The organism is Dysgonomonas sp. Marseille-P4677 (genome assembly GCF_016652235.1).
In the GTDB taxonomy this organism is placed as follows: domain Bacteria; phylum Bacteroidota; class Bacteroidia; order Bacteroidales; family Dysgonomonadaceae; genus Dysgonomonas.
Genome location: NZ_JAEPKU010000011.1, coordinates 1 through 57,671 on the forward strand (window position 1 = coordinate 1; position 57,671 = coordinate 57,671).

The following is a 57,671-nucleotide window of genomic DNA, read 5'->3' on the forward strand; positions in this document are numbered from 1 at the left end:
TATTTTACTAGAGAGAGAGAGAGAGAGAGAGAGAGAGAGAGAGAGAGAGAGAGAGAGACGCGCATACATGCACGAATCAATTAAATAAAAAAATACAGAAAAACAATAATTCGGTAAAATTTATAATACTGAATTATTGTTCCTACAAAGAAGTCCTCCTCGGATGAACTATAATTAGTTCATCCGAGGAGGACTTCTTTGTTTCTATAATCAAATTATTATAAAGAGTATCAACTAAAAACACATTGCCTATGGATAAATAAAAAGAATAATAAGGGCCTAATGAATATTTGTGCAAGGACATTAGATGCAATTACTTATATCCTTCCTGTAACATACTCAATAGGTCTCAAAGTGTAAAGTCATAAAAACTAACTTTAATTAATCTATTATGAAATACATTTTTATTAAGAAATCATTTACGCAATTAAAACACGTATTGCTCCTTCTTATAGTCCTAGCTATAAGTACCCAGTACATTTCCGCCAGTGTAAATACAGCCCAACAAACACCGAAAGAAGTAACAGGAAAAGTATTTGACAGTACTACAAAAGAAACATTGCCCGGGGTCAGTATTGTCGTAAAAGGAACAAATACAGGCGTAATGTCTGATATCGATGGTAACTTTAAGATAAAAGTCCCTTATCAAGATGCAACCTTGATATTCTCTTATATTGGCTATCAACCACAACAAATAGAGTTGAAAGGTAGAACTAGTTTAGAGGTTAGTCTAGTAGAGGATATCAAAGCATTGGAGGAAGTAGTTGTAGTTGGTTATACCACTCAAAAAAGAGAAAGTATCACAGGTGCCGTAGCAACCATTACAACCAAAGATCTAGTACAGAGTCCAACTGCAAATATAAATAATGCTTTAGCTGGACGTCTTCCGGGATTGATTGTCAATCAATTTAGTGGAGGAGAACCCGGCGTTGATAAAGCCGAATTATTTATCCGAGGTAAATCAACTTATGGAGACCAGTCCCCAATCGTAATCGTAGATGGCGTTGAGCGGGACATGTCATATCTTGCAGCAGATGAAATAGAAACGTTTACAATATTAAAAGATGCTGCATCTACAGCACCCTATGGTATTCGTGGAGCGAATGGGGTAATTGTTGTTACTACAAAACGTGGTAAAGCTTCTGAAAAAGCCTCTGTAAACTTTAAAGCTTCTTTTGGATTTAACAACGTAGGTAAAACCCCAAATCTATTGGGTTCGGCAGATTATGCCACTTTATATAATGAAGCATCACGAAATGATGCCATGATGAACGGAACATTAGAGAATTATAAAGCACCTTTCACAAGTGAAGCCATTGACAATTTCAGAATGGCCAGAGGTGATAATTCGGACGGCTTGGGCTATAACTGGGATTATTTCGACTATATGTTTAAATCTGCGGCTCAGCAAGACTACAACTTATCGGTACGAGGAGGTACAGATAAAGTCAGATACTTCGTTATGGCCGGACATATGAATCAAGGAACAAATTATAAACATATAGACCTGTCTGATTATGATGCGTCTCCAAGTTTTAAGAGATACAATTTCCGCTCAAATATAGACGTGGATATCACAGATAAATTTTGGGTAAAACTTGATTTAGGCGCACGTATCACCGATAGGACTAATATTGGTTCTTCAGCTAGTCGTTTGGTAAATATTGCGATGACTCAGCCACCTTATTTGCCTATTACACTTGAGCAAAACGATAATACTGATAATCAAAATTACTATATAACCAATCCGAAAGGAATGTTGTTTGGGGATCAAATCTATCGTTTCAATCTTTTAGGCGAATTATCTCGTACCGGCTATCATACCCAGAAGTTTACTTATTTGGAAGGAAGCTTCTCCATGGGATATGATCTGGACTTCATAACAAAGGGTCTAAAAATCGAAGGTACTTTTTCTTACGACTCTCGTGAAGAACAATGGATAAACAGAGAAGTAGGCACCTATGATGAAGGTTATCGAAAATATCCTTCATATGCTACATTTAAACCTAAAGACGGTATTGATATCTATAGAACACCCGGCCATTATGAAGGTGCATATTCTACGGGAAATAAGTATAATACCGACCAGACTGTAGGCAATAAATTCGAACAGAAAAATCCATCGAACAGAACATACTATCAAGCAAAATTAATGTATCAGAGCTCCTTCGGCCAGCAGCACAATGTAACAGGAATGTTTCTGTTCAACCGCTCCACAGAAGGACAATATGATGGAGATAAAGTACGCCCTGACCACAGATATCAAGGTTTGACCGGACAGTTTACATATAACTTCTCTGATCGCTACTTTGCAGAATTTAATTTCGGTTATAATGGGTCCGAAAACTTTGCTAAGGAAAAACGATACGGATTTTTCCCAGCTGGTTCTGTAGGATGGGTAATCACTAATGAATCATTTATGAATGGAACTAAATCATGGTTAGACTTTTTCAAAATCAGAGGTTCATATGGTTTAGTCGGTAGTGATAAGCTACCTGGAGGTAGATTTGGATATTTACAATTCTTCGAAGGTGGTGAAGGATACAGCTTCGGTGAAGGTGGCTTCAATACCAATCCGGGTGGTTGGAGAGAAGGCGCATTAGCTAATAAGGTTCTGACATGGGAAAAAGCCAAGAAACTGAATATCGGAGTAGATGCCAACTTCTTAAAGCAAAGACTAAGGATGTCATTTGACTATTTTCACGAAAACAGATATGATATCTTAACCGAGTTGAAAGACGATAAATTAGGTTTCCCTGACATAGTAGGAAAAGATGCTCCACGTATAAATTCGGGCAAGGTAAAAAATCACGGATTCGAACTTGAGCTAACATGGTCTGACAAGATAGGTAGAGACTTCAGGTATTTCATCAAACCTAATTTCACATTTGCGCGTAATAGAGTCGATTATATGAATGAGGTATTATACGAATATGTATGGAGAAGAAAAACCGGACAGCCGCTAGATGTAAATATGCTCTATGTATTTGATCACTTTGTTGCCGATCAAGCAGAGGCCGACAGATTAAATTCCTCAGGATATCAGCCATGGGGAACATTAATACCGGGAGATGCCGTTTATAAAGATCTCGATGGTGACGGAGTTGTTACCGATCAGAATGACAGAATGGCGATGGGTTATCCTCGTAGTCCTGAAATCCAATTCGGATTACCTATTACACTTCAATATAAAGGATTTGACTTTAGCGTACTCTTCCAAGGGGCTACAAACTCTACCATTATGTTGAAAGACGCTGCCGTATTTGATTTTCCAAACTTCGATCAAGATAAGATCGGGCGAGTTAGACCTATGCACCTCGACAGATGGACTCCTGAAACCGCAGCTACAGCTAAATATCCGGCACTACATATAGGAACGCACTCGAACAACAAGAATGAGAATAGTTCTTTGTTTATGTACGATGGGTCATATGTTAGACTAAAGAATATAGAGCTAGGCTACACTTTGCCTAGTAAGATCATAAGAGTCGCTGGATTAAGCAATGTCAGAGTATACGCTCAGGCACAAAACCTGGCTACTTGGGACAAGTTAGGAGATGTAGATGTAGACCCTGAAATACGTAATGGAGGTGGAGATTGGTATCCTATATTGAAGGTATTTAATTTTGGTGTAGATATTACGTTTTAATAAAACAATAAGAATATGAAAAGCTTAAAATACATATTAAATATTCTCATAGCAGCCATACTACTGTCTTTTGCTGCATGTAGCGAGTATCTGGATAAACAACCCGATGATCAGATTCCCGAAGATAAGACCTTTGCCAGTTATGAAAAGGTAAACCAGCTTGTAACTGACTTATATCAGAGAACAAAAAGATGTAATGCTCCAATGACATGGTTATCGCACTTCTCTTCCGCCGGTTTAACTGATGAAGCCGAAGCTACTAATGTTGAAGGAAATATAACAAATAGATACAACAGTGGCGACTGGAGTCCTACGGCTATACCTCAACCAAATGATGATATGTTTTGGAAAGGTATCTATAACACTATACGCAGGGCAAATGTTATTATCGCCGGAGTTGCAAAATACAATACACCAGATAATCCGATCAATCCTGGAGATCTGGAAAAAAGAATAGGCGAGGCTTATTTTATCAGAGGCTATCTGCATTATTTACTCGTTCGTTTGTATGGCGAAATAGCATATATAGATTATGTAGTCGATGCAAACCAAGCAATGGACTTTAAGAAAGAGTCGGTACATACAATTGTAGATAAGATTATTGCCGACGCCAATGAAGCAGCTAAGCGTTTACCTCCTAATCAAACAGGGATAGATTTTGCACGTGCTGACAAAGGTGCTTGTCTGGGATTAATTGCTGTTGCGAGATGGACCGCTGCTGCTCCAATGTACAACGGAGCTTCTAATTATGGTTATAATGGAAAGCGTGAATTCGAAACTGAATATGCTTACGATGTTAAAAGATGGGAAGCAGCACGCGACGCTGCTAAAGCCGTCATAGACCTTCAAGCTGATGGTAGACCACGCTATTCTCTTTATACTAAATATACCAATACTGATTTTAATGATAGTGGTGGTAAAGACTACAACGGTTCTACTGTATATACCCGCCTTTGGCAAATGTATTATGATGAGGAAGCATTCAAAAACGAAGCCGTTTGGTTTGTTACAAAAGATAAATATGACGGATGGTTTGGCGACATGTATCCTCCAAGCCGTGGAGGTGGGGCGCGTCAACAACCCGTACAAGAACAAGTAGATGAATATGAATATATCGCACCCGACGGTTATGGTTATCCAATCTATAGCAGTAGAGCCATAGCTGATGGCTATGATGATGGCAATCCATACAGGTCGGTTAAGCGAGATCCTCGCTTCTATCGTGATATTATATTCCATGGAGCAGCTTTTAGAGATGGAGGTAATAATCCTTCAACAACGAATACTGCTGATGGTAGCGATAAAATCGGGGCCAGCAATGCAACAACCACAGGATATTATCACCGTAAATATCTGCAAGAAGGCTGGAATAGAAGTGGTAGTGTTTCTATTAGTGCACCGGCTATATGGCGCCTACCAGAGTTTATTTACATTTATGCGGAGGCTGTAAACGAAATATCAGGCCCTAATCAGGCGATTTATGATCTTGTAAACACAGTAAGAGCCCGTTCGTTCATGGTTCCTATGCCAGTTGCTTGTAAAACAAATAAAGATTTGATGCGCGAATATATTAAACGTGAGCGTCGTGTTGAATTCTATTATGAAAATAAGAGAACATTCGACAGTCGCTTGTACCTGGAACCAACCTCCAAATCGGAATTAGAGAAAGAGCAACAATGGCTTGCTGCAGGTTCGACAAACAATGACAGGTCTAAAAATTACTGGAAACAGTTCCGTCAACCATATCCTAAATGCCAACGCATGATAAACGGCATGATGCCTGTTGAGGATCCTGAAGGCAAAATAGAAGTCGGTGGCAAGAAATACAGAATGGAACGTTTCTGTAAAGAAACACGTGTATTCGAAGCTCCGAAACATTACTATTGGCCAATTATGCAAACCGAGTTACAAAAGGCTGTAAACCTGGTACAAAATCCAGGATGGTAGATTTTTGGTTATCTGATGAAAGAGAGTCATATGGCTCTCTTTCATTTTTTATGATATCTTTTTCTTATTACTTTGATTTAATATCAGAAACTTATAAGATTGGCCATATTCCACAAATTAAGATAAGCAAGCTTCGTTATATCAACAACCTTATCATAATTTATATATGTAGCCTCATCGCTTGGTTTATGATAATCAGGGTGTAACCCAGTATTATAAAAAATAACAGGAGTACCCTTTCTCATAAACGGTACATGGTCGCTTCCTCCAGGAGTACTCTCTAAAGAAGGAAACTGAGGAGCCAGAGCAAGCTTATATTTCTCGATATCAGATTTTATCCATTCTGCAAAAACAGGTTTACTATCTGTAAAGGAGATATCGACATGCGATCCGTCACCATCTTTATCGCGTCCTATCATATCACAATTTATATATCCTTTTACAGGAACAGAGGCAACCAACGGGATAGGTATATAAGATGAGTGATCTTCTACAAAATGAGATGATCCCAGCAGTCCCATTTCCTCTCCATCCCACAGAGCGAAAATAATAGTCCTTTCTGGTTTTTGTTCCGAAGCTGCAAAAGCTTTCGCTATTTGTAATACTGCCGACACACCGGTAGCATTATCATCCGCACCGTTGTATATACTATCATTTGTATTATTAGCCTTAATTCCTAAATGATCGTAATGAGCTCCTATCATTACAATCTCCCATGTATTCTTCCCCTCTATATATCCCAATACATTACGCATCTCATAGTTAGGATTATTGCCTATATGCCTTGTGAAAGGTTGAAAATACTTACCTCGCCACGGTTTGATTCCCAAGTTTTCGAATACAGACTTTATATATTCTGCAGCCATTATTCCTCCGGTTTTTCCGGCACCTCGTCCTTGCAGACTATCACTAGCTAATATTCCTATATAAGTAACCGCCTCACTTTTATTTATAACCGATAAACCTTTTTCTATAGCTGTTTGAGAAAAACAGTATGCTGATAAAAAAAGCAGAACAGAGGTAATTATATATCTCATAATTAATAACCAGTTAAGTTTGCCATATTCCACATATTGAGGTAAGAAGCTTTTGTTATATCCACTAGCTTATTCCAGTTAATCTTATCAGTATGATCAGTAGGTTGATGATAATCGGGATGCCCATCGGTATGATACCAAATTAATGGAATATTTCTTTTGGCAAAGGAAGCATTATCGCTTCCTCCAATAGGTTTGTCCCATGGTCGGTAATCCGGTTTTAAATTTAATTTATATTTCTCAATATCATCCTTTAACCACTTACCGAATGCAGGACTAGACTCTGTATAAAAATAAACAACATGTTCAGGTTTCGCGTCATCATTATTACGCCCTATCATATCAAAGTTTAAATAACCCTTGATTGAAGATGTAAAAGAACAAGTTGACACAAAATACTCAGAACCCAATAAACCGAGTTCTTCTCCGTCCCAAAAAGCAAATACAACCGTTCTTTCCGGCTTTTCCCCACTGACCACAAATGCCTTTGCAATCTGAAGTACCGCTGATACACCTGAGGCATTATCATCTGCACCGTTATATATTTTATCCGCAACAAGCGTTTCATCTATTCCCAGATGGTCGAAATGTGCTCCGACTATAACATATTCGTCTTTCTTTTTACCCTCTATAAAACCTAATACATTGTTCAATTTAAGTTTACGAAAGGCTCTCTCCTCCCTGTACTTAGCGATAGAATCGGGATGGATTGAAAAACGAGTTCTGGTCTGACGTTCACGACTATATGCTTCGAACGGTTGAAAATAAGAATTACTATTTAATGGTTTGATACCCATATCTTGTAAAACAGACTTTATATATTCTGCAGCGATACAACCTCCATGTTTTCCGGCCTCGCGCCCCTGTAACGCATCACTTGCAAGAAAGCCAATATAAGCTTCTGCACTTTGTCTATTAATCGATTCCAGACCTTTCTCTTTTGGCGACTGAGCATGTGCTGTAAAAGAAAATAAAAAAGCTATTAAAAAGTAAAGTTTGCTTTTAATCATAGATTTTTGTTTTTAACTAAAAAGTGACAAAGTTGTACACTCATTAACGGTTTTTTGATCTACTTTATTATTCTCCCCAAAATAAGATTAAAATAGCATATATCGGGTTTATATAGATAAACAAACCGGGAACTAATGTAAACCTAGCAACATATTAGCAATAATAATACATAAAACTATCAGAGTTATCACTACATACATATAATCTTTTTCTATGAGAAAACCTATTACAGAAAATGCAACGCGAAAAATAGGTGTAGCAATCAACACACAAACTCCAAGCTGAATAATAGCAGCTCCATCGAATGATAGAACACGTGGAATTATAGTAGATAGTTCTCTTAAATAATATTCTACCCCCGGAAAAGGTAAATCGTCAGGAATAGGTTTATAATGAGCCATAGATTGTCCATGCATTTGATAGAGATAAATAACTCCTCCAAATAAGGTTATGGCACAAGATATCATAACACCATAACGAAGCAGTTTCCCAATAAAAAGCTCTACATCTCTTTCAGCCCAAAATTCTTTAGAAAATATACTCATATTGTTACAGTTTTCCGGTTATACCATTATATATCATAGAAATAGCCAAGAAAAAGATAACAATACTAAAAAGCATTCTCAATTTCTTAACATTTGTTTTGGGTAATATTTTTGAACCAAAGAAGGCTCCGATTAAAACTCCTACCACGATAGGCATAGCTAAACCCGGATCTATGTAACCACGCTGCAAATATATTACTGCACTTGCGGCCGCAGTAACTCCTACCATAAAGTTACTTGTGGTTGTAGATACCTTAAATGGAATCTTCATTGTTGTATCCATAGCTAACACTTTCAACGCACCCGAACCAATTCCTAATAATCCTGACAGAACGCCGGCCAATGTCATCAGTGAATATCCACCAACAACATTATGTACATTATATTTTTCGATTTTACCTTCTTTTGTAGGATAAGAACCATTTAGTTTAAATTTTTCGCCAAGGTAGTCCCCAGGTGCAGCATAATCTATATTATCTTCTTTTTTAGCTACAGAGCGTATTGCAGAGAATATAAGCACACATCCGAATATAACCGCAATATACACCTTATCGAGATACATAGCTACTATAGCACCTACTACAGCACCTGTAGTTGTCGCTATTTCGAGAAACATACCAATACGTACATTAGTTATTCCTTCTTTAATATATGCTGCAGCGGCACCCGAAGAAGTAGCAATAGAAGTTACTAATGCGGCTCCAATAGCATAACGCATATCGACACCAAAACCTAATGTTAGTAAAGGAATTACAACAACCCCTCCGCCCAGTCCTGTTAAAGAGCCGATTAATCCCGCAAAACAAGCCCCCAAAAACAAGACAAAGGAAAATATTTCTATACTCAAATCCATTTCATTATTTTTTATCAATACAAATATACAACAAAACAAAAAAGATATACCTTACGGATATATCTTTCTAATGTATACTGCACCTATCCTGAATAGGAGATCTACTCATTAAATCTAGCATTGAACGTAATCAACGTTTCTATAGCTTTCTAATTATCTTAGTAATATCTACCAAATAGAAAGCCTCTCTTAGTATTTTCAATATTTCAGAATATGTAGAAGAATATTCTGTTTCTATTTCTATACTCTGAACATCAAATGGACGACATTCGCTGATCTTTGTTTCGGGAGCGCTTCCAATATTGTAAATCTTTGCCATAAAATTGAATTTCTTTAAAGAATTTGAAGGTCATAGACCTTTTACTCTATTTTTGAATAAAAGCAAAACATATACATAACTTATTTTGAAACATATATTCATTCGATGAACTGCTCTATTCTTGCATCTAATCAAATATAACTATAATAACATATTTTTACAAACTTTTGAATCGAAAATTCACAACTTTAACAACTCATTTAAATACCAAACCTGGAATGCCAAACTAAACAACTGTATATAAACAGTATAAATAAGAACTACAATAATTACAAGACAATCAAACTATCACTTATTTACATTCTATTATATTTCGATAGAAACAACAGGCCAGGAACTTCGAAACATTATTCGAAAGCAGGTATTACATTAAAGCCTTTGCTAAAATAGAGATAGGATGCTCGCAACGTTTTGTTGTAGACATTTCTATCTGCCACTTACAGGTTTCGCAATCGGTTACAACATAGTCATAATCTTCGCTTTCTATCTGTTCAAACAAAGAAGCGCCTATGTCTTGAGAAGTTTTGTAATTCTCCTTTTTAAAACCATACGTACCCGCTATTCCACAACACTGCGAGTCTAAAACTTTCAATTCTATATTTGGGATTAACTTCAATAGCTCTATCGAATAATATGACCATCCTAATTTTTCCATATGACATGGGGTATGATAAGCCACCTTAAGCGTCACATTATTCAATTTAAGTTTTAAATCTTCAGTACTCAATAATCTATAAATATAACGAGTTGCCAACTCTACCTGATCTCTCACATCAGAGGTATCAATATCCAGCAAATGAGGGTACTCATCCCGTATTGTAAATGTGCAAGTGGATGAAGTAGCGACAACTGGAATATTATTTTCGAGCACCGATTCTCTTATCGATTTCATATTTACCTTTGCCTGACGCTTTGCTTGATCAATAAAACCATTCGATATGAGGGCTACTCCACAGCATTTTTCTTTACGTAAAAGCCGGACACCTATCCCAAGTGCATTAAACACCTTTACGAGATCTTTTCCCAACTGCGGATTATTATAATTAGCATAACACCCGTGGAAATAACTAACCTGACGTTCATAGGCCTTCTGTTTTGTAGCTTGTTTCTTATACCAATTTTCAAACGTTCCGAACGAATATTTTGGGAAAGTTCGATGATGATCTATCTGCAAAGCCAGATCAAGAATAGACTTCATTGGTTTTAAAGCAAGAGCTGTATTCACTATGGGAGCAAAAGGTGTAGCTAATGACCCTACTATATCTGTATTGGCTAAAATGTAATCTCTAAGCTTTGGCTTCTTTTTACTATACTTTATACGAGCTGATTGTATAATATCACCAATCTTCACATTAGAAGGACAAGCAACCTCACATCGCTTACAATTGATACAATACTTAAGGGCTTCATCATAAAAATTCGACTTTTTAAGTCGTAATCTTTCCCCATCAGGACCAGCTTGTTTAGGGCCTGGGTAGTCAGGATTGACTGCTGCAACCGGACAATAAACTGTACAGACAGTACATTTTATACACTGTTCGAAATTATTATCACTTATATTGTGTTTCTGAAGATTCATTAAATACCTCCTTCTTTCTTTATTATCCTATTTGCAATATATAAAGCACTGAGTATCGACACCCCTGCCCCACTACCCTCTTTTATTGGGTTAAACCCATCGAGAATAGCACCGGAAACATACAAGTTTTCTAAAGGCATCCCTTGTTTCAATGCATTGAATGTAGCTGTCGTTTTCACTCCAAACGATTGATAATTTTGAGATTCAAATATATTCCTATCATACCAATCAGGTCTGTCTTTCATATAATTCACATCCAAATCAAATATAGGCTCGTATATCTTTTCCCTGGATGCGATAAGCCCCTGACTGAAATAGCTACCTGTAGCCAATACCACATTCTTGGCCATAAAAGGTATATCGCCATGATTGTACGAATAAATCTTCTTTACTTTATCCCCTTCTATTTCGCACTTTTTTATCGTATCACCCAACATATACACTCCACCCAAATGAATAAAATAATCGTGCATATACTGTTGTGCATGTATTCCGATGACAGATGGCGGAAGCGTAGGAACCATATAAATAGGCTTTTCAACCAACCTTTGTAAATCCTCCAGCACATTAGAATCCTTCAATCCCAAACAAGCCGGAAATATAATAGCATCACTATCTGAGCTGGCTTTTTTGAATATATTTACTAATTCCTTTACATTGGTATCTTTATCTAATATCCGCGTAATATTTGTAGCTCGTAATTCACTTGGATTACGACGTAAATGATCCAGATCAGGCAAACTAAAAAGAAAGGTCTCACTTTTCACTCCTAACTGAGCAAACTCATCCGCCAAAAACCGAGGATAAAAATCTAAAAAACCAGAAATATTAAAAATAGAAACTTTTTTCCAAGGCAAAGATGATTCCGAGTCACTTACAGCTAAATTAAGAGTAGATAACCATGTTGGCTTCAGCGTACCTAAAGGGGTTATCCGATAATGGTTTTTATTTGCACTCCCCTTCATAGAAAGACCAATACCCCCCAAAAAGGATTCTGCTTCGTATGCTAACTCGGTGAAAACCTCTACACCTAATTTAGAATAAGGATGATCGGGATACATAGCCATCAAACTTTTGACAGAAGACAAAGGGTTTGTAACGACATCTCCGTTCGGTAATCTATTCATTAAATCGAATGAACCCGAAGAAAAATGCAGGGCACTTTGCCCCGAAGATACAATAGCACAGCGCTGTCCTTCCTGTACTAAACGGATACCACAAATCAATCCCGATAACCCTCCACCTATAATAACTGTATCAAATTTCATCTTATTATTCTTGTTTATGAGACATTGTCAAACCACATACACTTTCATACACCCAAGCAGTATATTCACTTTCCCGCAACGTATCGCCCCATGCAATAGGATAGATACCTTTCCACCTTTCATTCAAAAAAACCGCGAGGTCCTCTTTCGCTCCTTTCGTGCACCTCATATCTACATCGCTCATAAGCCCTGTAGCACGGCAAGCGCATAATTCGCCCTGACACGTCCCCATTCCTACACGAGTCCGACGCCTTAAGTCGACCAGATTGGTTACATTTAATTCTTCTAATGCAAACTTAACTTCTCCTACAGAAACTTCTTCGCATTCGCAAACAAGACTATTATCTAGTTCGGTATTATCCGAAAAAGTTTCAGCCATATCTCCATGACGATATATTGCCGATTTTCGCTGAACTACAGGCAATGAAACAATTTTCTTGCTTATTTCTTCAATATTCTCACGTGATCCGGGCAGATTTTCATCCGCTGTAGTGCACTTATTTGATACACCAAGTTTCTGACAGATCAGGTCTGTAGCTTGTTCGGCCATAAGCCTATAAGTCATTAATTTTCCACCTGTAATAGTTATATAACCCTCCAAGCCATCTCGTTTTGCATGATCGAGCAATACAATACCACGGCTCACACTACGCCCTGTAGGATCATTATCCGATGCCACAAGCGGCCTTACACCGGCATAACCCCTAAGAATACGTGTTTTTGCCAATATGGGAGCAAGCTTCTCTCCTTCACGAATCAGAATATCAACTTCTTCGGGAGTAACAATCATATTATCAATCTGATCGTATGGTATATTACTTGAAGTAGTTCCTATCAATGATATTGTATCTCCGGGAACAAGAATATCTGCATCTGCTGGCTTCCTGCATCTATTCAACACCATATTATTTACACGATGCCCAAAGATCAATAGAGCGCCCTTAGCTGGTAACATATTGACTTTTATATCTGCAAAACCTGAAATATACTGCCCCCATATGCCCCCTGCATTAACAATTACCGAAGCATATATTTCTTTTATTTCTTTCGTTTTATGATTAAATACCTTTACCCCTACAACCCTATTTTGTTCTCTAAACAAACCTATAACTTCATGATAAGTATAAATTACAGCTCCATGATTTCTGGCATCTATCATATTGGATGCTGTTAAACGAAATGGGTCTACAGACCCATCAGGAACTTTTACCGCACCTATAACACTCCGATTAGCTGATGGCTCCATAAGTAGAGCCTCGGCAGTATCTATAATCTGAGCATCGATACCCGCTAAAGTACAAGCTTCAACAAACTTCGATTGATAATTAATATCATCCTCAGGTAGAGTAAGAAACAATCCCTCCGTCTCCTCAACACAATGGCTTGCAATCCTTTTTAGTATCATATTCTCTTTGATACACTCTTCTGCTGATTCCCTATCAGTTACGGCATAACGAGCCCCACTATGCAATAATCCATGATTACGACCAGTAGCTCCTGTCGCAATATCAAAACGTTCTAGCAATACCGAATGTAATCCTCTACGGGCACAATCACGGGCTATTCCTGCACCTGTAGCTCCCCCTCCAATAATAATAACATCAAATAGTTTTGTAGAATAAGGTAACGTCATGTCTGTCTAATTTATTTTAATTACATCATTATACAAAAAAAAGCAATAATCGAAATATTTCAAAATATATTCGTAAGTTTTTTGAAATATTTTTCGATACTTTATGAAACTTATTAGGAAGCAATAAATATTCAAAGACTAAAGATTCTAAACTTTTTAAAAAAGGAATTGTTATATAGAATGTTGATATTAATTATTCAGAATATGAAAGAGATTACTCTTACCCTTTTATTTAGTTTAATAACTATATCTATGGTTCAGGAAGAAAAGTCTTTATATGACTTTAAAGTGATGGATATTAATGAAAAAGAATTTAATTTCTCTTCATTAAAAGGAAAGAAGGTACTTATTGTGAATGTAGCATCGAAATGTGGACTAACACCTCAATATGCTAAACTACAAGAGCTATACGAAAAGTATAAGGATCAGAATTTTGTAATAGTAGGATTTCCAGCCAACAACTTCATGGGACAAGAACCGGGAACAAACGAAGAAATAAAAACGTTCTGTACATTAAATTACAACGTCTCTTTTCCTATGATGAGTAAAATTGATGTGAAAGGAGAACACAAGGCACCCATTTATAAATGGCTTACCGAAAAATCTAAAAATGGAAAATTTGATGCAGAAGTAGAATGGAATTTTCAAAAATTTTTAATTGATGAAAATGGACATCTAGTAGATTTTGTTCCTCCAAGAGAAGATCCTTTCTGCGATAAAATAGTAAAGTGGATTGAAAATAAAAAGTAACTATTCCTGGTATACAAAACAAAACTTTACTTATTAGATTGCTAAAAGATTTAGAAAAGTAAGATTATGTAAGAGCCTTTCTCAGAACAACTTCTTACATAATCTTACTTTTCATATTAAAACTGCATAGTTTAAGAGAAATCCTCTTATCGTTCAATACATTAACTCTACTGATCCGCAATTTCTATATAACAGAATTAAACGATGCCATAATTAAGTAAGGCACCCATCAAACGATGGATGCCCATATATCTTATTTCTTCTATATTTAGAAATTATTTCTTCTTCTGGATGTAGAAACCCCTCTGTATATCATATATAAAAATAATATTGACAGGATTATCGGAAGGGAAATATCTCCGATTGGAGCTCCAACGTTACCCGGATTAGACCATTCTCCATCACCCGGTAAGAAAGGGTCTGTCCATTCTTTACTCCCCGCTCTGGACAATAAGCCTCTGGCAGGAGCAGCTAAAGCAGAAGTTTCTGTTTCGCTAACTATTGACCGTTTCTCTCTTTTTAAATAAGAACTTGATGGTAATTCCTTTGTTGTTGTTATAACGGGAGCCTCCTCTACCGAATGAATCGATTCTAGAGGAACAGTCAAACAAAAGGATAACATCAAAAACACTAGTATTTGTAGTTTTGTTTTCATCTATCTCGTTTTTTCTTGCGTCAGTGGAATACCTATATTTAGTTTTGTAAGTTTACAAATTTAGTTGTGTAGTTTCTTTTACCTGCAATTTTTACTACATATGTACCCAAGCTTAATGCCTTAGGATAATCCATTCTTTGATCGACTACCTGCACCTTTGTTTTTGCCATAAGGCGGCCTTGCAAATCATATATTGTAAGATCACTATTATTATCACCTTCATTCAATCCTAATATATGTAAAGCTGCATTATTGTAATAACAAGATATAACAGAGTCTTCATTTTCTATTTTACCTCCAGTTGCATCATAAAAACGGAGAATAAAACGATTATCAATCTCATCATTCTTTTCGTTAGAAGCTTCAGATGTAAATGTATATTCTGTCTCCGGAGTCAATTCAATAGTTTTATTATCTAAATATCTATCTACTAACCAAACACCTGGAACAGACTCCAAATTCTCCAATCCATAAAAACGAAGTGTCATTTCGGTAGTAGTAGCGGGAGCCGCATAAAACAATGCAACCTCTTTAGTATTTTGAGGTATCCCATTACCTAACAAACTTACTCCATCCTTAGATTTTGTATATACAATAGCTTTGCTTTCTTCTTGTCTGTTTTTTGTTTCTTTGCCACCATATACATCATCATACGAGTCAAATTTTTCGCTGATACCTTTTCTTGTATCATATCCATCGTTCGCATGAGCTTTGGCTTCATCTCTAAATACTATAGTAGTACGATCTCCTATTCGGCTATTAACAGGAGAAGCCTCTACTATAAACCAATCTTTCAAAACAGTATTACTTGCCTTGCTAGTACTCGCACTTTTAGGGAATCGTGTCACTCCAAAGCGGCGTAAAGCATCAGGCTTCAGACTTATTTTAACTGGCTTGCTAGCCTGTACGCAAAACATCTGCATAGGCGATATAAGATAACCTAAAGGATCAGGAATGCCTATTCCTGGATTAGCAGCCCCCCCTTGAGTAGTACCTGTTTCAATAAGTGCAGTAGTAGAACTTCCATCACGACTTACATAATCATATGATGTTCTATATCTAAATATATTCTCTTGCACATCGTATTTCACCAAAGCCTGATTTATCACCCAATATTTCGCTCTCAAAACTACATCCGGATCAGCATCCATATATAAGGAAGAGGCTTTTATTGGAGTAGCTGCTGAAGCTGGAGTCAGCTCCGGCACTTCAAATCCTTCCTGAGCTATAATTTCAGTAGCAGGTACTGAGCCATAGTCACTTGAAGTTGGATTTAACGGATCCCCAGATATTGGATTTACAGTAAAACCAAGTAACGGATTTAGGCTTATAGGGAACATAAAAGGATTTCCTAAAAAATTCAATCCTAGATCCAGATCAACTTCGACATCACCTGTATTGAATTTTTCAGCCTCCATCAATTCATATCTAGATCTGTCCTTACCATCTCTATCTACAAAAGAAGTATTACCCTCTTTCTCTTTGAGACCGATCAATGGCCATTTATTATAGCCATGTACATATATATTCTCTGTAGTAGAATTTTTATAAGGTAAATATGTAGCAGGATTAAACCAATTTTCTGAGTTATCATATAAAAAACGGCTAAAATTCTCCATCTGTCCACCGTCGGCAGAAAGATAATCCTGATATATTCCACGGTTAAATACATAACCTCCTCTGGCACGCTTAGTATTATGTATTCCTTTCGGTCCATTAGGGGCTACGCCATCAATATCATTTTCAAAATCCCATCGTCCATTAATACCTCCAGGCCCAAAACCATGATCAGCATGAGAAACTTCCATACTTATAAAGTATCCTCGCCCGGCCTTCATTCTAAAAAACGGATCAACTATAGGTCCTTCGTAAGAAGTAATACTACCGCCATTAGGCTTAGTTAATGTATTATAAAACATATAGTCAGCACCTAATTGTTCGAAAGGAGGCGAAAATCCAGTTAAATAATTCCAGCCTGATTCACCAGCTATATTTGCACTACCCTCTGTACGTAAAGTTTTTCCAAAAGTAGCTTCATCAGTGACTTTAGAGTTAGGATCCGTCAAATCATCTGACTCAAAAGCACCATCATCGACAACTCCCTTTTCATATTTATACAGATTCAAATTCACCTGACTATATCGAGCCAAAGCGGTAAGATCCGTTGCAGAACCGCCATCTGCGGCCAACTTCATCGATGGGTGAACATCTTTAATTGCAGCAAAGCCACTATTTATCCGAGGTACATTTGCTTCATAAGAAGCATTCACTGCAAAACGATTTTTGTTATCTGCCTTAATATAATCAACAGCTATAGCCGCAGAAGTATCAACAACAACAAGTCCAACATTCCGCCAATCATTTTTACCTTTAGATGTAGCATCAGCCTCTACTAGAGTCCAATCTCCTTTCTCAACACTAATTGTAGGGAAGTCTATCCAGTTCATTTTCTTTTGGTAAAGCCGCCCATTTCCGGAAGGGTCATCATCTAAAACGCCATAAATTCGCTGAAGAGTAGCCCACTTGACATTCGAAGCATCCTCATAGGGCTTGCCTACAAATGCTATAACACCTTCATTTGCACCAACAGCATCTTTCACAAAAAGCTGCGGCACATCGTTTGCATAATCTTTAGGATCCTTACCATTAACGAAGTCTCCCGTGAGTTCTGTACGTCCTTTTTGTTTAATAGAAGCTCCAGTAACAAATTTAGCAGACCCATCTATATACAATGTGGTGGATTGTGGTTCTCCTGCTTGGGTTGCATCTTTGTACTTCACATACATTTTTCCTTTGGAATAAAATATAATATCCTTAGGGGTACTCTGCGCAATAGCAAGCAGAGGAAAGAAGAGTAATACGACTAATCCTAATCGAAGTTTCATTATTGTAGTTTTATTAAAGTCAGTCAAAATTAAGACGTTATCTTAAAAGAACACATATAAAGACAACTTATAAAGTTTTATGTAAAATCAAATTAAAGACAAAGATAATTCTTTTTACTGAGAAAAAGAATAATCCTAATTATTTTTTCTTACAAACATCAAATGACCAAAAATAATTCGAGAATGTGTTAAGTTTTTATTCGCCATTAAGCCTTACAGATGGCAGTCTCGAAGCAGGTCATTTACAGTCTTAACAGGGTTAAATGTTTCGATTGGGATCTCCACAAAAATTGTATTCCAGTCAGACATCGCTCCATTCCATAACCCAGGCAGCTCGAGAGCTTTCAGCTCTTTACCATTTTTAGATTTTATAGAAATAAAACCGGTATTGGCATCCACATAGTTTTTCAGATTAAAATCTCCTCCTCTATAATCTTTTAAACCACAAACAATATCCACCGGATTGAAATGAGTTCCGTTATTGAACATCTCCTTTTTGGCACTATCAGACATATCTATTTGCGAACTTTCTAGTATTTGAGGAGATATTGTTTCATCAAAGTTCATTGCTAAAAAAGGGCCTCCTCCTGGCTCGCCTATATTTCTAACCATTCCGCAAACACGACATGGCCTATCTAATTTACGCTTCAAATAAAGAACCAATTCTGCATCTTCTAAAAATTTAGTATCCGGATTCTTTATATTCAATGTATTTTGCAAGAAGTAGAGTATCTCCATCAATTCGTCATGTGTATACTTTCCACTATCTATCAATCTCAAATACTCAAATATTTTTTGCTGTTTTTCAACTAATACGCCAGCTAATATTTTCTTATATTTAGTTTCAGTTTCTTTATACTTATCCGGAACTGTATTGTCTATGTTTTTAACAAAAACAACATCAGCATCTAAATCATTTAAATTTTCAATCAAAGCTCCATGTCCTCCCGGCCTGAAAATGATTTTACCATTTTCCCTGAACGGCTCATTATTTGCATCAACAGCAACTGTGTCTGTACTAGCCTTTTGTTCACTAAAGCTCACATGATAAGTAACATCCAATTCTTTTTCTATTTGAGCTTTTTGACTTTTTATCAACTCCTCAAACAATCCCCTATGCTCCGGAGATACTGTAAAGTGAATATCAATCTCCCCTTTCGAATTTTTAGCATACAGATAACCTTCCTTGAGATGCTCTTCGACAGGTGTACGCGACGAATCAGCATATTTATGAAATTTAAGCAATCCTTTAGGAAGACTTCCATAATTCAGGCCTTCTTGTGTCAGTAGATTCTTCACAACCAGCTTATATCCATCATTTGCCAATAAATCATTAATACTTTTGCCTTCATTTTTCAGACATGTAGCATTTAAATCATCATAGAAAGCAAACTTCGAAAGTCCGTCGAAAAAGGTTTTCACAAAAGCAGAAGCAGGAAGATTATTATCTCCTTCCAAGAATTCAAACAAATCTTTAAACATTCGACTTGCCGCTCCTGATGCCGGAACAAACTTCAATATTTTTTTACCGGAAGCGAGATAATTATCCCAGCTATTAAGGTATTTCTGCTCTTCTTCATTCGAAACAACCATTATACCTTTTTCAACTGATGCAGGAGCAAACAATTCTAAGAAAGGAAACCCATTTTTAAAATTATCCAACTGTTTTTGAAAGTCCTCCAAAGAAATACCCTTCTGCTCAAGAGCCAATTTATCTGATTCTGTTATCATAGTCTGCCAATAGCTAATAGTGATTCTCTACAAAACTAACAAAAATATCATTAAGTTCAGTTCATCTGTTTAAAAATTTCCCAGACAACTATACCTGTAGCTACAGAAACATTCAATGAGTGCTTTGTTCCATATTGGGGTATTTCGATACAACAATGACATTTATCGACTATATCTTGTTGAACTCCCTTAACCTCATTACCTAAAATAATTGCATACTTTTTTGTTTTGTCTATTACTAAATGATCTAACATTATACTCCCTTTTGCTTGCTCAACAGCGCATATAACAAAACCCTGCTTCTCCAATTCTTCTACAGCCTCATTTGTGTACTCAAAGTAGCGCCAGTCTACAGAATCTTCCGCACCTAATGCTGTTTTATGTATTTCTGCATTTGGTGGGCAAGCGGTTATCCCACATAAATATAATGACTCTATTAAAAAAGCATCTGATGTACGAAAAACAGATCCTATATTATTCAGACTTCTTATATTGTCCAAAACAATGACCAACGGAGTTTTTTCCATTACCCTAAATTCTTCAACTGTAATCCGTTCCAGCTCTGTTATCTTCTTTACTTTCATCATTTTAATCTATTAGAATTACACTCGCATAATCCAGTTGTCCCCCCATAGGAGGATTCCGCTTCGATAGTTTTACTTCCAAAGTTTCTATTTGCGTATATTCCTTTTTCAATCTACGAATAATGCGACCAGCCACATGTTCTAATAAGCGAGATGGTATCATCATTTCTTGTTTTACAGACTCATATACATCTGCATAACTGATTGTATCATTTAAATTATCAGATTTAGAAGCCGGCTCCAAATCTAATTCTATTTTTATATTCAGCACATAGACATTGCCAACTGTAGTTTCCTGATGAAACACTCCATGATGAGCATAAAATATCAGATTTTCTAATAATATATAACTTTTCACACTTTGTATTTTTTACTATTTAGCATGTAAAGATAAATATTTTAAGAAGAAGTTATTAATATAATATATCTGAATAGAATACTTGTTATAAACTATTAAAGCTTGACTATTTTCAATAAAGAACATTAAGGGTTTGATGTTTTTTAATTAAGTTTGTCGTCTAAACAACAAATTTATATGGCTAAAATAAAAGAAGTAATTGCTATAGCTGCTAACACACATAATATACTATCCTCCGGTACACATATCATAGGTGACGTCACAGCAGAAAAAGATCTCCGTATCGACAGTACAATAGAGGGAAACATCATTTGTAAAGGTAAAATTATTATTGGGACCGAAGGCTCTGTTATTGGAAATATAGAGTCGGTCAATATCGAAATACTAGGTAGGGTCAAAGGTAATCTCACTTGTCGTGAGACCCTTATATTAAGAGCGTCGGCTTTTTTTTCAGGTGAAGTAAAAACCGGAATTATAGAAATAGAACCGGGAGCCAATTTTGAAGGATCCTGCATTATGTTCACAGAAAAATAAACATCTAAATACCATCACAATGAGTAACACTATAAATAAAAGACTCCGCGCTTTACGGGGATTTATGGAAGAAAAGGAATTACATGCTTTTATCATTCCAAGTACTGACTCTCATTTGAGTGAATATCCGGCATTACATTGGGCTTCGAGAGAATGGATAAGCGGATTCACCGGTTCGGCAGGAACAATAGTTGTAACGCGTGAAAAAGCTGGATTATGGACTGATTCACGTTATTTTTTACAGGGAGCAGAACAACTCAGAGGTACCGAAATAGAACTATTCAAAGATGGCCTACCCTCTACTCCCTCGATTGTAGAATGGTTAACAGCAGAATTAGGGAAAGGAGAGAATGTGGGAATAGATGGCAGTGTATATGCCGCTAAAGAAGCATTCAGTCTTACCCATAAATTAAATATGAAAGGACTGCATCTGATTAGTGACTATGATCCTTTCACTTCTATATGGCACGACAGACCTGAAATACCTAAGAATCCATTCTTTGTCTTACCTGAGAAATATACAGGAGAATCGGCTCGTAAAAAGATAGCACGTATCTGTGAAAACATTGAAAAAGAAGGAGCTGAATCACTTCTTGTAGCTTCTTTGGATACTATTGCCTGGATATTTAACATTAGAGGTAATGATGTAAAATGTAATCCTGTAACTGTTAGCTACGCATATATATCAAAAAAAGAAACAGTTTTATTTATCGATCCGAAAAAGCTTACCAGCGAAACTAGTGAGTATTTAAAATCGGAAGGTATAACTATAGCTGAATACTCAAAAGTATTCGATTATATAGCCAACATAAAAACTTCGGTTTGCTTAGATAGCAATAAAGTAACATTCAAGTTATATAATACTATTCCTGATGGCATTAGAATAGTAGATACGCTATCACCTGCCGACATGATGAAAAGCATCAAAAACGAGACAGAAATACAAGGATTCAACAATGCAATGGAGAGGGATGGAGTAGCCTTAGTACGTTTCTTCATATGGCTCGAAAAAGCTGTACACGAAGGAAACGTCACAGAGATTATGATTCCTAAAAAGCTAGTTGAATATAGAAGTCAGCAAAAAAACTATGTTGGTGAAAGTTTTGATACAATATCGGGCTATGGGCCGAATGGAGCTATAGTACATTACAATGTATCACAAGAAAGTTCATTAACCATAAAACCAGAAGGTCTCTTGCTTGTAGATTCAGGTGCACAATATTTCGATGGCACAACTGATATTACCCGTACAGTGGCCGTAGGGCCGCTTAACGACCAAATGAAAAAAGATTATACCATGGTTCTGAAAGGGCATATTGCTTTATCTACTGCTATATTTCCACAAGGAACCAGAGGCAGTCAACTGGATATCCTAGCCAGACGGTCACTTTGGGATAATGGACTGAACTATCTGCATGGAACCGGACATGGTATCGGACATTTTCTTAATGTACATGAAGGTCCGCAAAGCATTCGCATGAACGAAAATCCGGTTACATTACAACCTGGTATGATTACATCGAATGAGCCCGGACTTTATAGAGCCGGTAAATACGGTATTCGTACAGAAAATTTAATTCTTACGCGGCACGAAACAACTACAGAATTTGGAGATTTTTATTCTTTCAAAACAATTACTTTATGCCCTATAGATACAATTCCTATAATTAAAGAAATGTTGGCGCCGGAAGAAATTGTTTGGTTCAACGAATATCACAAGCTTGTATATGACCGCCTTTCCCCTCTATTAACAGCTGAAGAAAAGCAATGGTTAAAAACTAAAACAAATGAAATATAAGATCCTATTTATATTGAGCCTTCTCGTTTTTTTGAAAACAGAGGCTCAATATAACATACAAAATAGAGAAACCAAATTTCGTATAGAAGTAAACATTCCAACCCAAAAAGAAAAGACAATCTACTTGGGTCAATATTGGAATGGTTCGACTTATGCGAAAGATTCAGCACAACTATCTAATAAAGGAATAGCCATATTCGACATTTCGGAAAAAATTATACCCGGTCAATATTTCCTATACATAAAACCTGATTTCCAAATAGATCTTCTAATTGATGAGGGACAAAACAATATCGAAATTTCCCTGGATGATAATAACTTTTCAAACAGTACAGTATCAGGTAGCTCTGATACAAAACTGCTATGGGAGTATTTAGACAAAACACAAAAATGGAACGACGAAAAATATAAGCTTGAGGAACAACTCGAAAGCCCATCTATTTCAGCACAAAAACGCAATAAAATAGAGGGCCAACTAAAAAAAATAGAAGATAAATCTCAAGCTTATACAAACACCTTAGTAATAGAGAACAAAAACAACTGGTTTGGGTGTTTCTTAAAAGGAACCGAACCTATAAAATATCCTTTTGCTCAGCCCAAAAGTGAAAATGAATTTACTCTAAATAAAAAATACGGAGTAAATCATTTCTTCGATAATGTAAATTTAGAGGACCCTCGTTTTTGGAATACAAACTATCTAACAAGCTACATTGATACATACATGCAGAATTGGGTGGAACAGTATCCTGATTCGTTGGCAGCTGCGGCAAGCAGGCTGGTTGCAAAAACGATGGGTAATCAAAAATGTTTCGAGCGCATGTTGTCTCGGCTAACCAATAATGCCATCAAAAGCAACCGTATGGGGGATGAAAACATATGGGCTAGACTTTATGAAGATTATATTTTAAACAAAAATATACCTTGGATAGACAGTACTCAACTTGTGGATTTGAAAAAAATGTATGAGCCAATCAAAAATAATAGAATAGGAATGCGAGCTCATAATTTGACTCTCAAAACTATGAGTGGTCAAACAGTTAACACAAACGAAATACCGTCAAAGTATTTGATCCTTTATTTTTATGACCCGGGATGTGGACATTGTAAAACTTCAGTACCATCATTACATAATGAATTATATGCTAAATATAAAGATAAAGGCGTTGAAGTAGTAGCAATAAATATATCATCGAACCAACAAGCATGGATAGACTTTGTTAATCAGCATAAAATTTCAGACTGGTTCAATTGTGCTGACCCCGACTACAAGTCAGAATACTGGATGTATTACAATACATCGGGAGTGCCGTCGGTCTATGTTTTAAATGAAAACAAAACAATCATAGCAAAGTCTATTGATGAACAGAATCTGGAAAAATTATTTGATTATTATCTAAATAAATAAAATGGCTTTAATAAAAGAAGTGAGGGGTTTTACACCCGAAATTGGAGAAAATACATATTTAGCTGAGAATGCAACTATAATAGGTGATGTAATTATAGGAAAGGACTGTAGTATTTGGTTCAATGCTGTTCTACGTGGCGATGTCAATTCCATACGCATAGGAAACAGAGTCAACATACAAGATGGCAGCGTATTACACACACTATATCAAAAATCTGTAGTCGAAATCGGAGACGATGTATCTGTTGGGCACAATGTTGTAATACATGGAGCCAAAATTGAAAATGGAGCATTGATCGGTATGGGAGCTATTGTTCTCGATCATGCGGTTATAGGTGAAGGAGCAATTATTGCGGCCGGATCTGTTGTATTAAGTGGTACACAGGTAGAACCAGGGAGCATCTATGCTGGAGTACCTGCTAAATTTGTGAAGAAAGTAGATTCGGAACAAGCTAAAGAAATAAATCAGAAAATAGCAAAAAACTATCTGATGTATTCAGGTTGGTTTAAAGAAGAATAAAGACAGTACGATTAAACCCGAAAGACATGAATTTAATTGAAGATCTGGAATGGAGACATGCCTGTAAAGGAATGAATGGCAGAAAAGTACCACAAAACATAGTTGAAAGAATCCTTAAAGCAGTGAGCCTAGCACCATCCTCATTGGGTATGCAGGCTTATAAAATCTTAGTGATAGAAAACGAACAACTTAAAGAACAAATTTTTAATGAAGCATGTCTTCAACAGCCAATAAAAGGGTGTTCGCATCTACTGGTTTTTACTTCTTATACACAGATAACCGAAAAATATCTTGACGACTACTTTAGACTAATAAAGCTAAAACGCAATCCGGATGATGAATGGTGCGATAATTATAGGAAGAAAATAGAGTCGTTTCTAGAAAGAAACCAAAATAATATGGAGGCATGGTTAACTCATCAGGTTTATATTGCACTGGGAATAGCCTGTGTGGCCGCGGCCAATGAGAAAGTCGATTCCGTTCCTATCGAAGGCTTTAACAAAGACACATTAAATAGGATTCTAAATCTTCCGGCTCAAGGATTATCTACTTCGGTTCTCCTTCCGCTTGGATATAGAGACCCGGAAAAAGACTGGATGAATAATCAAGCTAAAGTTAGAAAAGATAAAGAAGATATATTTGAAATTATAAAATAAGCTTAGCTTAGCTTACCTCTTATAGCTTTTAAGGATAGTTATTCTTTATAATATTCTAAACCTTATGGAATGAATTGGTGTTTCATATACTATAGACAACCATTATAAATCCACATTCTCAATAATTCATATAGAATATGCAAAAAGATATCCTTAAAAAAATACTGGCAAAACCAGGAGAAAAGCATAAAGTATCCGATTTTGAGACTAATTATACAGCTAATCTTGTAAAAGAGAAATCAACCAACCTACTGGAAGAAAATATCCAAGAACTTGCTGTTTTACAAGACAAACTATATGCTCAAGATCGATATTCCATATTAGTCATTTTTCAGGCAATGGATGCAGCCGGTAAGGATGGCACAGTAAAACATGTCATGTCTGGGATTAATCCACAAGGATGCCAGGTCTATTCTTTCAAACAGCCATCGGCAGAAGAATTAGACCATGATTATCTGTGGAGAATTTACAGATGCCTTCCTGAACGTGGACGAATAGGTATTTTCAACAGATCTCATTACGAAGATGTTCTTGTGGCTAAGGTTCATCCTTCTATTGTACTGAACGGAAAGCTACCTAAAATTAATACAATAGAAGATATCAGTGACAAATTCTGGAAGAAACGTTATAGACAAATAAACAACATGGAAAGACATCTTACTGAAAACGGCACTATTATTATCAAATTCTTTCTTAATGTATCGAAAGAAGAACAGAAAAAACGCTTCTTAGACAGGCTCGACGATGAATCTAAAAATTGGAAATTTTCGGCTTCCGACATAAAAGAAAGTGAATATTGGGACGATTATATGAAGGCGTATTCTGATATGCTAACATATACATCCACTGAAGATGCCCCTTGGTACGTAATTCCAGCTGATAATAAATGGTTTATGAGATACGCAGTAGGACAAATAATATGTGATAGACTGCAGGAAATAGATTTACATTATCCCATACTGAGCAATGCAGCTAAAGCTGAAATAGAAGATGCAAAAAGGGCATTCTCTGACGACCTTATCATCAAGAAAAATCCATCTGCCGGCCGTAAAACTAAACAAGTAAAAACGCTTAAAGATAAACGGAAAAGTAAGAAGCGCAGAGCTACAAGATAAATGAATCAAGGGTTTGCTACCCATTTTACTTATATAGAAACCGGATTCTTTAGCAATTATTTTATTTTGTTAAAGAATCCGGTTTCTAAAAATTTATCATTAAATATTGTTATTCTACTCTGGTAAAATTAACATTGAGTGTAGCTGCTTCTAATACAAAACCTTCGTAGTCACTGCCTAGTATTTCTGTTAGCGCTCGCTGATAATCCCCTTCTAATTCTCTTTTTTTATCAAGTGAAATTATCAGATTATCTTTTTGTAAGCTATATGTATATACCTCATCGCTGCTTTTATCTCCATCAAAGTTACCCGTAAGGGTTAAAACATCGCCTGCTATGCTATAATTACCTTCAGACTCTAATTCATCATTTTCATAAGAGCTAAAAGTCAGATCGGCATTGAAGTATGTAAGTAATTCAACATCCACGGTCTCTTTACCTGACAAAGTAAATTCTCTAATTATAAATTCGGCTATCCTTGCATCATATGCAGATTTATTACTTTTTACTGTAGCCGAATATCTTGTCAGTTTCCAGCCTCCAATAAGAGTTAAGTGAGTTGGAGTAGTAATTTCGATAGTATTAGATTCTCCAATAACTGAAGATTCTCCTGAATCTCTGAATGCTTTTACCATTATAGTATATTTTACTTCAGGTTGGAAATAAGTTCCTTCCCATTCTATCGTAGCAGGATCATTAGCGTCAGCCATCTTAAAATTGGATGTTTGCCACTTAGTCTCTCCTTCTGCCTTAAAAAATACCTGATAACTATAAGTCCCATCTACTTTTGACCAATTAAGAGCAATAATATTATGAGCAACAGCTTCTCCGGTTAGAGTCATAGCGGTAATCGTACCATTATCGTCATTGTTATCGTCATCCGAACATGAAGCAAAGAATAAAGGAAAAGCTAAAAGTAGTACTAGAATTTTTTTCATTGTAAAAAAGTGTTAGTTTTAAAAAGTGTTATTAAAGATATAAAGGCCAAAGATAGGTATAAAAAATCTATACAGCAAAATACAAAATATCACTGCAATATTAAAGTTTAAGATTCGTTACATAAACTTAAATTCTAAAACCGCTAAATATAGGCAAAATATGTTTGGATGATAAAGGTCTTTGCAGAAACAATTTTACGGTCTTTCACTATTTATATTTCTCATACAAAATAACAAAACGTTGTTCCAACTCTTGTTTTATCCGCCGGCTCTCAGATTCGAATAGCTCTTTATCCAGCAGCTCCTGATTGTTTATCAGTTCTTCGGCTTGCATACGTAGCCCGACAATCTCTTTATCGTTATTTATTTTGCTGGCGGTTGCTCTATCCATACTGTTTATTGTATTTTACAGCCACTTTTTCTTTTTAAAATAAAAGAGAATAATCGCTACTGCAAATATCATGAAACCAATTGAAAATTCGTATCCATACTTCCATTTCAGTTCGGGCATTACATCAAAATTCATACCATATATACTTGCTATAAGTGTAGGTGGCATGAATATAACCGAAATAACAGTAAACATTTTAATAATCTTATTCTGTTCAATGTTTACAAACCCGAGGAAAGTATCCTGTAGATAATCAAGGCGATCGAAGCTAAAGCGAATATGTTCCAAAAGGGAATTAATATCCTTAATTAAGATTGTTATTCTTCCATGCAACTCTTTAGGCATCAACTCACTTCTCAACATACTCGACACTGCCCGCTGCTTATCAATGATATTCTCACGAAGCATCATTGTCTTTTCCTGTAAGTTCTTGATCTCCATCAATAACTCCTCATCTGCTTCCTGTATACTAATACTATTACTGAGTGTTGTAATTTCCTGAGTCATATCTTCTACCATATCGGCATCGATTTCTACTCGTGTTTCCAGAATAGCAACAAACACATGATATCCTGTAGGATAGTTACGTGGGTTGGCTGATATTTTCTTTATTGTTTCATGAAAAGAAGCCAAATCTTCTCCACGAACGGTGATCAGTATATTATTCTTAAGGATAAAAGAAACGGGTTCGCGTTCAAAATTACTTAGTAAGAAGTTAGCATTGACCACTAAAGAGTCAGCTGTCTCCATATAACGGGAAGACATCTCGATTTCGACCATCTCCTCTTCTTCCTGAATATATATCTTAAGATAATCTTCCAGTTCATTTTCAATCTCCTCATCTACATTGTTTAAGTCGATCCAGAGGAAATTTTTGATAGGAGTAGTCTTCAAAAATTCAATGCTACGGCTCATTCTGATAGCATTGTCTTTATGGTAAAATAATTTTACTTCGGACATGAGCGCTTTTTTTAAGTGTACGTATTCTATTTTCTTTCACTAATCCCTCCCGGGCAGATGAGCAGCGACAATATTAGTCAACTCTTCAAAATCTGCAACCGAGAGCCTCTCGGGTCGCTCATCAAAAACCGGATTGGCATAAGCTTCACAATCTTTTCCGAGCAAAGGCTTCATCGAATTTCGCAGTGTTTTCCGTCGTTGATTGAATCCGGTTTTTATTACTGTTTTAAAAAGCTTTTCATCACAACTCAGCTGCTGCCGGTTATTCCTTACTAACTTCACCACTGCCGATTTCACTTTCGGAGGAGGGTCGAACACCTTTTCACTTACCGTGAAAAGATATTCAATATCGTACCAAGCCTGTAGCAGTACACTTAAAATACCATACGTTTTACCACCGGGTTTAGCGGCAATACGCTCAGCAACTTCTTTTTGAAGCATACCTGAGCAACATGGTATATGGTTTTTATAATCAAGAACTTTGAAAAATATTTGCGAAGAAATATTATACGGATAATTACCAATTATACAAAATTGATCACTATAGATTTGTGTTAAATCTAATTTTAAGAAATCATCCTCTATAATATGACCCTGCAGACTAGGATAATGCTCATTAAGGTATGGGACAGAATCACGATCGAGTTCTACAACTGTCAACTCTCGCTTCTTCTCTATCAGATATTGAGTAAGTACTCCCATTCCTGGCCCCACTTCGATAACCGGTACACCGACAAAGTCGTCTAATGTATCAGCTATGCGACGTGCAATATCCAGATCTTTTAAAAAATGCTGACCTAAGAATTTTTTGGGTCTAACTACTGACATACCTATATTTATGATTATCTTTGTTGCCGCAAAGGTAGTATTTTATTGCTAAAATACAGCTTCTACCTCCAGGTTTATATAAAAATACAATTTTACAACACGGAATGGAAAATCCGAACAAGGTAACGACACTAAAAAAAAGCTCTCTCTTAAACAAACTTATCAAAGTTGTACTGCCACTAGTCTTAGGTATATATATAGTATATTACCTGATAAATAAAATAGATATCCATGAACTATGGCTTGTGTTGAAAGGAGCAAACTGGGGTATTCTTATTTTCTCTTTGCTTTTTGGATTACTAGGTAACACTATTAGAGCATATCGCTGGGCTCTTTTTATCAGACCGTTAGGATATTCGCCCAAATTATCCAATTTGAGTTTTGCGATATATGGAGGTTACGCCGTTAATCTGGCTATTCCGCGTGCCGGTGAAATATGGAAATGTGGTATGACTGCTAAGGTTGAGAAAATACCGTTCACAAAACTTTTCGGTACAATGATATTAGATCGGATATTCGATATGTTTACCGTTGTTTTTATAAGTATTGCTGCATTTATCATAAATATGCAGTTTTTTATATCGCAACTGGAACAAAACAAGTCGACATTGGATCTCATCATGATGATACTTAAGTCTCCAATACTATATATAGCTCTGGTTGCTGCAATAATTACAACATACATAGTATTCAAATTTTTTAAAGAAAATATTATAGTTGTAAAGGTTAAGAATTTTATATCGGGAATGCTACACGATATGAAGACTATTTGGCATATGAAAACCAAGGGTCGTTTACTTTTATCTACAATTGCGATATGGGGATCGTATTTTCTCTATTTTTATATAACATTCTATGCCTTCAATTTCACTGAAAATTTAGGTATCACTGCTGGGCTTATCACATTTGCGCTATCGAGCTTAAGCATGATAATCCCCTCGAATGGAGGATTGGGACCTTGGCAGATTGCCGTTATCGCAAGCCTGATGCTATATGGAGTGAGTGAGCTTAACGCTACTGCATTCGCAACAGGAGTATTTGCAATACAATCGATAATATGGACAACTCTTTGCGGTCTATTTGGAATAGCAGCTCTTGCTATCAAAAACAGAAATAATAAATAATCGGGTATTTACTTTAGGGAAAACAATCTATCTTTACTTGCAAATCAATGTAAAGAGGATAGTCATAAAATGTTTCTCAATAATATAGTCGAAATACAAGGAAAAATGAACGTTTGCGGAAAAGAGAAGAAGCCTTTTCTCTTTGCTGTAAATTTTGAAATGACAGAAGGTTTTATCATCGATGATCCTTTATCCCAAAACAAAATCTTATTTAAAGTATTAGACAAACAAAACAGCAGATTTACAGATAAGCGTCCTGATAATATTCAGTTTAAATTCGATCCGATTGTTTACGAAAAATATAAGCAGAAATTTGAAATTGTTCACAATGGATTGAAAAGAGGTTATTCGTACCTCACAAACCTAACTGTAAAAACGCCTATTACAACAAACTTATCTCTTGCTGAAATTTTCAGTTACAGTAATGCTCCATATAAGTTGTTACTTCCCGGAAAATTTGTTTGCTTTTCGCCTGAACGTTTTGTGAAAATATCAGGAGATATTATCTCAACCAACCCGATGAAAGGGACAATAGATGCATCTATTCCCAATGCAGAACAAATAATTCTAAATGACTATAAAGAAACTGCCGAACATAATACAATAGTAGACCTTCTTCGAAACGACTTGAGTATTATATCTGATAATGTAAAGGTCGACAGATTCAGGTATATTGATCGTATAAAAACTAATCAAAAAAGCATATTACAAGTAAGTTCTGAAATTACTGGTAAATTACAACCTAAAATTAAAGATAATCTTGGTGATATCATTTTTGGAATGCTGCCTGCAGGATCAATATCCGGCGCTCCTAAATCGGCTACATTAGACATTATCAGGCAAGCTGAAGGAGAGCCTAGAGGTTATTACACAGGTATATTTGGCTATTACGACAGTGAGACTTTAGACTCTGCTGTAATGATCAGGTATATAGAACAAATTAACAACCGATACTATTTCCGAAGCGGTGGAGGTATTACCGTCTATAGCGATTGTAAGAGTGAATATGAAGAAGTATTTAGCAAAGTATATCTCCCAATAATATGAAAGAGCCTTATTTCATAGAAACAATAAAAGTCATAGATGGTAAATTCCTCAATCTGCCGTATCATATGGATAGGATGAACCATACTATGATATCATTCTTCAATACAAGTATGTTTGTGGAACTTTGGATAGGTGATATTCCTCCGGAGCTAAGGATTGGCGTAGTTAAATGTCGTATCGTTTATTCATACTGTAGCGTCCGTGTAGAATATGAACGATATAACCTCAGAGAAATAAAACGGCTCAAGCTAGTCACAGATAACACACTAGACTATTCTTTCAAATATAAAGACAGGGAGAGAATCAATTCACTATTAGATCAAAGACAAGATTGTGACGACATATTAATTGTCAAGAATGGATTTATAACTGACACATCGTTTAGCAATGTTGTATTCCAAAACGAATATGGATTATACACTCCATCCTCTTACCTTTTAGCAGGAACAAAACGTCGTAAATTATTAGAAACAGGAGCAATTAAAGAAACCGAAATCCGAAAAGACGATATATCCAACTACTTTAAATTATATCTTATCAATGCTATGATTGATATTGAGGATCATATTTCTATAGATATTTCATCAATTAGCTAGATTACTATTTTGGAGTACTTCTTTTGTTTAGAGTCTGGGTTCTCACTTTTGTCGAATCATTTGCAATAGCCGTTACATCGCCCGTACAATTCGTAAAGTAAACATATTTACCCCTATCCATAAAACGATATACCTTACAGCCATCATGTTCAAACAAATAGTCGACCTTATATGTCTGGTTATTATCAGATATCTGACTCACAATAGGACGTTCAACCGAACAAGAAAAAAGACCAATAACCGACAAACTTCCAAGTAATAAATTAACGAGTATTTTCATAACCGTAAGTTTTATTATGTTTAACTTATATCCTTCTTTGCTTCATTTCTCTTTCCTGCGAATATATCATATTTCCGAAACTCACATTGTAGCGAGCCGTTTACCAATTGTATTTTTTTCGATGGTTTCAAACCTATCTTATCGAAACATTCCTTCTTATAACTCAGAATCCAAGCAGAATATCCCATAAATACATGTTTTAGCCTCTCCCCTATTTTTTCATATAAGCCAAATAAGTCTTCGGGTTGAATACGCTCTCCATACGGTGGATTGGTCACAAGAATTCCCTGTTGAGCCGGAGCTTCGGCATAATCTTCTATAGGCATTGTTTTCAATTCAACACACTTTTCCACTCCTGCTCCTTTTATATTTTTAGTGGCAATATCAATAGCTTCCTTAGATATATCCGAACCATATATCTTATGTTTGAACTCGCGTTCGCCACTATCATCATTATATATCATTTCAAATAAATCTGCATTGAAATTCTTCCATTTCTCAAAAGCAAAACTTTGTCTGTATATTCCTGGCGGTACGTTCATCGCTATCATAGCAGCTTCGATAAGAAGTGTTCCTGAACCACACATAGGATCAACAAAATCAGATTCACCTCTCCATCCTGTTTTAAGAATCATACCGGCTGCCAACACTTCGGTTAATGGCGCTTCGGTTTGGGCGACCCGATAACCTCTTTTATGTAATGACTCACCGGAACTATCGAATGATAAAGTACATTTATCGTGAGCTATATGGAAATTGATAAGCAAATCAGGATTTCTAGTATCAACAGATGGACGTTTAGCAACCTTCTGCATGAAATAATCGGCGATAGCATCTTTTACCCGATACGCCACAAACTTAGAATGGGTAAAATAGTCGGAAAAAGTAATTGCATCAATAGCAAAGGTACTATCTTCCGTCAAGTGTTCGTACCAATTCATAGCCTTTACTTTCTTATATATTTCGTCTGTATTTTTTGCCTTAAACTCATATACAGGGCGAAGTATACGTAAGGCTGTACGACAGTGAATATTCGCTTTATAGAGTAAAGCAAGGTCACCTTCGAAGGAAACCATACGGGTTCCTATTTCCAGATTATTAGCACCCAGACTTGTTAACTCTTCAGCCAGAACATCTTCTAACCCAGCCATTGTTTTGGCTATCATTGTAAATTCTCTTTTCGCCATTATTGCTTTATTTCCTCTTACAGTTTTATTTTCTTCGATTTTCCTTTCGATTCATTATGAAAGCCATCAACGGCTGTCACAATATACTTATATTCTTTATTACCTCCTTCATATGGCAGAACCAACTTATTATCTCTTGTAATAGCTACGATATACTGAGGATTATCTAAATTCTCACCTTCTCCTTTACCAAAACGATAGACTACAAAGTATTGTGCTGTCTCGGGATTATATTTATCCGTATTACTTTCCCATGTAAGCGTATGTGTTGTACTTGTATATGATTCTTGCAATCCACTCACTTTCTTAGGTTTCTTCTTATGCATATGGGTGTACGCAGGGATCAATGCAGGATACTTATGGTAATTGTTCCTTAATTGCGTTGCAACTCCTTTATAGTCATCTAAAAGTTCGTAAGCAGGCCAAAAACAGTTACCATGCACAGTTGTATAACTTCTCGACAGTATCATTTTCTCAGACAGTTGATTGTCACCTGAAGGCTGTGTTGTGGCATCCATAGTACGCTTTACGTCCTGGCCAATATAAAGATGCTCTTTATAGTTGTTATTAGCCCACCAATCTATCAGAGTTTTATAATCTGCAAGTTGATGTCCTATCTCCCAATATATCTGCGGCATATTGTAATCTATCCAACCTTCTTTTACCCATAGTTTTACATCTGCATACAGATCGTCATAATTCTGTAATCCATTTGTATTACTTCCCGATCCATCAGGCGTATTCTTTTTGTTTCGATAGATACCAAATGGACTGATACCAAATCTCACCCAAGGTTTAGAAGTCAATAATGTATGTTTTATTTCTTTAATTAGTAAGTTCACGTTATTTCGCCGCCAATCACCTATCTGATTTTGTGTAAAGCCCTGCTTTCTTGCATATGTATTAAAACTGTTAGCATCAGGGAAAGCCTCTCCGGCAATCGGATAAGGATAAAAATAATCGTCCATGTGAATAGCATCTACATTATAGCGCATTACTATATCCTTAACTACATCACATATAAACTTACGGTTTTCGGGGATACCCGGATCAAAATAGATTTTACCTCCATATCTGACAAAGCGTTCAGGATATTTATAATAGATATGGCTCTTGGCAAACATATCGTTTTCGCTTGCCGACACACGATAAGGATTAAGCCATGCATGCAATTCCATATTACGTTTATGACATTCCTCGACCAAGAAAGCCAATGGATCAAAACCACCTTCGGGAGCTACACCTTGTACTCCTGTAAGAAACGCGCTCCATGGCTCTAAGTCTGATTTATAGAAAGCATCAGCATATGGCCGCGCCTGAAATATAACAGCATTTATTCCATCAGCTTGCAGTTCATCCAATGTTCTTACAAAATAGGATTTCAACTGTGAGGTAGTCATATTTTTATATCTGGTCTGCCAAGCAGTACTTAACCAAGCTCCTCTAAATTCCCGTTTAGGGTGAGTAATATCGGAAAATCTAACACGTTGACGTTGCGTACCGCAGGAAGAAAGTAATATTATAAAAGTAGTTATAAAAAACAGGCTGAAAATCTTATTCTTATTCATAGAAGTAACATAATTTAATAAGTCGTTACAAAAATAGGAATAATAACTAGAATGTCTTTTATATAAATGCCTTACTTTTGTCTGAGTTAATAAAGATTAAGGACACAAATCCATTTATGTAACTGATTACAACTTTGACAATCTGCTATTTTTATAAATTACATTTAAACCATTCTTAATTTAATTGATGAAACAAATAATATTATATATATCATTCATTCTTTCTATCAGCCTCCAAGCTAATGAACCGATAAAAATAGGAGTGATCTCGGACACGCATTTTCTTTCAGAAAAACTTATGGATGATGGTTATGCGATACAAGATTATTTGTTGAATAGCGGAAAGAATGTGAAAGACGTCCCTGCTGTACTTGATAAAGTTCTAGATGATTATCTACAGAGCGACATTCAAGTCTTACTTGTAAGCGGAGATATGACCAAAGATGGAGAGAAACAAAGTCATATCGATTTTGTTGAAAGACTAAAGCCTTTAAAAGAAAAAGGGGTTAAAATCTTTGTTATCCCTGGGAACCATGATGTAAATATGCCTAATTCGATAGAATTTAAAGGAAATAAAAAGCTACCTGTAGCAAGTGTTTCCGTTCAGGAATTTACAGACATATATTCAGACTGCGGATATAGAAATGCCCTTCATAAGGATACCGCCAGTTTAAGTTATGTAGCACAACTAAATAGTAACACGTGGTTATTAGCTATAGACGCTGCAAGATATAGAGAATATAAGACCGGAAGTATTTCCGGAGGAAAGATATCTCCATCTACAGAACTATGGATCAACGACAGATTAAAGGATGCAAAAGAAAAGAACATTCAGGTGATAGGTATGATGCATTGGGGAATTACAGAACATATTATGTATCAATCATCATTTTTTAAAGACTATCTGATATTCGACTGGCAACGGCTAGCAAATTTACTTGCAGACGGGGGGATGAAAGCCATTTTCACAGGACATTTCCATTCGAATGATATTTCTGCATTTACTTCCGATAAAGGCAATATCATTTATGATATAGAAACAGGTACACTATCTGCATACCCATTTTCATATCGCTTTGTAGAGTTTAGTGACAAGAAAATGAATATTAGAACAAAAAATATAACATCAATTGCTAATTCTCCAAATCTGGCAAAAGATGATAAAATCCGTATGCAAATATTATCAGAGAAACAAGCGAAGCAAAAACTGAAAGGGCTAGGCTATAATCTACCTGACAGCACATTATCTGAAATGGCTAATATTCTTTCGCAGATATTCGTTCTACATGCATATGGTGATGAAAAGATCGATGATAATTTAAAAAAGGCGATGGAAAAATTATCCATGCAACTAGAAACTCCAATAGATTTGATGGATATGGAACTAGATTTCCCCCCTGCCGATAATGATGTTGAAATTATTTTTTAAAATATGCTACAATTAACCTTATACCCTGATCTTATAGAAGCCGGATGTGACGAAGCAGGACGCGGATGCCTTGCCGGACCAGTATTTGCCGCAGCTGTCATCTTACCACAAAATTTTGAATGTGAAGCACTCAATGACTCGAAGCAACTGAGTGAAAAGGAAAGATATACTTTACGCCCATTCATAGAAGATCATGCTATTGCTTGGGCTGTAGGAATAGTAGACCATAAGGAAATAGACAAAATAAATATACTCAATGCATCCTTCCTTGCTATGCAAAGAGCTGTAGCAGCACTAAAAACACGTCCCCAACATTTATTAATAGATGGTAATCGTTTTCGTAAATATGAAGATATTCCTCATACATGCGTGGTAAAGGGTGATGGAAAGCTACTACCTATAGCTGCAGCTTCTGTTTTAGCAAAAACTTATCGTGATGATTATATGATGGGATTACATAATGAATATCCTATATACGACTGGAACCACAATAAGGGATATCCGACAAAAAAACACAGAGAAGCCATAAAAGAACATGGAATCACTCCATATCATAGATTAAGCTTTAACTTGGAAGAGAAACAATTGAAACTCGATTTTTAATAACCAAACTTACGTTCAAAATCCTCAGCTATTTGATTTAGGAAAAACAATGTACTTTTTCGTGTATTTACCCTAAATTCTTTCAAGTTGTCATCAACTTCGATTGCTTTGTCTGTTATAAAATCTTCGGCTCTTATCACCCGGGGCAACAATTTGTCATTCTTGGCATTTTCATAGAGATACGATATGCCTGTTATCTCAAGGACACACTTATCCTGAAAAATAAAACCGTTTATACGATATCTCATAATCATTTTTTCGCGCACACCTTTACTATTTGCAGGTAGGAGCAATTCAATCCTAGACTTTGCTATAAATTCTTTATTTTGAGTGTCATGACGTACACTAGAAATGAACGGATCTTTTCCGTAATTAATAATTGCCCAATCTTTTAGAATCTTATAATTTGCATCTTGCGAAACACTATTTTTTGAAGCGATCTCTTTCAAAAAAGTCACCTTGCCTTCAATTTCTGAAACCTCCACAAAACTATCACCTTGTCTTACAACCTGTGCAAAACCAGCAATAGGAAACAAAATGAAAACAATATACAATAGGTATTTTTTCATAGTTTTAACTATTTGTGTAATGCAAATATATAAATATATCTAAAAACAAAAAACGGCAACCTATTTTATTTCTTTAACAATAGAAAAAGTAACTTATAAATATACGGTACATATACGATAAGAAATCCTCCTTACATTATGAATATAAGGAGGATATATATACTTAGAGTCAATGTTTTTTATTTATACACTCTCTGTTGCTTTTAGATAATTGGTTAGTGTATTTGAATACATTTCCAACATTTTGTCTAATACAAAGTCATGATCAATATAATCTAAATCTATTTTCACTATCTGCTTCTCTAAATAATTTTTAAAATCATCCAGTTGCTGATCAGTATATTTATCTCTAAAGCGAGTTTCTTTATAATAAAGATCATGAGCGATATAATTACAAGGAAATATTTCGTAATTCGCATGAATCTCCTTATCTATTATTTTTGCTGCTAATTCGGGCTGTAATCGTTTATCCGGTTCAGTAATCTTATCCAGCTCGGAATTTATACACTTACCAAAACGGAAAACTACATTACCTTTTTGCCCCAAAATACCTATCTCCATGTTTAAAAGATCATCTCTTTGTGTCTTCTTGAAATCCGGATCGTCACGTTTCTGTTGAAACTCCTTCGCTTTCAGGTAATCACATGGATCATACTCATAGGAAATAGAGAGTGGTATAAGATTAAGTTCTTTTAAACTCTCTAAAAAAGACTTATCTTCCGGATAAAGAGCCAACATCTTCAACAAACTGTCTTGGGTTCTGTCATCTGCATTCTTCGCTCGTCCTTCACGTTGAGCAATCCAAACAGATTCTCCTTTTTCTCGAATTGCATAATGAATATATTCAGACAGATGTTTAGAAGCAACTAATCTTTCCTTTATAGAAAGGCCACGTCTTACAATAAAACTCTTATTCAATCTCACCAACTTATCTATCCATGGATGAATAAGCAAGTTATCTCCTATAGCAATTTCAGTTGTATCGAATCCTTGTTTATACCGTAAAATATTCAAGAGTCCCGCATCTAATACAATATCTCTGTGGTTGGATAAAAATAGATGCTCTACCGAAGTGTCGATATTATCCCAGTTATCTCCCTTTATACTTGTAGCCACCTTTGTTCCCAACATTGTCACTACAGGATATATCATTTCAGCCTGAAACTGGCCTTTAGTTTTGTATCTGGACATTTCAGCTGAAAATTCATCCCAATTAATATTTGGGATTATATATTTCACAGCATGTTGAAATCCGGGATCTATAAGTATTTCCTGAATTGCTTCTCCTACCTCATGATCGTAAAGAGGTGCTATGTCATCAAATTTGCTACTCATGGTATATAAATTCAAATGGCGTTAAATTCGTTTTCAATAATTTCAGTCAGTACTTCTTTTATATCCAAACCTGCAGCAGCTATTTGCTGTGGTATAAAACTGGTTTGAGTCATTCCTGGTACAGTATTGACCTCTAATAGGAAAGGTTGATTATCAGAAATAATAAAATCTACCCTGATTAGACCTTTCGCTCCAACCAGATCATATACCTTACGGGTTAGTCTTTGTATTTCATCTGTCATCTCTCCCGATATACGGGCTGGGGTTATCTCTTCAACTTGCCCCTCATACTTGGCCTCATAATCAAAGAACTCATTTGGAGTTACAACCTCTGTTATAGGAAACACAACCTCTTTGTCCTTTGTTTTATAACAGCCACATGTTACTTCACGCCCACTTATAAAGCTTTCGATAATAACATCCGGTGTTTCACCAAATGCTGCATCAATAGCTTGTTGTAGTTGATCTACCGCCTTTACTTTAGTTGTGGCAAAACTCGAGCCTCCTGTATTTGGTTTTACAAAAAGAGGAAACTTCAGTTTTTCTTCAATACCTCTTAAATTATATTTCGTATCCTTATTCAAATATAGGGAATCTGCGACTCTTATGCCAAAGTTTTTAAGAAAATTATTACAAATAAACTTATTCATTGTTAATGCAGATGCCATCATTCCACATGTAGAATAAGGTATCCCCAACATATCGAAGTATCCTTGTAAACGCCCGTCTTCACCGGGAGTCCCATGAATAATGATATACGCAAAATCGAAATATATTCTCTGATCGGATATAGGACATATATAGCTGAAGTCATTCTTATCAACTGTATACACATACCCTCCTACTTCTACAGTCCATTTTTCCTTTGTTATTCTGATCTTGTAGATATTGTATTTTTCTTCATCCAAAAAAGAACAGATGCCAGCCATACTTTTAGCCGATACAACTATTTCGGAGGAATACCCACCCCATACAACGGCAATGTTTCGTTTCATTACTTTATACCTGTATATTATTAAACTTCCCTATTAGCAATATATCCTCGCCATTTTTCTAACAATTGTATCATATCTCCCGGTATCGGGGCTTCAAACATGAGTTCTTCTCCTGTGCGAGGTTGAATAAAACCAAGAGTTTGAGCATGCAAAGCCTGACGCGGACATATATTAAAGCAGTTCTGTACAAATTGCTTATACTTCGTAAAATTAGTACCTCTCAACACCTCATCTCCTCCATAACGAGCATCGTTAAATAGAGTATGGCCTATATACTTCATATGCACGCGTATCTGATGTGTTCGGCCCGTTTCCAGTTTACACTGAATTAATGAAACATAACCTAATCGCTCCAACACTTTATAGTGCGTTACGGCTGTTTTGCCATGTTCTCCATCTTTGAAGACAGTCATCAACATACGATCTTTGAGATCACGACCTATATTACCTTCTATACGTCCTTCATCTGCTTCCACAGCCCCCCATACTAGCGCAACATATTGGCGTTTGGTGGTCTTATTGAAAAATTGAGCTGAAAGATGAGCCTTCGCATAAGCATTCTTCGCTACTACAATAAGCCCCGATGTATCTTTATCTATACGGTGCACTATACCCAAACGAGGGTCTTTGGCATCATATTCCGGTGTATCTTTAAGCAAATAAGCTATTGCATTTACCATTGTCCCTTGGTAGTTTCCAAATCCGGGATGGACAACGAGCCCCGGAGGTTTATTTATCACCATTAGATCCTCATCCTCATAAACGACATCTAATGGTATATTTTCAGGTATAATTTCAAGTTCACGTGGTGGGCGATTCATAACCACCGACACCACATCTAACGGTTTGATTTTGTAGTTTGACTTTACAGGGGTGTCATTTACCAAAATGCATCCAGCCTCTGCCGCTTGCTGTATCCTGTTTCGCGACACACCCACTATGTGCATAGACAAATATTTGTCTATCCGAATCAGTCCCTGTCCTTTATCAGCAACAAACCGATAATGCTCATAAAGCTGGTTATCTTGCTCTTCTCCAAACTCGTCCTCGGGAAGATCAATTATATCGTCAATAGAATTATCTGTCATTATTCGAAGAAAGATTCATCAATTTTAGCATCTTGTTCCTGTATACTGTCTTGATAAGACTCACCGCCTGCACCAACAGTCATACGTAAAGTCGCACCCTTAGGTACTTTTTGATTTGATGACAACTCCTTACCTTTATATGATATGGAAATAACTATACCGGCATATGCCGATGGCACCTCGTCTATTATTATTTTATCAAAACCTAACGAATTAAGCTGTGCTTCTGCTTGGCGTCGGGAGTAGTCTTTCAGTTCAGGTATAGCCACCATTTGTATTCCTTTTGCCTGTATGGTTAGAAAGATTGTACGCCCTTCTTTTACTTTCGATTGTTCTTTTGGCGTCTGCTCAATTACAGCGCCTGGCACACCACCTGTAACAAATATAGAATCAACAATTTCACACTCTAAAGTTGCAGATTTTAGTATTCCTCGTGCCTCTTCGACTTGTAGACCTTTTACCCCTGGAACAGTAACAGATTCATCATGTTTAGTATAGATATTCAATATAAAGAGAACGACTGCAACCAAAACCAAGGAAACAGCAATCATCAACAATATATTCTTTATATATATATTCGATAAAAGTCTCAATACAACATTTTTTTTCTCCATATATAATTCTCTAAGCAAATATAGCTGCAAAAATATTAAAAAAATACGGCTTTACCCCCTTTTACCTTACATATTTATCTTTATTAAAGATAAATGAAAAAGGATAGCCCTCACTGAGAACTATCCTTTCTATAATTAATAAGTTAAATCAATTTATCATTCAGATTTAGATATTGGAATTTGACGCTTAACCCCTTGACTAAGAGAAATCATAGTCTCAGTAGCTACAACACCAGGAATATCTTGTATCTTATTATTAAGCAAATCCATTAAATGCTCATTATCTCTGGCATACAACTTAATAAGAATTGTATAAGGACCTGTTGTAAAGTGCGATTCTACTATTTCTGGAATTTTATCCAATTCAGGTATTACAGTCTTGTACATAGAACCTCTTTCCAACTTTACTCCTATATAGGTACATGTATTATACCCTAAAACTTTTGGGTTAACGAAATAGCCGGAACCAACTATAACGTCCATCTCAATCATGCGTTGTACTCTCTGATGGATAGCTGCACGAGAGACGCCACATTCCAGAGCTACATCTTTGAATGGGATCCTCGCATTCTGAGATATAATCTCCAGTATCTTCTTATCAAGTTTATCAATCTTTTGCATAAAATGAGCTTTTTATTGTTATTTTATTTCAAATATAAGATATTTTTCACAAAAACAAGCCTTTTTGCTCAAAATTCCATACTGATGATACCATAACATTATCTAAAACATATATTTTAACTTATTGTCTTTACAATTATTTTCCCTCTATTCCTATCAATTCGATATCGAAGATAAGAGTTGAAAAAGGTTTGATTGTACCTCTATCCTGAGCTCCATATGCTAGATCGTACGGAATATAAACAGTCCACTTAGAACCTACAGGCATCAATTGAAGAACCTCTGTCCAACCTTTAATCACCGCACTTACATTAAATGTAGATGGCTCTTTTCTTTCTACAGAACTGTCAAATACTGTTCCATCAAGTAAAGTACCGTGGTAATGAACTTTAACTACATCAGATGCAGACGGCTTAGGACCGTTACCTTCTTTTACAATTTTATATTGTAGCCCGTCAGGCAATGTAACAACACCGTCTTTTGCTTTATTCTCATCCAGGAATTTTTGTCCAGCTTCAATTTGAGGAGCATATTGCTTTTTCAATTCCTCTTCTTGTCTTGCTTGAGCCTTTGCCTGCACTTCCTGCATTTTAACATTGAATAATGTAGCAGGGTCTGTTACAACAAATTTTCCTTTCTTCATTGCTGTCGCCATAGCTGATAAGAAAGCATTATTATTAATTTTCTCTTTCGACTCAGCACCATACATTTGAGAAATCAGATTAGGGAACATTTGTTTCGAAATTTGTCCTCCAACTGATACACCTGCATAATAAGCAGATTTGGATTCCGGTGCATCTAAACTTTCTTTCAAACCTTTCAGGAATTCCGAAATATTTCTTTCATTAGCCTTTACAGTAGAATCCATCTTATGTTTCATCTCTTTTTCAAGAGATGCTTTTTTCACAGCATCTTGTTCAGCTTCGATCTGTCTCATATAAGACGGCCTGATACCTGTAGTATCACTTACTACGCCTAATTGTTGTAAGTGCATAGAAAGACCTTGATCATAAAGACTAGCACCGAAAGCATAAGAAATAGTATCAATCTCTGTCTTCAATGAAGCGTCTGTAGAAACGCCCCCTCCACAAGATGTAAGCAAGGCTCCGACTGCAACAAAAGCGCCAAGAGCAACAACTTGAATTTTTTTCATGTTTTAATTACGTAATTTATATATTAAACAATATCTAAAATTTCGACTTCAAAAACTAATGTAGAATTAGGCTCGATAGCTTGTCCTGCCCCTGCCGGACCATAAGCTAAATTAGACGGTATAAATAATTTCCATTTAGAGCCAGTTGGCATCAACTGAAGAGCTTCCACCCATCCCGGAATCACTTGATTTACTCCAAATGTAGCCGGCTGACCTCGTTCTACAGAACTATCAAATACTGTTCCATCGATAAGAGTACCATGATAGTGACATTTTACCTGATCGGTAGCTTTAGGTTTAGCCCCATTTCCTTCTTTTAATATTTCATATTGAAGGCCGCTTGGTAATGTTACTACCCCCGGTCTTTTTCCATTTATTGCTAAAAACTCTTCTCCGGCTTTCATATTCACTTCTAATCTATCTTCCTGAAGTTTAGAAAAGTAATCGTTCATTACCTCTTTTGCCTCATCATAAGACATATCCAGAGGAGATTCGTTTATAACATCTTTCATACCTTTTAGGAAAGCGTCAAAATCAACTTTTTTAATACCTGAACTTAGGAAGTTATTTCCAATACTTAATCCCAGAGCGTAACTGATTTTATCCATATATAATCTTTCTTTTTTGTCAACCCTGTAAATCAAGCTGATAGATATCAGGAAACAAAGGCTAACTGTTTATTTAATTTTGCCAACAAAAGTAACTCTTTTCATTATACTTTTATGAATTTTAGGCTTTAAAAAACTATATTTGTATATTATACTTACATTTTTTTAATATTTAATGAAACATATCGTCGTTTTAACCGGTGCCGGCATGAGTGCAGAAAGTGGGATTGCTACTTTCAGAGATTCAGGCGGATTGTGGGAACAGCACGCTATAGAGGATGTGGCTACTCCCGAAGGATTCCAACGTAATCCTCAGTTAGTACTAGATTTTTATAATGAAAGACGAAAGGCCGCATTTGGAGCAAAGCCAAATAAAGGGCATATAGGCCTGGCAGAGATGGAATCTGACTACAAAATATCCATTATAACCCAGAATGTAGACAACTTGCATGAACGTGCAGGCAGTACGAACGTAATACATCTTCATGGAGAATTAAACAAAGTCCGTTCTACTGCCGATCCATCTTTAATATATACACTCACTTCCGACAAACCTGAAATAAATATAGGAGATAAGTGCGAAAAAGGGTCTCAACTACGCCCTCATATAGTATGGTTTGGAGAAGCTGTACCGATGATAGAAAAAGCGGCTGAAATTACACAGCAGGCTGATATATTAGTAGTCATAGGTACATCTCTTAATGTATACCCTGCTGCTGGATTAATTAATTATACTAAACAGAATACACCTATCTATCTTATAGACCCTAAAGAAGTAAAAACAAATATAAAGAGTATACATTTCATTCAGAAAGGGGCCTCTGAAGGTGTTGAAGAGTTAAGGGAAATACTTAAATTAAAATATTCATGACTATCAAATCCATTAAAATTATATCCGTTATTTATCTATTATCACTCACAAACATAAGCCAAGCACAATCTCATTTCAAAGAATACAAGAACCTATTCGCCCCCCCACTTAGTTATGTGACAGGACACACCACCTCTGCTCCTATTATAGATGGTGACATCAATGATGATGCATGGATGAAAGCCGAATGGACCTCATTTTTCGAAGATATAGAAGGTACTACAAAACCCAAACCATACTACAAAACACGGGCGAAGCTACTTTGGGATAAGACTTATTTGTACATAGCAGCTGAGCTCGAAGAATCTCATGTATGGGCCACATTGTCGCAAAGAGACGAAATCGTATTCCACGACAATGATTTCGAAATATTCATCGACCCCACCAATACAACCCACCAATATTTCGAAATAGAGATTAATGCACTAAACAACATTTTTGATCTATTTTTGCCAAAGCCATATCGCAATAGAGGCTCGGCTCTATTTAGCTGGAATACTCCGGGTATGAAACATGCTGTAAAAATAAATGGAACGCTAAATAACCCTGACGACAAAGACCAAGCGTGGACTGTTGAGTTTGCCATACCATTCAGTGCTCTTACTATGGGAAATCATATACATATACCAAAAGACGGAGATATATGGAGGATCAACTTTTCGAGAGTACAATGGGAAACCGAAATCATAGGGAAGAAGTATATAAAAAAGAAAGACTCGACTGGTAAACCTTTGCCTGAATATAATTGGGTGTGGTCTCCACAAGGGGTAATAGATATGCACAGACCTGAACGCTGGGGATATCTACTATTTTCAGAGATAGAGGCAGGCACTAATTTACCTGTATTTGAACTCCCTTATAGCGAATTACAAAAGCAATACTTATGGTTGATTTACTACAAACAAAACAGCTTCAGATCGAAAAACAAGCATTATGCTACATCTCTCAGTGAACTAGGGCTTAAAGATATTGTAGATATAACTAACATAACAAATAAATTAACTGTACATGCTACAAAATCTCAATTCACTGCTATCATAAAAGATGTATCTGGCAACACCATAAGAATCAACGAAGAAGGTCTAATTATGAAATAAATATCATATATCATGAAAAAACTATTAAATACCTATAGATTATTAGCATTAGTATTTGCATTTACTATAATTAGTTGTAATTCGACCAATAAGGAATCCGAATCAGACAACAAGTATAAACACTGGGTATGGATCAACCCGCAAAACAGCGATACTGAAGAAGAACTGACTATAAGATATAAAAAATACCATGATGCAGGTATAGCCGGTATATTCTTCGAAGCTGACAGCGAGAAGCATTTCCGTACAGCTAAAGCTCAAGGCCTTGAAGCTCATAGATGGATGTGGATTATGAACAGAGGCGACGCTCTAAAAGAACATCCCGAATGGGCTGCCGTTAGCAGAAAAGGTGAATCCTGTGCTGACCATCCTCCATATGTAGATTATTATAGATGGATGTGCCCATCCCGCCCCGAGGTTGCAGAGTTCCTTGTAAATGATGTAAAGAATACTCTAGCTAAGGATTATGTAGATGGTATCCATATGGACTATGTACGTTTTTCGGATGTGGTTCTTGCTGTTAACCTATGGAAAGTTTATGACATAGTACAAACTGAAGAATTACCAGAATACGACTTCTGCTATTGTGGTGCCTGCAAAGCAGGATTCAAGGAGAAATACCATCAGAATATCGATAGCATACAATATCCGACTCAGAGTCTTTCTTGGCGATCGTACAGATACAATGCTGTTACAAACATTGTAAATCAAATCAGCGAAGTTGCCAAAGCTAATCATAAACCTTTGACGGCAGCTGTTTTTCCAACACCTGACGTAGCAAAACGCCTCGTTATGCAAGACTGGACAAACTGGCCGTTAGATGCTGTTTACCCAATGATTTACCATGGCTTTTATAAAGAAGATGTACCTTGGATAGGTGATGCAGTAAAACAAGGCTTGAGAGGTATAGACGGACGATTCCCTCTTTACGCCGGGCTATACATGCCTGATTTTAAGAACAATCAGGAAATCGAAGAAGGAATTAAGTACGCACTGCAAAATGGGGCTAGTGGTGTCTCTATCTTTGGTGATCTAAATGATGATATATTGGCAATATTAAGTAAATACAGAACTAAGCCAGAATAACAAACGATATCTAAAAGAAAAAAGGGCGAGAAAATTCAGTTCTCGCCCTTTATCATATATTTATTTTACTCGTTCCAATGTTTTCACCAAATAATCATAAAATTTGGTAACAGTATCAATCTCTACAAATTCATCAGGAGAATGTGCATTTAAGATTGTAGGACCGAAAGACACAATGTCTAAGCCAGGAGTGCTGGAAAGAATTATTCCACACTCAAGTCCTGCATGTACAACCACCACATGAGCTTTTTCATTATACATCTCTTCGTATAGTGCAGACATCATATTCAATGTATCCGACTTGGCATTAGGCTGCCATCCCGGATATGGATTCTCTATGGAAACCTTAGCTCCAGCCAAAGCAAATACACTTTCAAGGCTTGAACAAATCTCATCCTTACGAGTCTCTGAAGAACTACGTGCCAACATTTTAGCAGCAATATGTCCCGGAGCTGATTTAACTGATGCCAGATTTGTAGAAGTTTCAACAATACCTTCAAATTCAGTAAGCATCCCGATTACACCATTCTGACAGCCTACAACTGCATTTATCAGGCTATCTTGTATCTCCTCGGGTATAAGAGTTGTCGGCAGATCAGTTTTTTCTGCTTTAAATGAAAGATTAGGTTCTACCGCCTTATATTCTTCTTTAAAGATTTCCTCATATTCAGCAACAAGTTCCAAGAAATCCTTTGCATCGTCCTCAGGAAGTGTTATTACTGCATACGATTCTCGTGGTATTGCATTACGTAAAGATCCTCCATCTACAACAGAAAGACGCACTTCGTAATTGCTAACAGCTTCTTTCAGAAAATAGAACATCAGTTTATTAGCATTAGCCCTACCCAGATGAATCTCTGTACCGGAGTGACCTCCTCTAAGACCTTTTAGTACAACTTTGTATGCAAAGTCTCCTTCCGGAACCTCAACATCTTTAAAATGCCAGTCAGCATTAACGTCCGCACCTCCGGCACAACCAACGCAAAGCTCTCCGATCTCTTCTGTATCTAAATTCAATAAGATATCTCCTGAAAGGAAACCCGGTTGCAATCCTATTGCACCTACCATTCCCACTTCTTCATCAATAGTAAAAAGGGCTTCTATTTTACCATGCTTAAGGGTTTTATCTTCAAGAACCGCCATCATAGCAGCTGCTCCTATCCCATTGTCTGCACCCAAAGTTGTGGAACGAGCCTTCACCTTGTTCCCTTCTATTTGGGTCTCTATAGGATCTTTAGTAAAATCATGCTTTACATCAGAATTTTTCTGAGGCACCATATCCAGATGCGACTGCAATATAACAACAGGAACTTTTTCCAGACCTACTGTTGCCGGCTTGGTGATAAGAACATTACCAATTTCATCTTGCTTAACATCCAAACCTAAAGACTTACCAAAGTTAATTACAAACTTAGTCACTTCTTCCATTAGCCCTGTCGGACGCGGTATCTGGGTCAGATCATGAAAGTGCTTCCACAACTGTTGTGGTTTTAGATTAAGTATTTCTTTCGACATAAGATCATCTTTTAAAATTTACTAATAGTAACAAAGATAAAAAATTATCAATGGATACAACTGTAGCCAAAAGATATTTTCGGTTACTTTCAAATATTCATCTGACAATCTGTTCATTTTTGAATATTTATTATTCATGAAAGAAAATCTAATTTTAACTAAAAAGTGACAAAGTTGTACAACTTTTAGTTTTTTTTTCAAATCTATACTTTCTCAAAATTTCAGTATCAAAGCAATATAGATAAACAAAAAGCAAGAAGATATTCAATCCTCTTGCTTTTTATATACTTATTTTATTTCCTTTCTTTAATCAATCGTCATAGTCTCTGCATCTCTTTTTCTTCTTTCCAGAAAAGATCGATTTTATTTTTCGTATTGCAAAACGGAAAAGTAGTGGCTGAACTATTTCCCAAATAACAGGATAAAAAGTAGTCAGATTACTCAATAAGCCTTGCGCAAAGCCACTATTAGATGAAGAGCTTTCTTCCTTTGCATCTTCTTTATGACCGAAGCCAAATTTCCGAAGGACAGTATTTGTTACACTTTGGAGAATCAGCGAACTTGCATTATTCGAGAGATATACCCAATGTTCAGCCAAACGATCTTCGCCTTCAGCACACTCACGCCTAACAATTGCTTTTTCCTGACGGAGTAACTCTAAGGGGGTCAATTCATTCTTTATCATTGGCATCTAATTTTCTGAAAAAATTTATTGCATTATTCAATATTGTTTCCTTAATTATATTACGACACAAGAATACAATGAACAAAACAATTAACGACAACAGGGCCATAATACCGAAGCCTGCGGCCAGACTATCAAGCAATTCTCCTACAAAAAATGCCAATCCAATAAGGACAAAGAATATTAAAACAGATAAAATAGCCAAAACAATCAAACCATATCCTGCTACAGAAGCCGAAATACTCAACTTCTCGTAAGAATCCAGCTTAAACAAACGGACTCTACGGTTAATATAGCTTAATAGGTCTACTTTTATTTCTTCAACCAGAGTATTTAAGCTTTTATCTGTTTCCGGATTATTCAACATTGCTTGTTAAGTCGTCTATTTTTTCACGGCCTTTATTTGCAGCATGTCTTACATTGCCTTTTACTTTATCTACAAGGCTGTTGATATCTTTCAACCACTCTTCTTTTTTATCAGAAGCAGCAACATAACCTACAGCTGCACCTAGAGCTGCACCAATAGCTAAAAATAACAAATTAGAGCCTGTTTTATTCATAATCTTTAAATTTTTAGAATTAATTTTTCTATTATATTATTGTATATAATAACCTTGTCTTTGCAAAACGGGTAGCTAATATAATTACTTTTTGAAAAAAGAAGAAATATCTTTAGTAAAAATAACTTATTTACGCTGATTATTATATTGTTTCACCAAATAACGTAGCAGATGTATTTCCTGTAATTTTCACATTAACAAAATCGCCGATACGGTGTGTTCCTTTATCAAAAATTACAACTTTATTTTGAGATGTACGCCCAAAAAGTTGTTCTTTTGATCTCTTAGAGAACCCCTCGACAAGCACTTCGAAGGTCTTGCCTACATCTCTCTTATTACTCTCAAGAGAACATTCATTTTGCAATTCGATAATCCTCTGCAAACGTTCTACTTTTACATCCTCCGGTATATCATCCTCTAATTTTTTGGCTGCATATGTACCCGGACGTTCCGAGTATTTGAACATGAATGCAGAATCAAAACATACTTCGCGCATCAATGACAGTGTTTCTTCTTGGTCTTCTTCTGTTTCGGAATGAAATCCGCACATAATATCTGTAGATAGCCCACAGCCGGGAATAATACGTTTGATAGCTTCGATACGATTTAGATACCATTCTCGATCATACTTACGTTTCATCACTCCTAACATACGACTACTTCCCGATTGTACAGGAAGATGGATAAACTTACATAAGTTATCATATTTAGCGATTACTTCCAATGTTTCATCGGTCATATCTGTAGGGTATGATGTAGTGAAACGGATACGCATTTTCGGAGCCTCAAGTGCTACAATTTCGAGTAATCGGGAAAAATCAACAATTGTACCATCTTCATTTTCATAACGGTATGAGTTTACATTTTGCCCCAGCAAGGTTACTTCCTTAAAACCCTTATCCCGAAGATCAATTACCTCATTCAAAATGCTTTGTGGCATACGGCTACGTTCACGTCCTCTGGTATAGGGAACAATGCAGTACGAACAAACCTTATCGCACCCACGCATAATAGAGATAAAACCGGAAATATGGTTTCCTCCGATACGCAAAGGAATTACATCCTTATAAGTTTCTGTTTTAGACAGTTGTACATTTATTGCTTTTTCGCCACTTTCGGCTGCACCTACCAGATTTGGTAAGTCAAGATAAGCATCGGGGCCTACTACCACATCTACCTGATGTTTTGCATGTAATTCTTCTTTCACACGCTCGGCCATACATCCGAGAACACCGATAATCATATTCGGCTTTTTCTTTTTCCTTATGGCATTAAAATAGTCGAGACGTTGGATAACCCTTTGTTCGGCATTATCTCGTATCGAACATGTATTTACAAAAACAGCGTCGGCATCTTCGAGCTTATCTGTTACTGTATATCCATCCATCTGCATCACCGATGCTACAACCTCACTGTCTGCCACATTCATCTGACAGCCATAGGTTTCGATGAACAATCTCTTTTCTCTTGATTCAGTCGTGGATTTAAAGTCCAGTCCTAGTTCGTTGTTCATAGAAGTATTTTTTAGTTATATTTATAAATAAATCAGTTTATCACAAACTGTTTATGGTTGGCAAAAATACAAAGAAAAACGGAATACTAAATCAGTATTCCGCCTGAGCTATGTTAATATTTATTTTTCCTCTTCTACTATAACCCATTTATATCCATCTTTTTCGCGGGTTGCGGCTTGTCCTGGCTGCAGATCGGGCAACTTGCGAAGAACAGGCTCCATTTCGAGTATTTCATCTACAGACACTAAATAAGCATCTTCATCATCGGAGACTTCATCTTCTCCAAACAACTGCCAATCGCCATCTTCATCGTAAAGAACAAACGTGACAGGAGAGCCGGCCGTAAGCACATAGCTGGTAGTAAGTACTGATTTATTACCAGATTCTTCTTTTAGTTTCATCGTTTTTATTATTTAGAAATAAAGATAGACATTTTCTTAAATAGACAAGGCCTGATTCACCTTTCTATTTATTCGAATCAACCATTTAGGCTTTTTACATAAATAAACAAATAAACCATGCACTGGAGCAAAAAAGAATAATTCTGACATTTTCTTTCTCTTCCTTATAACATTTATAACGTCTTCATTCAACAATTTAAAATTTTGGCTATGGACAATAGACAAGGCCGCATTCTGTCCACTCTTAACTGCAAAATATATTCCTTCGCCTGTCATCGAATCGGCATAACCTCCGGCATCACCAATCAAAATAATATCTTTTCGGAAAGGATAATCGATATTATCGAACATAGGAATATAAGCACCTTTTGTCTTATTTTCAGACATAAGATTATGTTCTTTCAAAGATTTATCAAACGTTTGCAAATTTGTTCGCTTGTCTCCATACCCTACTACATATCCGTTTGTATTAGGAAATACATACAAATATCCATTCTTAAACTTCTTATCGAAGTATACCTGCATATTCCTGATAGATATATCTTCTACGGTCTTTTCCAAACAGACAATGCCTTTCTTAAATTCAGGCTGTAAATACCTACGCACAATACTATTCGCGCCATCAGCACCAATCAAGAAGTTGCACGAAAGCTTTTTCCCTGATAATAATGTAACGTGTATTTTATCTTCGTTTTCTTCTATCTTAACAACTGTATCCGTAATCTTTCGGCCTCCTGATTTTTCATATTCTCTCAGCAAAACATTATCGAATTCACGCCGGGTAACAGTCCTTAATTCTGTATCTAGTGTATAGCTGCATATATATTTTTTTTGAGAAAACATATCTATTGTGTTCACACTATAGTAGTCGTATTTTATACCTTCAAATATCTTGTCGACCAATATATGTGCTTTAGGCGTAAGGCCTCCCCCGCACAATTTGTCGCGAGGAAAATCTTTCCTATCGATAATCAAACAATCATGATTATTCTTCTTTAAAACATAGCCACAAGTAGTACCTGCCGGACCAGCACCAACTATAATTGTTTCGATATGTGTTTTCTCCATAAATCAGATTTTATAGACCTAATAATATTTCTCTATTCAAAGATTTCAAAGGTACAACAAAACATAATAATATTATAAAAAGAGCCATAACTAAACTTAATCAAACATCCTTACATATTATCCATATTTGGTTAAAAACATGTTAAAAAACACTTCTATAATATTGATTTAAGTTTTCTAATTTAAAGAATTGAACTTTTACCTATAAACTTGTATCCTCACAAAATAAGATATACAAATTCAGACATGAAAAAGATAATTTTCACGCTTTTTTTTCTTGCGTGCCTACTCTCGGCATGCGAGATGATAGAGTATCATCCTTATGACGGACGAATCAAAGGAGAAAAGAATATAAATGCAAAGAATATAAATAGAATCGAGGCCGACTGTAAAGGGAAAGAAACTATACGTTTCATCTTTATGAGCGATTCGCAACGGTGGTATGACGAAACAGAAGACTTTGTAAAAGATGCTAATAAAAGAGATGATATAGATTTTATTATCCATGGTGGTGATATTTCCGATTTTGGTCTTACTAAAGAATTCATGTGGATGCGGGATATTATGAATGGGCTAAACCGTCCGTATGTTGTTCTTTTAGGAAATCACGACTGCCTTGCAAACGGAGAAGAAATATATAGAGAGATATTTGGTCAAGAGAACTTTTCATTTTTGGCCGGTACAACTAAATTTATTTGTTTAAATACAAATGCCCTAGAATTCGACTACTCAAAACCTGTTCCCGATCTTAATTTTATAGAAGAACAACAAAATGATGACAGACAAGAATATAAAAAAACTGTACTTGCCATGCACGTTCGCCCTTTCTCCGATCAATTTAATAACAATGTCGCCCGACATTTTCAAGAAGATATAAAGAAATCTAAAAATCTCCAATTCTGCATAAACGGGCATGACCATACACTAAAGATTGATGATCTTTTTAACGATGGTATTATGTACTTCGGTTGCCCTAATATCGGGAAACGACAATATTTTATTTTCACATTAAATGCTGATGACTCATATACATATGAAACTATTGAATTCTAATTATAAAATCTGCTTTAGCTTTATTCTATTGATACTATCAGGCTCATTAGCTGCTCAAACCAGATATGAGAAAAGGGTGGAAAATTACAAATCGCAATGGGAGAGGCTGATACCTAACTACACTAAAATCCAATATGCAGGAGGAATGGGGCTAATTTCGATTGGTACAGGTTGGGATTATGGAAAAAACAATCAGTGGGAAACCGATATCCTCTTTGGGTATTTACCCCGTTATTCAACAAAAAATTCTAAACTAACTTTTACCTTAAAACAGAATTTCATCCCATGGAAGAAAAGGCTTAACAAACATTTCTCATTAGACCCTTTGGCTACAGGACTCTATATAAATACAATCTTCGACGGTGAATTCTGGGTAAACGAGCCGGAAAAATATCCAAATGGATATTATGCTTTTTCAACAAAGATGCGCTTTAATATTTATCTGGGACAAAGAATTACATTTCATATCCCCGAAGAAAAACGCTTCTTCGCCAAATCTATAACAGCATTCTACGAAATAAGTACCAATGATCTTTACATGGTAAGTGCGTTTACAAATAGCTACCTAGGACCAAAAGATTATCTTAGATTATCATTCGGTTTAAAAATGCAAATGTTTTGATGAAACAAAAAATCCTGACAATTAACTGTCAGGATTTTTCTCTATTTCAGTCTCTATTTAGTCGTTATAAGTAGGCAGAGTCGAAAATTCTTTAGAATAGCGAAGCATTTGTTCGGTATAGCCTTCACTATAAGATATTTTGACATCAGTAATCTTTCCATCTTTATCTTGTACTAATTCAAATACTGGATTTACAAATCCTTTGTAAGGCTTCATATTCAAAGTTTTGTAACGGGCTAATACTTCTTTGTGTAAAACAGGATCGACCTTTACCGCATAATCCATTACAAGAGCTTTAGCTGATTTAATGTCTCCTTCCGACTTAATACGTTGAATTTCGGCCAATAAGTCTCCAAACAATGTGCGTAGTTTAACATAATCATTAACTACAACATATGTTTTACCATCTCTTACCTTATATTCAACTACATTATCAGCCTTACCTTTCTCATATACCCATTTGGCAATCAGCTGACGATTACGCATATGCGCTTCTTCAATATCTTTACCCGGTTCAATACGCACAAGTTGAGTCATCAAGCCATTCATCATAAATTTGTAATATTCTGCTTTGTAAGCATCTGCATTAGGTATAATTCCAAGTTCTACCAACTTAGCGTCACCAAGGAAATATAAGCCGAACAGGTCTGCTCGAGACTCCTCGATAGTTGAACTAAATTCACCCAATGCGTTTGGATCCACTTCCGGCATCAGTTTCCCCGAACCATGTCCGAGACATTCGTGCAAGTCGGTATGTAATACATCTGTAACAAAGCCATATTCTTTTATCATATTCACTTCCACATCAGACCACATAAATTCTTTTCCAAAACCTGTATGTGCACCGGCTGCATCGTAAGCTTCCATTATATTTTCTATGGTTACTGACTTTGAACCATGATCTTTACGTATCCAGTCAGCATTAGGCAGATTAATCCCAATAGGAGTAGATGGATAACAATCACCGCCTAACTGAGCAACTGTTATAACTTTGGCTGTTACTCCTTTTACTTTCTCTTTTTTAAATCGTTTATCAACCGGAGAATGATCTTCGAACCATTGTGCATTTGAACTAATAACTTCGGTACGCTTAGTTGCTTCTATATTTTTAAAGTTCACTGTCGATTCCCAACTAGCTTTGATACCAAGAGGATCACCATAAACTTCTGTAAAACCATTTACAAAATCGATTTGCGAATTTAAATCTTCAACCCATGCTACCGCATATTGGTCGAATGTTTTAAGATCTCCTGATTTATAAAATGAAATCAGTTTATTTATAACTTCTTTTTGTTTGTCATTTTCCGCTACTGTTTGTGCTTTTTCAAGCCAGAATACAATTCTCTCTATAGCCGAGGAGTATAGTCCTCCAACTTTCCATACTTTCTCAACCAATTTACCATCTTCTTTCACTAAACGACTATTAAGTCCATAAGAAATTGGGGTAAGATCAGTAGTATCTTTCATGGCGCCATAAAAATCCTGAACATCTTTTTGGGTAACGCCCTCTCCATAATAATTGTTGGCAGAGGTAACAATAAGATCGCCTCCCGATTGATTCACCTTCTTGGCCATTATTTTAGCATCGAACATTACTGGCGTAATCACTTTGATAAAATCATCGACTGATTGCCCTTCTCTTGTAGGAACAAGATTTGCCGGTAACGCTTTTACCTGATCTGCAAAAAACTCTTTAGAAAATGTAGGCAAGAATTTCTCCTCTCCATAATGATGATGTATCCCATTGGAAAACCATACACGTTTGAGATAGACTTCAAATTCTTTATAATCATTCGTATTTTTGTCTCCTTTATAATTCTCATAAATAGCCTCCAATGTACGGCGTATGGCTAGATTGTATTTGTTATTCTGATCGAATAATATATCGCGCCCTTCTAAGGCTGCCATTGATAGATAATAAACCAGTTCTTTTTGTTCAAGATTAAGATTCTTAAATCCGGGAACATAATAGCGCAGTATCTCAAGATCTGCAAAAGCATCTACCTCGTATTTAAAATCCGCAGGAACAGTGTCTGCTTCGAGCTGCTTATCCGGAGCTTTTTGTCCTCCTCCACAGCCGGCCAACATCATAGACAATCCGGTCATAGTTATTAATATTGTTTTTTTCATTTTTATATGTTTATAGTTTCTCCTACAAAGATAAGAAAAACGTATCGCATGAGATAGATCAACAATCCTATTCTTCTATTGGTTTTAGATATAAATTATTTTTCCTAAAATCGAAGATTACTGAAAAATTTCTAAAAAACTGATTTCCCAAAAGCCCTATATACATATCGTTCTCTTTAAACACAAACCATTCTGAATCGGAAAAAATTACATCTGCATCTATAAGCTTACTGTTGCCTACTCTAATAACATCAGTCTTCATTATATTCACTTTTGTACGACTGTGATCCAGATTCTTAGCACG

55 protein-coding genes and 1 pseudogene (1 of these 56 running past the window's edge) are annotated in these 57,671 nt (G+C 36.1%); 19 read left to right on the forward strand and 37 right to left on the reverse strand.

Annotated elements, in window-relative coordinates:
- The first annotated feature begins 391 nt into the window (after nucleotides 1-391).
- Entirely contained in the window at nucleotides 392-3,649 is a 3,258-nt protein-coding gene (locus tag JGH11_RS03995; protein WP_201110276.1) for a TonB-dependent receptor, read from the forward strand.
- Nucleotides 3,650-3,664: 15 nt separating this feature from the next.
- Nucleotides 3,665-5,596, forward strand: a complete 1,932-nt coding sequence (locus JGH11_RS04000) for a RagB/SusD family nutrient uptake outer membrane protein (protein WP_201110277.1) — start codon at nucleotides 3,665-3,667, stop codon at nucleotides 5,594-5,596.
- An 83-nt stretch (nucleotides 5,597-5,679) separates the two neighbouring features.
- Here the strand turns inward: JGH11_RS04000 and JGH11_RS04005 are convergent, their stop codons facing one another.
- From JGH11_RS04005 to glpA, 8 genes are all read right to left on the reverse strand, one after another.
- The gene (locus JGH11_RS04005; RefSeq protein ID WP_201110278.1) at nucleotides 5,680-6,633 is read right to left on the reverse strand and encodes a M20/M25/M40 family metallo-hydrolase; all 954 of its coding nucleotides are present in this window, start codon (nucleotides 6,631-6,633) and stop codon (nucleotides 5,680-5,682) included.
- 2 nt (nucleotides 6,634-6,635) lie between these two features.
- Nucleotides 6,636-7,643, reverse strand: a complete 1,008-nt coding sequence (locus JGH11_RS04010) for a M28 family metallopeptidase (protein ID WP_201110279.1) — start codon at nucleotides 7,641-7,643, stop codon at nucleotides 6,636-6,638.
- A 132-nt stretch (nucleotides 7,644-7,775) separates the two neighbouring features.
- A complete protein-coding gene (locus JGH11_RS04015) occupies nucleotides 7,776-8,189 on the reverse strand; it encodes a DUF1634 domain-containing protein (RefSeq protein WP_201110280.1) in 414 nt (137 codons plus the stop codon).
- Between the two features lie 4 nt (nucleotides 8,190-8,193).
- The gene (locus JGH11_RS04020; protein ID WP_201110281.1) at nucleotides 8,194-9,042 is read right to left on the reverse strand and encodes a sulfite exporter TauE/SafE family protein; all 849 of its coding nucleotides are present in this window, start codon (nucleotides 9,040-9,042) and stop codon (nucleotides 8,194-8,196) included.
- Between the two features lie 139 nt (nucleotides 9,043-9,181).
- Nucleotides 9,182-9,361, reverse strand: a complete 180-nt coding sequence (locus JGH11_RS04025) for a hypothetical protein (RefSeq protein ID WP_201110282.1) — start codon at nucleotides 9,359-9,361, stop codon at nucleotides 9,182-9,184.
- Nucleotides 9,362-9,725: 364 nt separating this feature from the next.
- Entirely contained in the window at nucleotides 9,726-10,940 is a 1,215-nt protein-coding gene (gene glpC / locus JGH11_RS04030; protein WP_201110283.1) for an anaerobic glycerol-3-phosphate dehydrogenase subunit GlpC, read from the reverse strand.
- Complete coding sequence (glpB, locus tag JGH11_RS04035; RefSeq protein WP_201110284.1) at nucleotides 10,940-12,208, reverse strand: glycerol-3-phosphate dehydrogenase subunit GlpB; 1,269 nt, start codon at nucleotides 12,206-12,208, stop codon at nucleotides 10,940-10,942. The genes glpC and glpB overlap by 1 nt, the downstream gene beginning before the upstream one ends.
- Nucleotides 12,209-12,212: 4 nt before the next feature.
- Entirely contained in the window at nucleotides 12,213-13,841 is a 1,629-nt protein-coding gene (gene glpA, locus JGH11_RS04040; RefSeq protein WP_201110285.1) for an anaerobic glycerol-3-phosphate dehydrogenase subunit A, read from the reverse strand.
- A 204-nt stretch (nucleotides 13,842-14,045) separates the two neighbouring features.
- Between glpA and JGH11_RS04045 the strand changes: the two genes are divergently transcribed.
- The gene (locus JGH11_RS04045; protein ID WP_201110286.1) at nucleotides 14,046-14,591 is read left to right on the forward strand and encodes a glutathione peroxidase; all 546 of its coding nucleotides are present in this window, start codon (nucleotides 14,046-14,048) and stop codon (nucleotides 14,589-14,591) included.
- A gap of 268 nt (nucleotides 14,592-14,859) precedes the next feature.
- Here JGH11_RS04045 and JGH11_RS04050 read toward each other — a convergent pair whose 3' ends face one another.
- From JGH11_RS04050 to folB, 5 genes are all read right to left on the reverse strand, one after another.
- On the reverse strand, nucleotides 14,860-15,246 hold the full coding sequence (locus JGH11_RS04050) for a hypothetical protein (protein WP_201110287.1): 387 nt from the start codon (nucleotides 15,244-15,246) through the stop codon (nucleotides 14,860-14,862).
- 38 nt (nucleotides 15,247-15,284) lie between these two features.
- Nucleotides 15,285-18,131 (reverse strand): T9SS type A sorting domain-containing protein, encoded by a 2,847-nt coding sequence (locus tag JGH11_RS04055; protein ID WP_201110288.1) that lies wholly within the window; start codon nucleotides 18,129-18,131, stop codon nucleotides 15,285-15,287.
- 213 nt (nucleotides 18,132-18,344) lie between these two features.
- Nucleotides 18,345-19,862 carry a DUF4301 family protein gene (locus JGH11_RS04060; protein ID WP_201110289.1) on the reverse strand — a complete coding sequence of 506 codons (1,518 nt, stop codon included), beginning with the start codon at nucleotides 19,860-19,862 and terminating at the stop codon, nucleotides 18,345-18,347.
- A gap of 56 nt (nucleotides 19,863-19,918) precedes the next feature.
- Nucleotides 19,919-20,446, reverse strand: coding sequence for an RNA methyltransferase (locus tag JGH11_RS04065; RefSeq protein ID WP_201110330.1), 528 nt, complete (start codon nucleotides 20,444-20,446; stop codon nucleotides 19,919-19,921).
- 4 nt (nucleotides 20,447-20,450) lie between these two features.
- On the reverse strand, nucleotides 20,451-20,804 hold the full coding sequence (gene folB, locus JGH11_RS04070; protein ID WP_201110290.1) for a dihydroneopterin aldolase: 354 nt from the start codon (nucleotides 20,802-20,804) through the stop codon (nucleotides 20,451-20,453).
- Between the two features lie 177 nt (nucleotides 20,805-20,981).
- On the opposite strand from folB, the gene JGH11_RS04075 reads away from it, so the two are divergent.
- From JGH11_RS04075 to JGH11_RS04100, 6 genes are all read left to right on the forward strand, one after another.
- Entirely contained in the window at nucleotides 20,982-21,338 is a 357-nt protein-coding gene (locus JGH11_RS04075; RefSeq protein WP_201110291.1) for a polymer-forming cytoskeletal protein, read from the forward strand.
- A 19-nt stretch (nucleotides 21,339-21,357) separates the two neighbouring features.
- Nucleotides 21,358-23,136, forward strand: coding sequence for an aminopeptidase P family protein (locus tag JGH11_RS04080; protein ID WP_201110292.1), 1,779 nt, complete (start codon nucleotides 21,358-21,360; stop codon nucleotides 23,134-23,136).
- Nucleotides 23,126-24,541: a TlpA disulfide reductase family protein gene (locus tag JGH11_RS04085; RefSeq protein ID WP_201110293.1), complete on the forward strand. Its 1,416-nt coding sequence runs from the start codon at nucleotides 23,126-23,128 to the stop codon at nucleotides 24,539-24,541. Before JGH11_RS04080 ends, JGH11_RS04085 begins: the two co-directional genes overlap by 11 nt.
- A gap of 1 nt (nucleotide 24,542) precedes the next feature.
- Nucleotides 24,543-25,061 (forward strand): gamma carbonic anhydrase family protein, encoded by a 519-nt coding sequence (locus JGH11_RS04090; RefSeq protein WP_201110294.1) that lies wholly within the window; start codon nucleotides 24,543-24,545, stop codon nucleotides 25,059-25,061.
- A gap of 26 nt (nucleotides 25,062-25,087) precedes the next feature.
- Nucleotides 25,088-25,717, forward strand: coding sequence for a nitroreductase family protein (locus JGH11_RS04095; protein WP_201110295.1), 630 nt, complete (start codon nucleotides 25,088-25,090; stop codon nucleotides 25,715-25,717).
- A 137-nt stretch (nucleotides 25,718-25,854) separates the two neighbouring features.
- Nucleotides 25,855-26,832: a polyphosphate kinase 2 family protein gene (locus tag JGH11_RS04100; protein ID WP_201110296.1), complete on the forward strand. Its 978-nt coding sequence runs from the start codon at nucleotides 25,855-25,857 to the stop codon at nucleotides 26,830-26,832.
- A 109-nt stretch (nucleotides 26,833-26,941) separates the two neighbouring features.
- Here the strand turns inward: JGH11_RS04100 and JGH11_RS04105 are convergent, their stop codons facing one another.
- The 4 genes from JGH11_RS04105 to rsmA form a co-directional block, all read right to left on the reverse strand.
- The gene (locus JGH11_RS04105) at nucleotides 26,942-27,769 is read right to left on the reverse strand and encodes a fibronectin type III domain-containing protein (protein WP_201110297.1); all 828 of its coding nucleotides are present in this window, start codon (nucleotides 27,767-27,769) and stop codon (nucleotides 26,942-26,944) included.
- Between the two features lie 208 nt (nucleotides 27,770-27,977).
- Nucleotides 27,978-28,160, reverse strand: coding sequence for a hypothetical protein (locus JGH11_RS04110; RefSeq protein ID WP_201110298.1), 183 nt, complete (start codon nucleotides 28,158-28,160; stop codon nucleotides 27,978-27,980).
- 15 nt (nucleotides 28,161-28,175) lie between these two features.
- Nucleotides 28,176-29,120, reverse strand: a complete 945-nt coding sequence (corA, locus tag JGH11_RS04115; RefSeq protein ID WP_201110299.1) for a magnesium/cobalt transporter CorA — start codon at nucleotides 29,118-29,120, stop codon at nucleotides 28,176-28,178.
- A 39-nt stretch (nucleotides 29,121-29,159) separates the two neighbouring features.
- A complete protein-coding gene (gene rsmA, locus JGH11_RS04120; protein ID WP_201110300.1) occupies nucleotides 29,160-29,948 on the reverse strand; it encodes a 16S rRNA (adenine(1518)-N(6)/adenine(1519)-N(6))-dimethyltransferase RsmA in 789 nt (262 codons plus the stop codon).
- A gap of 104 nt (nucleotides 29,949-30,052) precedes the next feature.
- On the opposite strand from rsmA, the gene JGH11_RS04125 reads away from it, so the two are divergent.
- The 3 genes from JGH11_RS04125 (at nucleotide 30,053) to JGH11_RS04135 (ending at nucleotide 32,715) form a co-directional block, all read left to right on the forward strand.
- The gene (locus JGH11_RS04125) at nucleotides 30,053-31,072 is read left to right on the forward strand and encodes a lysylphosphatidylglycerol synthase transmembrane domain-containing protein (protein WP_201110301.1); all 1,020 of its coding nucleotides are present in this window, start codon (nucleotides 30,053-30,055) and stop codon (nucleotides 31,070-31,072) included.
- 69 nt (nucleotides 31,073-31,141) lie between these two features.
- On the forward strand, nucleotides 31,142-32,119 hold the full coding sequence (locus JGH11_RS04130; protein WP_236263855.1) for an aminodeoxychorismate synthase component I: 978 nt from the start codon (nucleotides 31,142-31,144) through the stop codon (nucleotides 32,117-32,119).
- Nucleotides 32,116-32,715, forward strand: a complete 600-nt coding sequence (locus tag JGH11_RS04135; protein WP_201110302.1) for an aminotransferase class IV — start codon at nucleotides 32,116-32,118, stop codon at nucleotides 32,713-32,715. The genes JGH11_RS04130 and JGH11_RS04135 overlap by 4 nt, the downstream gene beginning before the upstream one ends.
- Before the next feature lie 4 nt (nucleotides 32,716-32,719).
- Here JGH11_RS04135 and JGH11_RS04140 read toward each other — a convergent pair whose 3' ends face one another.
- From JGH11_RS04140 to JGH11_RS04150, 3 genes and pseudogenes are all read right to left on the reverse strand, one after another.
- Nucleotides 32,720-32,995 (reverse strand): DUF4884 domain-containing protein, encoded by a 276-nt coding sequence (locus JGH11_RS04140; RefSeq protein ID WP_201110303.1) that lies wholly within the window; start codon nucleotides 32,993-32,995, stop codon nucleotides 32,720-32,722.
- Nucleotides 32,996-33,018: 23 nt separating this feature from the next.
- Nucleotides 33,019-34,161 (reverse strand): annotated as a pseudogene (locus JGH11_RS04145) (class I SAM-dependent RNA methyltransferase); the annotation flags it as partial.
- 38 nt (nucleotides 34,162-34,199) lie between these two features.
- On the reverse strand, nucleotides 34,200-35,750 hold the full coding sequence (locus tag JGH11_RS04150; protein ID WP_201110305.1) for a glycoside hydrolase family 10 protein: 1,551 nt from the start codon (nucleotides 35,748-35,750) through the stop codon (nucleotides 34,200-34,202).
- Nucleotides 35,751-35,937: 187 nt separating this feature from the next.
- Here JGH11_RS04150 and JGH11_RS04155 point away from each other — a divergent pair, with 187 nt between their 5' ends.
- Both JGH11_RS04155 and JGH11_RS04160 read left to right on the forward strand, forming a co-directional pair.
- Nucleotides 35,938-37,179: a metallophosphoesterase gene (locus JGH11_RS04155; RefSeq protein WP_201110306.1), complete on the forward strand. Its 1,242-nt coding sequence runs from the start codon at nucleotides 35,938-35,940 to the stop codon at nucleotides 37,177-37,179.
- Nucleotides 37,180-37,182: 3 nt separating this feature from the next.
- Nucleotides 37,183-37,782: a ribonuclease HII gene (locus JGH11_RS04160; RefSeq protein WP_201110307.1), complete on the forward strand. Its 600-nt coding sequence runs from the start codon at nucleotides 37,183-37,185 to the stop codon at nucleotides 37,780-37,782.
- Here JGH11_RS04160 and JGH11_RS04165 read toward each other — a convergent pair.
- The 8 genes from JGH11_RS04165 to JGH11_RS04200 form a co-directional block, all read right to left on the reverse strand.
- On the reverse strand, nucleotides 37,779-38,351 hold the full coding sequence (locus JGH11_RS04165) for a DUF4468 domain-containing protein (RefSeq protein ID WP_201110308.1): 573 nt from the start codon (nucleotides 38,349-38,351) through the stop codon (nucleotides 37,779-37,781). The two genes, JGH11_RS04160 and JGH11_RS04165, sit on opposite strands and share 4 nt — an antisense overlap.
- Nucleotides 38,352-38,534: 183 nt before the next feature.
- Complete coding sequence (locus tag JGH11_RS04170) at nucleotides 38,535-39,686, reverse strand: 1-acyl-sn-glycerol-3-phosphate acyltransferase (protein ID WP_201110309.1); 1,152 nt, start codon at nucleotides 39,684-39,686, stop codon at nucleotides 38,535-38,537.
- Nucleotides 39,687-39,697: 11 nt separating this feature from the next.
- On the reverse strand, nucleotides 39,698-40,681 hold the full coding sequence (locus tag JGH11_RS04175; protein WP_201110310.1) for a D-alanine--D-alanine ligase: 984 nt from the start codon (nucleotides 40,679-40,681) through the stop codon (nucleotides 39,698-39,700).
- Between the two features lie 20 nt (nucleotides 40,682-40,701).
- On the reverse strand, nucleotides 40,702-41,769 hold the full coding sequence (locus JGH11_RS04180; RefSeq protein ID WP_201110311.1) for an RluA family pseudouridine synthase: 1,068 nt from the start codon (nucleotides 41,767-41,769) through the stop codon (nucleotides 40,702-40,704).
- Nucleotides 41,769-42,383 (reverse strand): PASTA domain-containing protein, encoded by a 615-nt coding sequence (locus JGH11_RS04185; RefSeq protein WP_201110312.1) that lies wholly within the window; start codon nucleotides 42,381-42,383, stop codon nucleotides 41,769-41,771. The genes JGH11_RS04180 and JGH11_RS04185 overlap by 1 nt, the downstream gene beginning before the upstream one ends.
- A gap of 156 nt (nucleotides 42,384-42,539) precedes the next feature.
- Complete coding sequence (locus JGH11_RS04190) at nucleotides 42,540-43,004, reverse strand: Lrp/AsnC family transcriptional regulator (RefSeq protein WP_006799740.1); 465 nt, start codon at nucleotides 43,002-43,004, stop codon at nucleotides 42,540-42,542.
- 136 nt (nucleotides 43,005-43,140) lie between these two features.
- The gene (locus JGH11_RS04195) at nucleotides 43,141-44,157 is read right to left on the reverse strand and encodes an FKBP-type peptidyl-prolyl cis-trans isomerase (RefSeq protein ID WP_201110313.1); all 1,017 of its coding nucleotides are present in this window, start codon (nucleotides 44,155-44,157) and stop codon (nucleotides 43,141-43,143) included.
- Nucleotides 44,158-44,180: 23 nt separating this feature from the next.
- Nucleotides 44,181-44,765 carry an FKBP-type peptidyl-prolyl cis-trans isomerase gene (locus JGH11_RS04200; RefSeq protein ID WP_201110314.1) on the reverse strand — a complete coding sequence of 195 codons (585 nt, stop codon included), beginning with the start codon at nucleotides 44,763-44,765 and terminating at the stop codon, nucleotides 44,181-44,183.
- Nucleotides 44,766-44,940: 175 nt separating this feature from the next.
- On the opposite strand from JGH11_RS04200, the gene JGH11_RS04205 reads away from it, so the two are divergent.
- From JGH11_RS04205 to JGH11_RS04215, 3 genes are read left to right on the forward strand one after another with little or no spacing between them, the layout of a single operon-like run.
- On the forward strand, nucleotides 44,941-45,636 hold the full coding sequence (locus JGH11_RS04205; RefSeq protein WP_201110315.1) for an NAD-dependent deacylase: 696 nt from the start codon (nucleotides 44,941-44,943) through the stop codon (nucleotides 45,634-45,636).
- Entirely contained in the window at nucleotides 45,633-46,733 is a 1,101-nt protein-coding gene (locus tag JGH11_RS04210; RefSeq protein ID WP_201110316.1) for a carbohydrate-binding family 9-like protein, read from the forward strand. Before JGH11_RS04205 ends, JGH11_RS04210 begins: the two co-directional genes overlap by 4 nt.
- Nucleotides 46,734-46,745: 12 nt before the next feature.
- Entirely contained in the window at nucleotides 46,746-47,819 is a 1,074-nt protein-coding gene (locus JGH11_RS04215; protein ID WP_201110317.1) for a family 10 glycosylhydrolase, read from the forward strand.
- A gap of 60 nt (nucleotides 47,820-47,879) precedes the next feature.
- Here JGH11_RS04215 and JGH11_RS04220 read toward each other — a convergent pair whose 3' ends face one another.
- The 7 genes from JGH11_RS04220 to JGH11_RS04250 form a co-directional block, all read right to left on the reverse strand.
- Nucleotides 47,880-49,334 carry an aminoacyl-histidine dipeptidase gene (locus JGH11_RS04220; RefSeq protein ID WP_201110318.1) on the reverse strand — a complete coding sequence of 485 codons (1,455 nt, stop codon included), beginning with the start codon at nucleotides 49,332-49,334 and terminating at the stop codon, nucleotides 47,880-47,882.
- Between the two features lie 310 nt (nucleotides 49,335-49,644).
- A complete protein-coding gene (locus tag JGH11_RS04225; RefSeq protein ID WP_201110319.1) occupies nucleotides 49,645-50,019 on the reverse strand; it encodes a hypothetical protein in 375 nt (124 codons plus the stop codon).
- Nucleotides 50,006-50,386: a hypothetical protein gene (locus JGH11_RS04230; RefSeq protein WP_201110320.1), complete on the reverse strand. Its 381-nt coding sequence runs from the start codon at nucleotides 50,384-50,386 to the stop codon at nucleotides 50,006-50,008. Before JGH11_RS04230 ends, JGH11_RS04225 begins: the two co-directional genes overlap by 14 nt.
- Nucleotides 50,376-50,579, reverse strand: a complete 204-nt coding sequence (locus JGH11_RS04235) for a YtxH domain-containing protein (protein ID WP_201110321.1) — start codon at nucleotides 50,577-50,579, stop codon at nucleotides 50,376-50,378. The genes JGH11_RS04230 and JGH11_RS04235 overlap by 11 nt, the downstream gene beginning before the upstream one ends.
- Before the next feature lie 142 nt (nucleotides 50,580-50,721).
- Nucleotides 50,722-52,092 (reverse strand): tRNA (N6-isopentenyl adenosine(37)-C2)-methylthiotransferase MiaB, encoded by a 1,371-nt coding sequence (gene miaB, locus JGH11_RS04240; protein ID WP_201110322.1) that lies wholly within the window; start codon nucleotides 52,090-52,092, stop codon nucleotides 50,722-50,724.
- A 120-nt stretch (nucleotides 52,093-52,212) separates the two neighbouring features.
- Nucleotides 52,213-52,494 (reverse strand): hypothetical protein, encoded by a 282-nt coding sequence (locus JGH11_RS04245; RefSeq protein ID WP_201110323.1) that lies wholly within the window; start codon nucleotides 52,492-52,494, stop codon nucleotides 52,213-52,215.
- A 36-nt stretch (nucleotides 52,495-52,530) separates the two neighbouring features.
- The gene (locus tag JGH11_RS04250) at nucleotides 52,531-53,562 is read right to left on the reverse strand and encodes a geranylgeranyl reductase family protein (RefSeq protein ID WP_201110324.1); all 1,032 of its coding nucleotides are present in this window, start codon (nucleotides 53,560-53,562) and stop codon (nucleotides 52,531-52,533) included.
- Between the two features lie 246 nt (nucleotides 53,563-53,808).
- Here JGH11_RS04250 and JGH11_RS04255 point away from each other — a divergent pair, with 246 nt between their 5' ends.
- Nucleotides 53,809-54,615: a metallophosphoesterase gene (locus tag JGH11_RS04255; protein ID WP_201110325.1), complete on the forward strand. Its 807-nt coding sequence runs from the start codon at nucleotides 53,809-53,811 to the stop codon at nucleotides 54,613-54,615.
- Nucleotides 54,596-55,237 carry a hypothetical protein gene (locus JGH11_RS04260; protein ID WP_236263856.1) on the forward strand — a complete coding sequence of 214 codons (642 nt, stop codon included), beginning with the start codon at nucleotides 54,596-54,598 and terminating at the stop codon, nucleotides 55,235-55,237. The genes JGH11_RS04255 and JGH11_RS04260 overlap by 20 nt, the downstream gene beginning before the upstream one ends.
- A 57-nt stretch (nucleotides 55,238-55,294) precedes the next feature.
- Here the strand turns inward: JGH11_RS04260 and JGH11_RS04265 are convergent, their stop codons facing one another.
- A complete protein-coding gene (locus JGH11_RS04265; protein WP_201110327.1) occupies nucleotides 55,295-57,367 on the reverse strand; it encodes a dihydrofolate reductase in 2,073 nt (690 codons plus the stop codon).
- Between the two features lie 67 nt (nucleotides 57,368-57,434).
- A protein-coding gene (locus tag JGH11_RS04270; RefSeq protein WP_201110328.1) for a hypothetical protein crosses the window boundary here: on the reverse strand, nucleotides 57,435-57,671 show its final stretch. Its footprint extends 639 nt past the window's final position; only the last 237 of its 876 coding nucleotides appear in the window; its start codon lies beyond the right edge, outside the window; the stop codon is at nucleotides 57,435-57,437.

Bases quoted from the DNA above. Each gene is read 5' to 3' on its own strand.
- JGH11_RS04255 (WP_201110325.1), top strand. From the start codon at position 53,809: ATGAAAAAGATAATTTTCACGCTTTTTTTTCTTGCGTGCCTACTCTCG.
- JGH11_RS04090 (WP_201110294.1), top strand. From the start codon at position 24,543: ATGGCTTTAATAAAAGAAGTGAGGGGTTTTACACCCGAAATTGGAGAA.
- JGH11_RS04165 (WP_201110308.1), bottom strand. From the start codon at position 38,351: ATGAAAAAATACCTATTGTATATTGTTTTCATTTTGTTTCCTATTGCT.
- miaB (WP_201110322.1), bottom strand. From the start codon at position 52,092: ATGAACAACGAACTAGGACTGGACTTTAAATCCACGACTGAATCAAGA.
- JGH11_RS04235 (WP_201110321.1), bottom strand. From the start codon at position 50,579: ATGAATAAAACAGGCTCTAATTTGTTATTTTTAGCTATTGGTGCAGCT.
- JGH11_RS04050 (WP_201110287.1), bottom strand. From the start codon at position 15,246: ATGAAAACAAAACTACAAATACTAGTGTTTTTGATGTTATCCTTTTGT.
- JGH11_RS04195 (WP_201110313.1), bottom strand. From the start codon at position 44,157: ATGAAAAAAATTCAAGTTGTTGCTCTTGGCGCTTTTGTTGCAGTCGGA.
- JGH11_RS04125 (WP_201110301.1), top strand. From the start codon at position 30,053: ATGGAAAATCCGAACAAGGTAACGACACTAAAAAAAAGCTCTCTCTTA.
- JGH11_RS04085 (WP_201110293.1), top strand. From the start codon at position 23,126: ATGAAATATAAGATCCTATTTATATTGAGCCTTCTCGTTTTTTTGAAA.
- JGH11_RS04245 (WP_201110323.1), bottom strand. From the start codon at position 52,494: ATGAAACTAAAAGAAGAATCTGGTAATAAATCAGTACTTACTACCAGC.
- JGH11_RS04155 (WP_201110306.1), top strand. From the start codon at position 35,938: ATGAAACAAATAATATTATATATATCATTCATTCTTTCTATCAGCCTC.
- JGH11_RS04180 (WP_201110311.1), bottom strand. From the start codon at position 41,769: ATGACAGATAATTCTATTGACGATATAATTGATCTTCCCGAGGACGAG.
- JGH11_RS04150 (WP_201110305.1), bottom strand. From the start codon at position 35,750: ATGAATAAGAATAAGATTTTCAGCCTGTTTTTTATAACTACTTTTATA.
- JGH11_RS04005 (WP_201110278.1), bottom strand. From the start codon at position 6,633: ATGAGATATATAATTACCTCTGTTCTGCTTTTTTTATCAGCATACTGT.
- JGH11_RS03995 (WP_201110276.1), top strand. From the start codon at position 392: ATGAAATACATTTTTATTAAGAAATCATTTACGCAATTAAAACACGTA.
- JGH11_RS04250 (WP_201110324.1), bottom strand. From the start codon at position 53,562: ATGGAGAAAACACATATCGAAACAATTATAGTTGGTGCTGGTCCGGCA.
- rsmA (WP_201110300.1), bottom strand. From the start codon at position 29,948: ATGTCAGTAGTTAGACCCAAAAAATTCTTAGGTCAGCATTTTTTAAAA.
- JGH11_RS04000 (WP_201110277.1), top strand. From the start codon at position 3,665: ATGAAAAGCTTAAAATACATATTAAATATTCTCATAGCAGCCATACTA.
- JGH11_RS04025 (WP_201110282.1), bottom strand. From the start codon at position 9,361: ATGGCAAAGATTTACAATATTGGAAGCGCTCCCGAAACAAAGATCAGC.
- JGH11_RS04160 (WP_201110307.1), top strand. From the start codon at position 37,183: ATGCTACAATTAACCTTATACCCTGATCTTATAGAAGCCGGATGTGAC.
- JGH11_RS04210 (WP_201110316.1), top strand. From the start codon at position 45,633: ATGACTATCAAATCCATTAAAATTATATCCGTTATTTATCTATTATCA.
- JGH11_RS04105 (WP_201110297.1), bottom strand. From the start codon at position 27,769: ATGAAAAAAATTCTAGTACTACTTTTAGCTTTTCCTTTATTCTTTGCT.
- JGH11_RS04140 (WP_201110303.1), bottom strand. From the start codon at position 32,995: ATGAAAATACTCGTTAATTTATTACTTGGAAGTTTGTCGGTTATTGGT.
- glpA (WP_201110285.1), bottom strand. From the start codon at position 13,841: ATGACGTTACCTTATTCTACAAAACTATTTGATGTTATTATTATTGGA.
- JGH11_RS04060 (WP_201110289.1), bottom strand. From the start codon at position 19,862: ATGATAACAGAATCAGATAAATTGGCTCTTGAGCAGAAGGGTATTTCT.
- JGH11_RS04055 (WP_201110288.1), bottom strand. From the start codon at position 18,131: ATGAAACTTCGATTAGGATTAGTCGTATTACTCTTCTTTCCTCTGCTT.
- JGH11_RS04015 (WP_201110280.1), bottom strand. From the start codon at position 8,189: ATGAGTATATTTTCTAAAGAATTTTGGGCTGAAAGAGATGTAGAGCTT.
- glpB (WP_201110284.1), bottom strand. From the start codon at position 12,208: ATGAAATTTGATACAGTTATTATAGGTGGAGGGTTATCGGGATTGATT.
- JGH11_RS04100 (WP_201110296.1), top strand. From the start codon at position 25,855: ATGCAAAAAGATATCCTTAAAAAAATACTGGCAAAACCAGGAGAAAAG.
- JGH11_RS04130 (WP_236263855.1), top strand. From the start codon at position 31,142: ATGTTTCTCAATAATATAGTCGAAATACAAGGAAAAATGAACGTTTGC.
- JGH11_RS04215 (WP_201110317.1), top strand. From the start codon at position 46,746: ATGAAAAAACTATTAAATACCTATAGATTATTAGCATTAGTATTTGCA.
- JGH11_RS04260 (WP_236263856.1), top strand. From the start codon at position 54,596: ATGAAACTATTGAATTCTAATTATAAAATCTGCTTTAGCTTTATTCTA.
- JGH11_RS04190 (WP_006799740.1), bottom strand. From the start codon at position 43,004: ATGCAAAAGATTGATAAACTTGATAAGAAGATACTGGAGATTATATCT.
- JGH11_RS04065 (WP_201110330.1), bottom strand. From the start codon at position 20,446: ATGAAAGTAAAGAAGATAACAGAGCTGGAACGGATTACAGTTGAAGAA.
- JGH11_RS04110 (WP_201110298.1), bottom strand. From the start codon at position 28,160: ATGGATAGAGCAACCGCCAGCAAAATAAATAACGATAAAGAGATTGTC.
- JGH11_RS04075 (WP_201110291.1), top strand. From the start codon at position 20,982: ATGGCTAAAATAAAAGAAGTAATTGCTATAGCTGCTAACACACATAAT.
- JGH11_RS04170 (WP_201110309.1), bottom strand. From the start codon at position 39,686: ATGAGTAGCAAATTTGATGACATAGCACCTCTTTACGATCATGAGGTA.
- JGH11_RS04010 (WP_201110279.1), bottom strand. From the start codon at position 7,643: ATGATTAAAAGCAAACTTTACTTTTTAATAGCTTTTTTATTTTCTTTT.
- corA (WP_201110299.1), bottom strand. From the start codon at position 29,120: ATGTCCGAAGTAAAATTATTTTACCATAAAGACAATGCTATCAGAATG.
- JGH11_RS04080 (WP_201110292.1), top strand. From the start codon at position 21,358: ATGAGTAACACTATAAATAAAAGACTCCGCGCTTTACGGGGATTTATG.
- JGH11_RS04095 (WP_201110295.1), top strand. From the start codon at position 25,088: ATGAATTTAATTGAAGATCTGGAATGGAGACATGCCTGTAAAGGAATG.
- JGH11_RS04020 (WP_201110281.1), bottom strand. From the start codon at position 9,042: ATGGATTTGAGTATAGAAATATTTTCCTTTGTCTTGTTTTTGGGGGCT.
- JGH11_RS04230 (WP_201110320.1), bottom strand. From the start codon at position 50,386: ATGTTGAATAATCCGGAAACAGATAAAAGCTTAAATACTCTGGTTGAA.
- JGH11_RS04200 (WP_201110314.1), bottom strand. From the start codon at position 44,765: ATGGATAAAATCAGTTACGCTCTGGGATTAAGTATTGGAAATAACTTC.
- JGH11_RS04225 (WP_201110319.1), bottom strand. From the start codon at position 50,019: ATGATAAAGAATGAATTGACCCCCTTAGAGTTACTCCGTCAGGAAAAA.
- JGH11_RS04185 (WP_201110312.1), bottom strand. From the start codon at position 42,383: ATGGAGAAAAAAAATGTTGTATTGAGACTTTTATCGAATATATATATA.
- JGH11_RS04265 (WP_201110327.1), bottom strand. From the start codon at position 57,367: ATGAAAAAAACAATATTAATAACTATGACCGGATTGTCTATGATGTTG.
- JGH11_RS04175 (WP_201110310.1), bottom strand. From the start codon at position 40,681: ATGAAACGAAACATTGCCGTTGTATGGGGTGGGTATTCCTCCGAAATA.
- JGH11_RS04220 (WP_201110318.1), bottom strand. From the start codon at position 49,334: ATGTCGAAAGAAATACTTAATCTAAAACCACAACAGTTGTGGAAGCAC.
- JGH11_RS04045 (WP_201110286.1), top strand. From the start codon at position 14,046: ATGAAAGAGATTACTCTTACCCTTTTATTTAGTTTAATAACTATATCT.
- JGH11_RS04205 (WP_201110315.1), top strand. From the start codon at position 44,941: ATGAAACATATCGTCGTTTTAACCGGTGCCGGCATGAGTGCAGAAAGT.
- JGH11_RS04135 (WP_201110302.1), top strand. From the start codon at position 32,116: ATGAAAGAGCCTTATTTCATAGAAACAATAAAAGTCATAGATGGTAAA.
- glpC (WP_201110283.1), bottom strand. From the start codon at position 10,940: ATGAATCTTCAGAAACACAATATAAGTGATAATAATTTCGAACAGTGT.